The 41,690-nt window shown below is 71.6% G+C and carries 37 protein-coding genes and 5 pseudogenes; 26 read left to right on the top strand and 16 right to left on the bottom strand.

The genetic code is table 11. From position 1 onward, the window contains the following. The 6 genes and pseudogenes from ABZV34_RS30485 to ABZV34_RS30460 all read left to right on the top strand — a co-directional run. Positions 1 to 655 (top strand): annotated as a pseudogene (locus ABZV34_RS30485) (energy-coupling factor transporter transmembrane protein EcfT); the annotation flags it as partial. After that, a complete protein-coding gene (locus ABZV34_RS30480) occupies positions 652 to 2,403 on the top strand; it encodes an ATP-binding cassette domain-containing protein (protein ID WP_356283625.1) in 1,752 nt (583 codons plus the stop codon). The pseudogene ABZV34_RS30485 and the gene ABZV34_RS30480, both read left to right, overlap by 4 nt. Then, positions 2,400 to 3,248: an ECF transporter S component gene (locus tag ABZV34_RS30475; RefSeq protein ID WP_356283622.1), complete on the top strand. Its 849-nt coding sequence runs from the start codon at positions 2,400 to 2,402 to the stop codon at positions 3,246 to 3,248. The genes ABZV34_RS30480 and ABZV34_RS30475 overlap by 4 nt, the downstream gene beginning before the upstream one ends. 377 nt (positions 3,249 to 3,625) lie before the next feature. Beyond that, complete coding sequence (locus tag ABZV34_RS30470) at positions 3,626 to 4,039, top strand: transglycosylase SLT domain-containing protein (protein WP_356283619.1); 414 nt, start codon at positions 3,626 to 3,628, stop codon at positions 4,037 to 4,039. 341 nt (positions 4,040 to 4,380) lie between these two features. Next, positions 4,381 to 5,073 (top strand): YoaK family protein, encoded by a 693-nt coding sequence (locus ABZV34_RS30465; RefSeq protein WP_356283616.1) that lies wholly within the window; start codon positions 4,381 to 4,383, stop codon positions 5,071 to 5,073. Positions 5,074 to 5,217: 144 nt separating this feature from the next. Next, positions 5,218 to 5,802, top strand: coding sequence for a TerD family protein (locus ABZV34_RS30460; protein WP_356283613.1), 585 nt, complete (start codon positions 5,218 to 5,220; stop codon positions 5,800 to 5,802). An 83-nt stretch (positions 5,803 to 5,885) separates the two neighbouring features. Here ABZV34_RS30460 and ABZV34_RS30455 read toward each other — a convergent pair whose 3' ends face one another. Then, positions 5,886 to 7,055: a steroid 3-ketoacyl-CoA thiolase gene (locus ABZV34_RS30455; protein WP_356283610.1), complete on the bottom strand. Its 1,170-nt coding sequence runs from the start codon at positions 7,053 to 7,055 to the stop codon at positions 5,886 to 5,888. Positions 7,056 to 7,383: 328 nt separating this feature from the next. Between ABZV34_RS30455 and ABZV34_RS30450 the strand changes: the two genes are divergently transcribed. Continuing rightward, complete coding sequence (locus ABZV34_RS30450; protein WP_356283607.1) at positions 7,384 to 8,619, top strand: cytochrome P450; 1,236 nt, start codon at positions 7,384 to 7,386, stop codon at positions 8,617 to 8,619. Between the two features lie 175 nt (positions 8,620 to 8,794). On the opposite strand, the gene ABZV34_RS30445 is transcribed toward ABZV34_RS30450, so the two are convergent. Then, positions 8,795 to 10,936 (bottom strand): bifunctional glycosyltransferase 87/phosphatase PAP2 family protein, encoded by a 2,142-nt coding sequence (locus tag ABZV34_RS30445; RefSeq protein ID WP_356283604.1) that lies wholly within the window; start codon positions 10,934 to 10,936, stop codon positions 8,795 to 8,797. Positions 10,937 to 11,403: 467 nt separating this feature from the next. On the opposite strand from ABZV34_RS30445, the gene proP reads away from it, so the two are divergent. Then, entirely contained in the window at positions 11,404 to 12,798 is a 1,395-nt protein-coding gene (gene proP, locus ABZV34_RS30440) for a glycine betaine/L-proline transporter ProP (protein ID WP_356283602.1), read from the top strand. Positions 12,799 to 12,939: 141 nt separating this feature from the next. Further along, entirely contained in the window at positions 12,940 to 13,611 is a 672-nt protein-coding gene (locus tag ABZV34_RS30435) for an O-methyltransferase (protein ID WP_356283599.1), read from the top strand. A gap of 21 nt (positions 13,612 to 13,632) precedes the next feature. Here ABZV34_RS30435 and ABZV34_RS30430 read toward each other — a convergent pair whose 3' ends face one another. Beyond that, entirely contained in the window at positions 13,633 to 14,028 is a 396-nt protein-coding gene (locus tag ABZV34_RS30430; protein ID WP_356283596.1) for a hypothetical protein, read from the bottom strand. 132 nt (positions 14,029 to 14,160) lie between these two features. On the opposite strand from ABZV34_RS30430, the gene ABZV34_RS30425 reads away from it, so the two are divergent. Next, positions 14,161 to 14,565: a DUF1992 domain-containing protein gene (locus tag ABZV34_RS30425; RefSeq protein ID WP_356283594.1), complete on the top strand. Its 405-nt coding sequence runs from the start codon at positions 14,161 to 14,163 to the stop codon at positions 14,563 to 14,565. A 73-nt stretch (positions 14,566 to 14,638) separates the two neighbouring features. Here the strand turns inward: ABZV34_RS30425 and ABZV34_RS30420 are convergent. Next, a pseudogene (locus tag ABZV34_RS30420) lies at positions 14,639 to 14,908 on the bottom strand (hypothetical protein); the annotation flags it as partial. 605 nt (positions 14,909 to 15,513) lie between these two features. Further along, positions 15,514 to 16,158, bottom strand: a complete 645-nt coding sequence (locus ABZV34_RS30415) for a hypothetical protein (RefSeq protein WP_356283592.1) — start codon at positions 16,156 to 16,158, stop codon at positions 15,514 to 15,516. Positions 16,159 to 16,470: 312 nt separating this feature from the next. On the opposite strand from ABZV34_RS30415, the gene ABZV34_RS30410 reads away from it, so the two are divergent. Further along, a complete protein-coding gene (locus ABZV34_RS30410; protein ID WP_356283631.1) occupies positions 16,471 to 16,959 on the top strand; it encodes a GNAT family N-acetyltransferase in 489 nt (162 codons plus the stop codon). A gap of 120 nt (positions 16,960 to 17,079) precedes the next feature. On the opposite strand, the gene ABZV34_RS30405 is transcribed toward ABZV34_RS30410, so the two are convergent. Next, positions 17,080 to 19,035 (bottom strand): MFS transporter, encoded by a 1,956-nt coding sequence (locus ABZV34_RS30405; RefSeq protein WP_356283628.1) that lies wholly within the window; start codon positions 19,033 to 19,035, stop codon positions 17,080 to 17,082. Between the two features lie 372 nt (positions 19,036 to 19,407). Between ABZV34_RS30405 and ABZV34_RS30400 the strand changes: the two genes are divergently transcribed. Beyond that, entirely contained in the window at positions 19,408 to 20,478 is a 1,071-nt protein-coding gene (locus tag ABZV34_RS30400; RefSeq protein WP_356283589.1) for a peptidoglycan-binding domain-containing protein, read from the top strand. A gap of 364 nt (positions 20,479 to 20,842) precedes the next feature. Here ABZV34_RS30400 and ABZV34_RS30395 read toward each other — a convergent pair whose 3' ends face one another. Both ABZV34_RS30395 and ABZV34_RS30390 read right to left on the bottom strand, forming a co-directional pair. Continuing rightward, on the bottom strand, positions 20,843 to 21,502 hold the full coding sequence (locus ABZV34_RS30395; RefSeq protein WP_356283587.1) for an HAD family hydrolase: 660 nt from the start codon (positions 21,500 to 21,502) through the stop codon (positions 20,843 to 20,845). A 218-nt stretch (positions 21,503 to 21,720) separates the two neighbouring features. Continuing rightward, entirely contained in the window at positions 21,721 to 22,302 is a 582-nt protein-coding gene (locus ABZV34_RS30390; protein WP_356283584.1) for a TMEM165/GDT1 family protein, read from the bottom strand. Positions 22,303 to 22,750: 448 nt separating this feature from the next. On the opposite strand from ABZV34_RS30390, the gene ABZV34_RS30385 reads away from it, so the two are divergent. From ABZV34_RS30385 to ABZV34_RS30370, 4 genes are all read left to right on the top strand, one after another. After that, positions 22,751 to 23,395, top strand: coding sequence for an HNH endonuclease family protein (locus tag ABZV34_RS30385; RefSeq protein ID WP_356283581.1), 645 nt, complete (start codon positions 22,751 to 22,753; stop codon positions 23,393 to 23,395). 105 nt (positions 23,396 to 23,500) lie between these two features. After that, positions 23,501 to 25,183: an alkaline phosphatase D family protein gene (locus tag ABZV34_RS30380; RefSeq protein ID WP_356283578.1), complete on the top strand. Its 1,683-nt coding sequence runs from the start codon at positions 23,501 to 23,503 to the stop codon at positions 25,181 to 25,183. 428 nt (positions 25,184 to 25,611) lie between these two features. Further along, positions 25,612 to 27,546: an FAD/NAD(P)-binding protein gene (locus tag ABZV34_RS30375; protein WP_356283575.1), complete on the top strand. Its 1,935-nt coding sequence runs from the start codon at positions 25,612 to 25,614 to the stop codon at positions 27,544 to 27,546. A 203-nt stretch (positions 27,547 to 27,749) separates the two neighbouring features. Next, entirely contained in the window at positions 27,750 to 28,382 is a 633-nt protein-coding gene (locus ABZV34_RS30370; RefSeq protein ID WP_356283572.1) for a VTT domain-containing protein, read from the top strand. Positions 28,383 to 28,433: 51 nt separating this feature from the next. On the opposite strand, the gene ABZV34_RS30365 is transcribed toward ABZV34_RS30370, so the two are convergent. After that, positions 28,434 to 28,661 carry a DUF2277 domain-containing protein gene (locus ABZV34_RS30365; RefSeq protein WP_356283569.1) on the bottom strand — a complete coding sequence of 76 codons (228 nt, stop codon included), beginning with the start codon at positions 28,659 to 28,661 and terminating at the stop codon, positions 28,434 to 28,436. Positions 28,662 to 28,850: 189 nt separating this feature from the next. Between ABZV34_RS30365 and ABZV34_RS30360 the strand changes: the two genes are divergently transcribed. Next, the gene (locus ABZV34_RS30360; protein ID WP_356283566.1) at positions 28,851 to 29,624 is read left to right on the top strand and encodes an MBL fold metallo-hydrolase; all 774 of its coding nucleotides are present in this window, start codon (positions 28,851 to 28,853) and stop codon (positions 29,622 to 29,624) included. Positions 29,625 to 29,704: 80 nt separating this feature from the next. Beyond that, on the top strand, positions 29,705 to 30,631 hold the full coding sequence (locus ABZV34_RS30355; protein WP_356283563.1) for a 2-dehydropantoate 2-reductase: 927 nt from the start codon (positions 29,705 to 29,707) through the stop codon (positions 30,629 to 30,631). A gap of 13 nt (positions 30,632 to 30,644) precedes the next feature. Here the strand turns inward: ABZV34_RS30355 and ABZV34_RS30350 are convergent, their stop codons facing one another. Then, positions 30,645 to 31,232, bottom strand: a complete 588-nt coding sequence (locus tag ABZV34_RS30350; RefSeq protein WP_356283560.1) for a hydrolase — start codon at positions 31,230 to 31,232, stop codon at positions 30,645 to 30,647. A gap of 305 nt (positions 31,233 to 31,537) precedes the next feature. Continuing rightward, complete coding sequence (locus ABZV34_RS30345; protein ID WP_148013778.1) at positions 31,538 to 31,987, bottom strand: MarR family transcriptional regulator; 450 nt, start codon at positions 31,985 to 31,987, stop codon at positions 31,538 to 31,540. Between the two features lie 178 nt (positions 31,988 to 32,165). On the opposite strand from ABZV34_RS30345, the gene ABZV34_RS30340 reads away from it, so the two are divergent. Then, positions 32,166 to 32,510 (top strand): hypothetical protein, encoded by a 345-nt coding sequence (locus tag ABZV34_RS30340; RefSeq protein ID WP_356283557.1) that lies wholly within the window; start codon positions 32,166 to 32,168, stop codon positions 32,508 to 32,510. Between the two features lie 178 nt (positions 32,511 to 32,688). Here ABZV34_RS30340 and ABZV34_RS30335 read toward each other — a convergent pair whose 3' ends face one another. Continuing rightward, positions 32,689 to 32,877 (bottom strand): hypothetical protein, encoded by a 189-nt coding sequence (locus ABZV34_RS30335; RefSeq protein WP_356283554.1) that lies wholly within the window; start codon positions 32,875 to 32,877, stop codon positions 32,689 to 32,691. 553 nt (positions 32,878 to 33,430) lie between these two features. Here ABZV34_RS30335 and ABZV34_RS30330 point away from each other — a divergent pair. The 4 genes from ABZV34_RS30330 (at position 33,431) to ABZV34_RS30315 (ending at position 37,288) form a co-directional block, all read left to right on the top strand. Then, on the top strand, positions 33,431 to 33,658 hold the full coding sequence (locus ABZV34_RS30330) for a ferredoxin (protein ID WP_356283551.1): 228 nt from the start codon (positions 33,431 to 33,433) through the stop codon (positions 33,656 to 33,658). Further along, positions 33,648 to 35,042, top strand: coding sequence for an FAD-dependent oxidoreductase (locus ABZV34_RS30325; RefSeq protein WP_356283548.1), 1,395 nt, complete (start codon positions 33,648 to 33,650; stop codon positions 35,040 to 35,042). The genes ABZV34_RS30330 and ABZV34_RS30325 overlap by 11 nt, the downstream gene beginning before the upstream one ends. Before the next feature lie 39 nt (positions 35,043 to 35,081). Beyond that, positions 35,082 to 36,290 (top strand): cytochrome P450, encoded by a 1,209-nt coding sequence (locus ABZV34_RS30320; RefSeq protein ID WP_356283545.1) that lies wholly within the window; start codon positions 35,082 to 35,084, stop codon positions 36,288 to 36,290. Between the two features lie 209 nt (positions 36,291 to 36,499). Further along, positions 36,500 to 37,288: a tetratricopeptide repeat protein gene (locus ABZV34_RS30315; RefSeq protein ID WP_356283542.1), complete on the top strand. Its 789-nt coding sequence runs from the start codon at positions 36,500 to 36,502 to the stop codon at positions 37,286 to 37,288. A gap of 176 nt (positions 37,289 to 37,464) precedes the next feature. Here ABZV34_RS30315 and ABZV34_RS30310 read toward each other — a convergent pair whose 3' ends face one another. Continuing rightward, a complete protein-coding gene (locus ABZV34_RS30310) occupies positions 37,465 to 37,734 on the bottom strand; it encodes a CPCC family cysteine-rich protein (protein WP_356283539.1) in 270 nt (89 codons plus the stop codon). Positions 37,735 to 37,865: 131 nt separating this feature from the next. Here ABZV34_RS30310 and ABZV34_RS30305 point away from each other — a divergent pair, with 131 nt between their 5' ends. Continuing rightward, positions 37,866 to 40,391, top strand: a complete 2,526-nt coding sequence (locus ABZV34_RS30305) for a hypothetical protein (RefSeq protein WP_356283536.1) — start codon at positions 37,866 to 37,868, stop codon at positions 40,389 to 40,391. Between the two features lie 49 nt (positions 40,392 to 40,440). Here the strand turns inward: ABZV34_RS30305 and ABZV34_RS30300 are convergent, their stop codons facing one another. Next, positions 40,441 to 40,644 (bottom strand): hypothetical protein, encoded by a 204-nt coding sequence (locus ABZV34_RS30300; protein ID WP_356283637.1) that lies wholly within the window; start codon positions 40,642 to 40,644, stop codon positions 40,441 to 40,443. Next, positions 40,622 to 40,723: pseudogene (locus tag ABZV34_RS30295) on the bottom strand (RNA polymerase subunit sigma-24); the annotation flags it as partial. The gene ABZV34_RS30300 and the pseudogene ABZV34_RS30295, both read right to left, overlap by 23 nt. A 158-nt stretch (positions 40,724 to 40,881) precedes the next feature. Here ABZV34_RS30295 and ABZV34_RS30290 point away from each other — a divergent pair. Continuing rightward, positions 40,882 to 41,073 (top strand): annotated as a pseudogene (locus ABZV34_RS30290) (DUF4236 domain-containing protein); the annotation flags it as partial. A gap of 96 nt (positions 41,074 to 41,169) precedes the next feature. Further along, on the top strand, positions 41,170 to 41,448 hold the full coding sequence (locus ABZV34_RS30285; RefSeq protein ID WP_356283634.1) for a hypothetical protein: 279 nt from the start codon (positions 41,170 to 41,172) through the stop codon (positions 41,446 to 41,448). Positions 41,449 to 41,541: 93 nt separating this feature from the next. Here the strand turns inward: ABZV34_RS30285 and ABZV34_RS30280 are convergent. Next, positions 41,542 to 41,690 (bottom strand): annotated as a pseudogene (locus ABZV34_RS30280) (IS5/IS1182 family transposase); the annotation flags it as partial.

Genomic DNA, 41,690 nt, shown 5'->3' with positions numbered 1-41,690 from the left:
GGCCGCCCGGCCCTCCCCCCCGCCCGCGCGCGCGCACGGGGGGCGGCGGCCCCCCGCCCGCCGGCTGCGCGGCCGCCCCGACCGGGGCCTGCGCGGTCTGCTCCAGGTCGCCCTCCCGGTCCTGGAGGGCGCGCTGGAGCGTTCGGTCGCGCTCGCGGCGGCGATGGACGCGCGCGGCTACGGCCGGACCGCCGCGGTGGCGCCCGCCGTCCGCCGCACCACCGCCGTCCTGACGCTGGGCGGCCTGGTCGGCGTCTGCGCGGGCACGTACGGACTGCTGACCGCGGAGGGGGACAGTTACGGACTGCCCGTGCTGCTCGCCGGGCTGGCCGCGGCGCTGGGCGGCCTGTGGCTGGGCGGCCGCCGCTCCCCGCGCACCCGCTACCGCCCGGACGTGTGGGGCGCACGGGCGTGGCTGGTGGCCGGGTCCGGCATCGCCGTCGCCGCCGGGCTGATCGTCTGCGCCGCCTACGACCCCGTGGCACTGCGCACCGGTGTCGTCCCCCTGGTGGCCCCGGCCCTTCCCCTGTGGCCCGCGGCCTCCGTACTGCTCGGCCTGCTGCCCGCCTTCGTCGCCCCCGCCCCCGGGCGGCCCCGCTCACCCGGCAGTCGCCCGGCCGCCCGGGAACCCGCCGCCACCGAGGAGCCCTCGTGATCCGCTTCGAGGATGTCTCCGTGACGTACGACGGAGCCGCCGAACCCACCGTCCAGGGCGTGGACTTCGAGGTGCCCGAGGGTGAACTGGTGCTGCTCGCCGGGCCCTCCGGAGTCGGCAAGTCCACCGTTCTCGGCGCGGTCTGCGGTCTCGTCCCCCACTTCACGGGCGGCACCCTGCGCGGCCGTGTCACGGTCGCCGGCCGGGACACCCGTACCCACAGGCCGCGCGAACTCGCCGATGTCGTCGGCACGGTGGGCCAGGACCCGCTGTCCCATTTCGTGACGGACACGGTCGAGGACGAACTCGCCTACGGCATGGAGTCGCTGGGCATCGCACCGGCGGTGATGCGCCGCCGCGTCGAGGAGACCCTCGATCTGCTGGGCCTCGCGGACCTGCGTGACCGCCCGATCGCCACCCTCTCCGGCGGCCAGCAGCAGCGCGTCGCCATCGGCTCGGTCCTCACCCCGCACCCGCGCGTCCTGGTCCTCGACGAGCCGACCTCCGCACTGGACCCGGCCGCCGCCGAAGAGGTCCTCGCCGTCCTGCAGCGCCTCGTCCACGACCTCGGCACGACCGTGCTGCTGGCCGAGCACCGCCTCGAACGCGTCATCCAGTACGCCGACCGCGTCGCCCTCCTCCCCTCCCCCGGCACCCCGCCGCTCCTCGGCATCCCGTCCGAGATCATGGCCGTCTCCCCGGTGTGCCCGCCGGTGGTGGACCTGGGCCGGCTGGCCGGCTGGTCCCCGCTCCCGCTCACCGTGCGCGACGCGCGGCGCCGGGCGGGAGCGCTGCGCGAACGGCTCGCGGAGCTCACGCCGCCGGCGACCGCGGCACCCGGGCTTCTCCCCCCGCCTGGCGCCCCCACCGGCGGTCCGCCCCACCGTCCCCACCGTCTGCGGATCTTCCCGCCCGCCCGTCCACGTCTCCTCCGCGGGCGCACCCCCGATTCCCCGGCCGCGTCCGCGCCGGCCGCCGTCGTCGAGGGCCTCGCCGTCCGCCGCGGTCAGGTCGAGGCGCTCCGCCGCGTGGACCTGACCGTCGCCGCCGGGGGGATCACCGCGCTGATGGGACGCAACGGAGCGGGCAAGTCCACCCTGCTCGGCACACTGGTCGGGCTGGTCGAACCAGCCGCCGGTTCGGTCCGGGTCGGGGGCGCGGTCCCGCACCGGACGGCACCCCGGGACCTGATCCGCCGCGTGGGTCTCGTACCGCAGGAGCCACGGGACCTGCTGTACGCCGACACGGTCGCCGCCGAGTGCGCCGCGGCCGACGCCGACGCGGGAGCCGAGACCGGTACCTGCCGGGCGCTGGTCTCCGCGCTGCTGCCCGCGATCACCGACGGCACCCATCCCCGGGACCTGTCGGAGGGACAGCGGCTGGCCCTGGCACTGGCCGTCGTCCTGACGGCCCGCCCCCCGCTGCTGCTCCTCGACGAGCCGACCCGGGGCCTCGACTACGCGGCGAAGGCCCGGCTGGTCACCATCCTGCGCGGGCTGGCCGCCGAGGGACACGCCATCGTGCTGGCGACCCACGACGTGGAGCTCGCCGCCGAGCTCGCGCACCGCGTGGTCGTCCTCGCGGACGGCGAGGTCGTCGCCGACGGCCCGACGGCCGAGGTGGTCGTCGCGTCTCCGTCCTTCGCCCCGCAGGTCACGAAGGTGCTGGCCCCGCAGCCGTGGCTCACGGTGGCCCAGATCAGGGACGCGCTCGCAGGGGACACGCTCGGAGGGGACACGCTCGCATGACCAGGTCCGGCGCCCCGCGGCGCACCACGGCGCACCAGCGCCAGGTCCGTGCCGTCCGTCTCGGCCCCCGGTCCCTGGCCGCCCTCTGTCTGGTGAGCGTCATCGGCGTCGCCGGATTCGGCTGGCCGCTCCTCGCCGACCCCGCCTCCCGGGCCGGCACCCACGCGCAGGACGCCCCCTGGCTGTTCGCGGGGCTGCTCGTCCTGCTCGTCGCGGTGGTGGCCGCGACGATCTCCGAGTCCGGTCTCGGCCCCAAGGCGGTCGCCATGCTCGGGGTGCTGGCGGCGACCGGCGCCGCCCTGCGGCCGATCGGGGCCGGGACCGCCGGGATCGAGCCGATGTTCTTCCTGATGGTGCTGAGCGGGCGGGTGCTCGGAGGGGGGTTCGGGTTCGTGCTCGGGTCCGTGACCATGTTCTCGTCCGCGCTGCTCACCGGCGGGGTGGGGCCGTGGATGCCGTTCCAGATGCTCGCCATGGGCTGGTTCACGATGGGCGCCGGGCTGCTGCCCGGACCGGACAGGCTGCGCGGCCGCGCCGAGCTGTCGCTGCTCGCCGTGTACGGGTTCCTGGCCGCCTTCGCGTACGGCACCGTCATGAATCTGGAGGGCTGGCCCTTCATGAACGCGCTGGCCTCGAACGTCGCCTTCGACCCGCACGCCGGTGTTCCCGCCAACCTGGCCCGTTTCCTCGCGTACTGCGTGGCCACCTCGCTCGGCTGGGACCTGGGCCGGGCCGTGGTGACGGTCGTCCTCACGCTCACGCTGGGGGCGCCGCTGCTCAGGGCGCTGCGCCGGGCCACGCGGCGGGCCGCCTTCGAGACGCCGGTCACGTTCGACCCCCGGTGATCTGCGGCGCCCGTCACACCGGCTGGACGCGCTCCGCACCTCCACGTGCGCGCTGTGCGAGGTGGAGCGTGAAGCAGCCCACAGGACGTTGGTCACATCCGAGGCGCGATAGTAGTGAATTCCGCCGGCATGGACGCGTTCTTATGCCCTCTGACCTGGGGTTTGAGACCCGGATCACATAAGGCACTTTCTCCTCGGATGCGACCACCACTAGTAAAAGGGGGGCATTGCGGGCCGGCCGCGTGCCTGTTTCCCTGAGGCAGTCGCGAGGCGCCGCCCGACCCACCCGGGTCGCGGCGCCGACGTACGCAGTCACCACGCACCACATGGTTCCGGCCTACCGCGACGGTCGTGTCCCCGAGGAAACAAGGTTCTCCGTGTCCGTCTCCTTCATCCGCCGCATCGCCTCTCCGAAGAAGGTCCTCACCACTGCCGCCGTGGCCACCGCCACCGTCGGCATGGCTCTGGCCGCGGCTCCCGCCCAGGCCGCCACCACCTCGGCCTCCTCCGCCCAGTCGATCGCGCACGAGATGATCCCGGACGCCGCGCAGTTCACCGCCTTCAGCAAGATCGTCGAGCGCGAGAGCGGCTGGAACCCCAGCGCGACGAACTCCGCCTCCGGCGCCTACGGTCTGGTCCAGGCCCTGCCCGCGTCGAAGATGTCGTCCGCCGGCTCCGACTGGAAGACCAACCCCGCCACCCAGATCAAGTGGGGTCTGGACTACATGAACTCCCGCTACGGCAGCCCCCTCGCCGCCTGGAGCTTCTGGCAGGCCCACAACTGGTACTGAGCGACCCCCCACCGCACGTGAAGGCGGCGGCCCCCGATCCCCGGGGCCGCCGCCTTCGCCTGTCATGGGCCACGGGCCGGCGGTCCGGTACGTCGGCCGGTACGCCCGTACACCGCACCGCACCGCACCGCGCCGGTGGCGGGCCCGGCGGTCCGGTGAGCAGCCGGCGCGGCCGCCGCGGCGGGTCCCCGCCGCGCACGCCGACCGGTCCGCCTTCCGCGCGTCCTGCGCGTGCCGTCACTCCGGTCCGCGCGACGCTACGGCCCGTCGTTCCGCCCGGACGTCCTCCGCGTCATGGTGGACTTGGGTGCGCCACGACCGTCCAGCCGACCGGAGGCCCCATGGGTGCGGACAGCACAGCCGCGCGGACCGACGACCCCGAGGCGCGCGGACTGCGCCTGGTCCCCGTGCTGTTGGGGCTGACCGTGGTCAGCGGGCTCATCGACGCGGTGAGTTATCTCGGGCTCGGGCACGTCTTCACCGCGAACATGACCGGCAACGTGGTGGTACTGGGCTTCGCCGCGGCCGGGGCGCCGGGCTTCTCCGTGCCGCACACGCTGACCTCGCTCGCCTGCTTCCTGATCGGCGCCGCGGTCGGAGGGCGGGTCGCGGTACGGTTCGGCGGCCGCTCCCGCCGGGCCTGGGCGCGGGTCACGCTCGCCGTCGAGGCGGTGCTCGTCGGCGGGTGCGCGGCGGTCGCCTTCGCCGCGCCGGGTGCCACCGGTACGACGTACACCCTGATCGCCGTCACGGCCTTCGCCATGGGCCTGCGCAACGCGACCGTCCGCAAGCTGGGTGTGCCCGACCTGACGACCACGGTCCTGACGATGACGCTGACAGGCCTCGCGGCCGACACGGCCGTCGGCGGCGGTGCGGGCGGCCGCTCCCCACGGCGCGCCGCCTCCGTCGTCGCGATGGCCGTGGGCGCGCTGCTGGGCGCGTGGCTGGTGCTCCACCACGGACTGGGAATCCCGCTGCTGATCGCGGCGGTGGCGGCGGGGGTACTGGCGATGGCGGCCTCCGGGCGGGAGTAGTCCCGCTCCGGACGGCGGGCCTCCCGCGGGCGGGACGGTCCTTGGGTTCGCCCGGCTTCCGGCCTTGGGCTCACCCGCCTTCCGACATCCGCGGGGCTCCAGGCAGACTGCATCGGAGCAGTCCGATGACCAGGAGGATCACGCATGATCACGCTCACCAAGGAAGACGGCCCGGCGGACCTCGACGGGGTGACCCATCTGTCCATCGGGGTGTCCTGGGACCCCACCGCCGGATCGAGCGGCGGACTCATGGGCAAGCTCCGCCGGCAGGCCGGCACCGACCTCGACCTGATCGCGATCGCGATGCAGGGCTCGGACCCGGTGCGGCTGGCGGGCCTCGACTCCCTGGACCCGCTGGGCAACGGCTCGTTGGTGCACAGCGGGGACAACCAGACCGGACGCGGTGACGGGGACGACGAGACGGTGACCGTCGAGTTCGCCCGGGTGCCGGCCAACGTCACGTCGATCGTCTTCGTCGCCGCCGCCTTCAAGAAGGGCAGTTCCTTCCAGAAGGCCCGGAACGTCAGCATCAAGGTGTACGACGCGACCGGGGGCACCACCCAGCAGGTCGCCGACATCTGGCCGAGCATGCTCAGCAACGACAACGGCTGCGCCGTGGCCAAGGCGATAAGGGCCGGCGGTGCCTGGAAGCTGGAAGTGATCAACCAGACGGGCCGGATCAAGCAGGCCGACGAGCGGGACCTGATGCGCTTCGCGGTGAACAAGTAGGGACACCGACAGGGACACCTGTCCGGACATGGGGGCTGACCTCTACGTCAGCCCCCACCCGGCACGGCGCCCGGATGTCCCGGCTACAGCCGCTGGATGATCGTGCCGGTCGCCAGCGCCCCGCCCGCGCACATGGTGATGAGGGCGAACTCCTTGTCCCTGCGCTCCAGTTCGTGCAGGGCCGTCGTGATCAGGCGCGCCCCCGTCGCCCCCACCGGATGCCCGAGCGCGATCGCGCCACCGTTCACGTTGACCTTCTCCAGGTCCTGTTCGAAGACCTGGGCCCAGCTCAGCACCACCGAGGCGAAGGCCTCGTTGATCTCGACCAGGTCGATGTCCTTCAGCGACATGCCGGCCTTGCCGAGTACGGCCCGTGTCGCGTCGACCGGTCCGTCCAGGTGGAAGTGGGGGTCCGCGCCGACGAGTGCCTGGGCCACGATCCGGGCCCGCGGCCGCAGCTTCAGCGCCCGCGCCATCCGCTTCGACGCCCACATGATCGCGGCGGCCCCGTCCGAGATCTGCGACGAGTTGCCCGCCGTGTGGACGGCCGTCGGCATCACCGGCTTGAGGCGCGACAGCGCCTCCGCCGACGTGTCGCGCAGCCCCTCGTCGCGGTCGACGAGCCGCCACATGCCCTGCCCGGCGCGCTGTTCGTCCTCCGTCGTGGGGACCTGCACGGCGAACGTCTCCCGCTTGAAGCGCTCCTCCGACCAGGCCACGGCCGCCCGCTCCTGCGAGGCGAGACCGAGCGAGTCGACGTTCTCGCGCGTCAGCCCGCGGCGACGCGCGATCCGCTCCGCCGCCTCGAACTGGTTGGGCAGGTCCACGTTCCACTCGTCGGGGAACGGTTTCCCCGGGCCGTGCTTGGACCCCGAGCCCAGCGGCACCCGCGACATCGCCTCGACACCGCAGGAGATGCCCACGTCGATCACCCCCGCCGCGATCATGTTGGCGGTCAGGTGCGCGGCCTGCTGCGAGGAGCCGCACTGGCAGTCCACGGTCGTCGCGGCGGTCTCGTAGGGCAGTCCCATGGTGAGCCACGCGGTGCGCGCGGGGTTCATCGACTGCTCCCCGGCGTGGGTCACCGTGCCGCCGACGATCTGCTCGACACAGTCGGCGTGGATGCCGGTGCGGCCGAGGAGTTCACGGTAGGTCTCGCCCAGGAGATAGGCGGGGTGGAGATTGGCGAGCGCGCCGCCGCGCTTGCCGACGGGGGTGCGTACGGCTTCGACGATCACGGGTTCCGCGGCCATGGGGCTAGGTCCTCTCCTCGCTGACCCGCGCAGCGCGGGGCGTCCCGGCCCACCCACCGCGCCGAACTAGAACGTGTACTAGTTCTCCGTGCAGTCTGCTGAGCGGAGCCCCCGCGCCGCAAGGGTCGTGCACGCCCCGAAGTCGCCATCAGCGCTACCTCCGCGCGCAATTGGGGGCGTCGCACCCCTTGCGACTTGTAGAACCCGTTACTACCTTCACGGCGATTCCCTTTTCTGATGGGCCGTCAGACCAGCTGTACGCAGCCGTCGGAACACGGCCGTCAGAACACCGTCGTCACAACGGAACGCGTGAGACCTGGAGTTGCCGATGCCCTGTCCAGCGCTGCCCGACGGGTTCGACTTCACCGACCCCGACCTGCTGCACCACCGTGTGCCCCTGCCGGAGTTCGCCGAGCTGCGCCGGTCCGAACCGGTCCGCTGGATACCCCAGCCGCCCAACCTGGCCGGGTTCCAGGACGAGGGCTACTGGGCTGTGACCCGGCACGCGGACGTCAGGTACGTCTCCACGCACCCGGAGATCTTCTCCTCGTCCCTCAACACCGCGATCATCCGCTTCAACGACCACATCGAGCGCGACGCGATCGACGCCCAGCGGCTGATCCTGCTCAACATGGACCCGCCCGAGCACACCCGCGTCCGCCAGATCGTGCAGCGCGGTTTCACCCCGCGGGCCATCCGGGCGCTGGAGCAGCGGCTGCGCGACCGTGCCCACGCGATCGTCGAGGGCGCGCGCGCCCACTCCGGGCCCTTCGACTTCGTCACCGAGGTCGCCTGCGAACTGCCCCTCCAGGCGATAGCCGAGCTGATCGGCGTCCCGCAGGACGACCGGGTCAAGATCTTCGAGTGGTCCAACCGGATGATCGCGTACGACGATCCGGAGTACGCCATCACGGAGGAGGTCGGCGCCGAGTCGGCCATCGAGCTCATCTCGTACGCCATGAACATGGCCGCGGACCGCAAGCAGTGCCCGGCGAAGGACATCGTCAGCACGCTGGTGGCGGCCGAGGACGAGGGCAACCTCGGTTCCGACGAGTTCGGCTTCTTCGTGCTGATGCTGTCCGTCGCCGGCAACGAGACCACCCGCAACGCCATCACGCACGGCATGCACGCCTTCCTCACCCACCCCGGGCAGTGGGAGCTCTACAAGCGCACCCGTCCGGCGACCACCGCCGAGGAGATCGTCCGCTGGGCGACCCCCGTGGTCTCCTTCCAGCGCACGGCGACGCAGGACACCGAACTCGGCGGCAGGACGATCAGGAAGGGCGACCGGGTCGGCCTCTTCTACGCCTCCGCCAACCACGACCCCGAGGTGTTCGGGAACCCCGGCGACTTCGACATCACCCGTGACCCCAACCCGCACCTCGGCTTCGGCGGCGGTGGCCCCCACTACTGCCTCGGGAAGTCCCTGGCCGTCCTGGAGATCGACCTCATCTTCCAGGCGATCGCCGACGCGATGCCGAACCTCTCCCTGGTGGGCGACCCGCGCCGGCTGCGCTCCGCGTGGATCAACGGGGTCAAGGAACTCCAGGTCGACGCCGGCTGACCCCGGCACCCGCTCGGGCCGACGGCCTCCCGGCGCCCGTCGGCCCGTCCCACGGGAGGCAGGGGCAGCCCCTACGCTCCGCCCCTGCCTCCCCCGAGGGCCGGGACCGCGCCGCGCGTACCGGACGGGCGACGCCCGTACCGAACCGCGACGCCCGTACCGGACCGGGTCCGGATCAGCCCGCCGTACGACCCGCCGTACGACCCACCGGACTGTCCGCGGGGCTGTCCGCGGGGCTGCCCGCGGGAGTTGCCCCCGGACCGGCCGCAGCACGGCCTGCCGCCGGGGCCGGGGCCGGCTCCTTCGCGCCCTCCTGCGCGGACCGCGCCGACGGGCGCGGCCTCGGGCCCTGGAGGAGGTAGGTCAGGCCGAAGCCCGCGGCGACGACCGCCGCGCCGCCCACCGCGTCCAGCACCCAGTGGTTGCCGGTCGCGACGATCGCCGAGACGGTGAACAGCGGGTGCAGCAGACCGAGCGCCTTCATCCACCACTTGGGCGCCAGGATCGCGATCACCAGTCCGCACCACAGGGACCAGCCGAAGTGCAGCGAGGGCATCGCCGCGTACTGGTTGGTGAGCGCGGTCAGTGTGCCGTAGTCCGGCTTGGAGAAGTCCTGTACACCGTGCACGGTGTCGATGACGCCCAGCCCCGGCATCAGGCGCGGCGGGGCCAGCGGGTAGAGCCAGAAGCCGACGAGCGCGATCAGCGTGGCGAAGCCGAGTGCCGAGCGCGCCCAGCGGTAGTCGCCGGGACGGCGGGTGTAGAGCAGGGCGAGGACGGTGAGCGGCACGACGAAGTGGAACGACTCGTAGTAGAAGTCGAAGAACTCCCGCAGCCACTCGACCTTGAACACCGCGTGGTTGGCCCAGTGTTCGATGTCGAGGTGCAGGAACCGCTCGATGGCGAGGATCTGGTCGCCGTGGTGCTCGGCGGCGGCCCGGCCGCCCGCGTTGGTGCCGCCCGTCGCGGCCAGCCTGACCTGCTGGTAGGCGGAGTAGCCGACGCGGATCAGGAGCAGTTCGAGCAGGAGGTTCGGACGGGTGCGGACACGGCCGAGGAAGGGCAGCAGCGGCACCCGCTTCCACCGGGTGGGGACGGACTCCGCGTAGTCCGTGGGGATCGGCGCCCGGTAGTACTCCGAGGTGCGGGAGAGGAACGGCACGGCCGTGGCGGCGGCGAGCGCGGCGAGCAGCACCACGTTGTCGCGCAGCGGGTAGACCGCCGCCACGTTCGGCAGCATCATCTTCGCCGGCAGGGTCATGACGAGGATGACGGCGACGGGCCACATGGCGCGGTCCGAGGCCTTCCTGCCGACCCGGCCGACCAGCGCGAGCAGGACCCACAGCAACTGGTGCTGCCAGGTGGTGGGCGAGACGGCGACGGCGACGCAGCCGGTGATCGCCACGGCCAGGAGCAGCTGCCCGTCCTTGGCATAGCGCACGGCACGGCTGAGACCCAGGACCGCGACTCCCGCGCCGAGCAGCAGGAACAGGCCGATCTCCAGCGGGCCGTTGAGGCCGAGGCGCAGCAGCGCGCCGTGCAGCGACTGGTTGGTGAGGTCGTCGGCGTCCCGGCCGAGTCCGACGCCCGCGAGATGGTGCACCCAGTACGTGTGGGAGTCGTGCGGCATCGCGGCCCAGGCGAGCGCGGTACAGGCGGCGAACGTGAGCGCCCCGGACACGGCGGCACGGCGGCGCCCGGTGAACCAGAGCAGCGGGGCGAAGAGCAGCACGGTCGGCTGCAGCGCCGCCGCGAGGCCGATCAGGACGCCGCTCGACCGCTCCCCGCGGACCGTGAAGCAGGCCAGGAGGACGAGCAGGACCGGGATGATGCTGGTCTGGCCGAGGTAGAGGGCGTTGCGCACCGGCAGCGACAGCATCAGCAGACTGATGGCCACGGGCGCGGCGAGCAGAGAGGTGCGCCGGCTCACGGGCTGTGGCAGGGCGCGCGCCGCGACCACGCCGAGGGCGACGACCAGTGAGAGGCTGCCGAAGGTCCATCCCCAGCCGAGCCCCTGTTCCGCGGCGCGGGTGAGGGGTTTGAGGACGAGTCCCCCGAAAGGGGTTCCGGTGAACTGCGTCGAGTCGTACAGCGACCCCTTCACATGCAGGACACCCTCGGGCCCGACCCAGGTCTCCAGGTCGGTCAGCCGCTCCCCTTTGGGGGTGCTCAGGACGACGGCGACCTGCCGTACCGCGAGGACCGCGGCGATCAGCCACAGCCCGATACGGATCGCGCGCAGCCGCGCCTTCGCCGATTCCGTCGCCCCCGCCCCGAAGGCACCACCCGCTCGCCCGCCGTGCTCCACATTCGCCACGCCCTGTCGGCCCTCCCGCCCCGTTCGTCCCGCGTATCCCGTGCGCCGGTGTCTGTCCGGACCCTTAGAGGCTCGCACTGCCCCCGTGGAAGGACGCAGGCAACCCCCTCTTCACCTGACGTCCCCCCGCCTTTTGTCCGGATGACGATAGTGGGAGATCGGTTCGGTTCCTCCCTCGGTCTGCGACATGGATCACAATCACCCGCGACAAAGGTCACAGACAGGCCACTCGAAGCCGGCGCCCCGCGGGTCCTTCGCTCCTGCGCACACGGCGTTTGCGCACGTTGCGCGCAGGGCCGCCCACGGCACGTGACGCACGGCGGCGACCCTATGGTCGCTTTTTGGTCTGTCCCGGGTCGTCCCGCGGGGCGGACCACGTCCTTGTCCCCGTCGAAAGGCAGGCGAGCGGAATCTTGCCCTCCGTCACTCCCGTCGCTCCCGTCGCTCCCGTCCGGCTCCGGCCCCCCGTGCGCCCGGAGGTCACCGTCACCGACCCCGCCCTGGTGAAGCGCGCCGTGAAGGCCGCCGCCCTCGGCAACGCGATGGAGTGGTTCGACTTCGGTGTCTACAGCTACATCGCGGTGACCCTGGGCAAGGTCTTCTTCCCGTCCGGCAACCCCACCGCGCAGTTGCTGTCCACCTTCGGCGCGTTCGCGGCGGCCTTCCTCGTCCGCCCGCTGGGCGGCATGGTCTTCGGACCGCTGGGCGACCGCGTCGGCCGCCAGAAGGTCCTGGCCCTCACCATGATCATGATGGCGGCGGGCACCTTCGCGATCGGCCTGATCCCGTCGTACGCGACGATCGGCGTCGGCGCTCCGCTGCTGCTGCTCGCGGCCCGGCTGGTGCAGGGCTTCTCCACCGGCGGCGAGTACGCGGGCGCCTCCACCTTCATCGCCGAGTACGCGCCCGACAAGAAGCGCGGCTTCTTCGGGAGCTGGCTGGAGTTCGGCACGCTCGCCGGATACATCGGCGGCGCGGGCCTGGTCACCCTCATGACCGCCTTCCTGTCCACCGAGGACCTGCTGGCCTGGGGCTGGCGCGTGCCGTTCCTGATCGCGGGTCCGATGGGCGTCATCGGGCTGTACCTGCGGATGCGCCTGGAGGAGACCCCGGCGTTCGCGGCCGAGCTGGAGAAGGCCTCGAAGAAGGAGAAGGACCGCCCCAAGGTGCCGCTGCGCGCGATGCTCGCCGGCCAGTGGCGCGCGCTGCTGCTCTGCGTCGGACTGGTGCTGGTCTTCAACGTCACCGACTACATGCTGCTGTCGTACATGCCGAGCTATCTGACGAGCGAGCTGAAGTACGACGAGACGCACGGTCTGCTGGTCGTCCTCGGTGTGATGGCGGTGATGATGGTCGTGCAGCCCTTCGCGGGCGCGCTGACCGACCGGATCGGCCGCCGCCCGGTGATCGCCGCCGGGTGCGCCGGATTCCTCGCGCTGTCCGTCCCGGCCATCCTGCTCATCCGCCAGGGCAGTCTGCTCGCGGTCGCGCTCGGCATGGGCGCGCTGGGCCTGCTGCTGGTGTGCTTCACCTCCGCGATGCCGGCCGCGCTGCCCGCGCTCTTCCCGACGAAGGTCCGCTACGGCTCGCTCTCCATCGGCTTCAACGTCTCCGTCTCGCTCTTCGGCGGCACGACCCCGCTGGTGGTCACGGCACTCATCGGGGCGACCGGGAACATGATGATGCCCGCGTACTACATGATGGCCGCAGCCGTGATCGGCGGCGTGGCGGTGTGGTTCATGTCCGAGTCGGCGGGCCTGCCGCTGCCGGGTTCCGCCCCGGCCGTCGAACCCGGCACCCGGCCCGAGGCCGCGCCCGGCGCCGAATCCGGCGCCCCGCGTGCCGCCAGGGCCGACGCCTGACCCACCCCCGCCGAGCGGCCGGCGTCACCGCCGCGCACGGAGGATCACCCTGATATACGGCTGACAAGCGCGGGGAGCGCGACTAGATTCGTCCCCGAAACTAGTTAGCACTTCTAACTAGGCATACGAAAGGCACGGTGCATGAGCGAGTCGCAGTTGTGGAACGACGTCGACGACTACTTCACCGCCCTCCTCTCCCCCGCCGACGAGACCCTGACCGCCGCGCTGCGCGACAGTGACGCCGCCGGGCTTCCGAAGATCAACGTCGCGCCGAACCAGGGCAAGCTGCTCCAGCTGCTCGCCCGGATCCAGGGCGCGCGCCGCATCCTGGAGATCGGCACCCTCGGCGGCTACAGCACCATCTGGCTGGGCCGCGCGCTGCCCGCCGACGGCCGGCTGGTGACCTTCGAGTACGACGCCACCCACGCCGAGGTCGCCCGCCGCAACCTCGCCCGCGCCGGCCTCGACCGGATCGCCGAGGTGCGGGTGGGTCCCGCGCTGGAGTCACTGCCGAAACTGGCCGAGGAGAACCCGGAGCCGTTCGACTTCGTCTTCATCGACGCGGACAAGGTGAACAACCCGTCCTACGTGGAGTGGGCCCTGGAGCTCACCCGCCCCGGCAGCCTGATCGTCGTCGACAACGTCGTGCGCGGTGGTCACGTGACCGACGCGGACAGCACCGACCCGAGCGTGCGGGGCACCCGGGCCGCGCTCGAACTGATCGCCGCCCACCCCAGGTTGAGCGGTACGGCGATCCAGACGGTGGGCAGCAAGGGATACGACGGGTTCGCGCTGGCCCGGGTCCTCGACTAGGGCAGGTCGCGGTTCCGGGCTCTACTGCTCGTGGTAGAAACCCACGTTCACGCTCTGCGGGCCGGTGCGGTCGAAGATGACGATCTCTCCGGAGCTGCCCACGGGGAGCTGCGCCGTCCCCCCGTACGAGAGGGGCCGGGTGGACATCCCGGCGAAGGTCACCCGGACCTCGGAGGAGGGGTCCGGCCGGGAACCGTGCAGCCAGGTGACCTGCCAGGAGCCCTCCGGACCGCACAGGAACTCCAGGTGGACCCGGGACACGAACAGCCAGTCGTCGGGGGTGGCGAGCCGGCACACGGTCCGGTCCCGGCCCACCCGCAGCACGGCGCCGGGGTCGCTCGGTGCGTCGGCCATCAGCATTCCGGCCGTCGCGCCCGCGTCCGCCCCGGTGACCGAGGCCATGGTGAGTTCGAGCACGTGCGCTCCTTCGCGTTCCGGTGAATCCGTCCACCGGTTCGATCGTCCTGGTGCCGGGCGTGGTTGACGCGCCGCCGCCGCATGATAATTCGCCTGATAGTCCGCTCGGGCGTCCTCCGGCACAATGGACGTATGACCGAGCGCAAGCCACCCGCCGTCAGCTTCGAGTCCTGGGTCGACCGGCAGATCCGCGAGGCGGAGGCCCGCGGTGAGTTCACGGACCTCCCCGGCGCGGGAAAGCCGCTGCCCGAGGTGACCGACACGGCGTACGACGAACTGTGGTGGATCAAGCGGAAGATGGCCCGTGAGGGCCTCTCGGTGCTGCCCCCGACGCTGGCCCTGCGCAAGGAGGCCGAGGACGCGCTCGCGGCGGCGTCGGCGGCGCCCTCGGAGCGGGCCGTGCGCCGGATCGTCGAGGACATCAACGTCAAGATCCGCGAGGTCATGTTCAAGCCGCCGCCGGGGCCTCCCCTCGGCCTCAAGCCCTACGACGTGGACGAGATCGTCCGGGACTGGCGCGAGCGCCGGGCCGGGTGACCCCGTCGACGCGTGAGGCCGCGTCCCGGAACATGGTCCGGGACGCGGCCTCACGACTGCCGTGCGGTGCCGGTCAGAGGTGCAGCAGACGCTCCGTGATCTCGCGGTAGTCCCGCAGGGCCAGGCGCAGTTGCTCGGTGTCGGACGCCTCGTCCGCACCGGCCTTCTCCCAGGACGTGCGCAGCGTGCGCCGGCGCCGGGTCATCGCGTCCGTGAACTGGGCCGTGAGCTCCTCGAGGACATGGTCGGCCTCCTCGACGGACGCCCGCGGACCGTCGACGAACCCGCCGACCGCGTGCCGCATCCGCAGCGCGTACTTGTCGCACGCGTCGTGCGACAGCAGCGCGGTGCCGTCCGCTCCGGAGACGCCGTTCTCACGGGCCGTGACCGGCTCCTGCGTGCCCGCGCGGGCGGACTCGCGGGAGCTGTCGCCCCCGGCGCGCCCGGCGGCCGGGGCCGCGGTCCCGCGGGAATCCTTGGACTCACGGGAGGTGGTGGCCTCACGGGAGCCCAGGGGGACCGGCGTGCGCGGCGTGACGGCGTGCTCGCCGGTGGTGGATGCGGCCCGGTCCGGTGTCTCACGGTGTTCGTCCGTGGTCGCGCCGGACGGGGCCGCAGTCTGACGGGAGGGCGCGGGGAAGGGGGTGCGCGCCGCCGTGCCACGCTCACCGGGACCGGCTGTCCGGTCCGGGGTGTCGCGGTGGGTGTCCGCGGCCTCGCGGCCACGGCTCCGCTCGTCCCCTCGTACCGCCTTGCCCTCGGTCCTGCCGGCTTCGGTCCTGCCGGCTTCGGTCCTCTCGGCTTCGGTCTTCGCTGTCGTCCCGTGCTCCGGGGCCGACTCGTTCCGCGGGGTCCGCGCGGCGGGTGTCGCCTCCGTGTCGCCCTTCAGTACCTCGCGGCGGGTCGCCGTGTCCTTGGCTTCGTCCGGTGTCATGTCGTTCACCTTCCTCAACTCCCCTTCACCTGGCGCCTGGTGAGCGCCCACGGTGTCCGGGATCGGTTGTCGGGAGCCGGGTCGGACCGGCCGGCGGCGGTGTCCTGGCGCTTCGTGGACATGAGTTCCTCGAAGAGGGCGCGGGCCTCGATCATGGCCTCGCGGAGTTCCTCCGTGCCGACGCGGTCGTCCTGGGTGGGGCTGTACGTGGCCTCGTGAACCCGCCGGTAGCCGTGGACACGGTGTCCGTGGTGGACCGAGAGTGCCTCCAGCCGCTCCTCGTAGCGCTCGCCGTCGGGGAAGCCACGCTCACCGGCCACCTCGCCGAGCAGCCGGTCCGCCTCGGCCACCGCGTCCTGCGGCGAATCGACGAAGCGTTCCTGGGCGGCCGTCCAGCGGGCCGTGTACTGCTCGCGGGCCGCCGCCTCCAACGGCCGCCGCCGCAGCGAGCCGTGCCGCTTGACGCGCTCGGCGAGGTCACGCTCGGCGGCCCTGGCGTCGCCGTCGTGCCGGGCGACGACCCGGTCGTATTCGGGCCCGAAGCGCCGCCGCAACGTGCGTCCGCCCTGCGGCCTGCGGGCGAGGAGAGTCAGGGCGGCTGCGACAACGGCAACGGCCGCCACGATCACGATCAGAGCGATGATGACGCCTGTGGACATGGATGCCTTCCGGGGTTTCTCGACCCAACGGGCCGGTTCGCGGATCGGGTTGCCCGGAAGTACACCTTCAAACGGGGCCGGTCACGCCCGATCCGGCCCGATCCGGGGCCGGTTCACCCAAAACCGGTTGCGGAACGGGTCCGGTGCGCCCTGACAATGACGGCCCTGCCCCGTACCGGCGCCCCCTCGACGAACGGCACGACGAACGACATGACGAACGGCGTGACGGGAGACGGGAAGAGCGGCAGGAAGAGCGCCGCGAAGGACGCCGCGACGAACGGTCCGGCCGGCCCCGCGGCGGCTTCCTGGACCATCGCCCCCGAACCCTTCGGCTCCCCCGCCGCCGCGGCACTCTGGCGGGCCTACTACACCGAGGTCAGCGACCGCTGGTACCTGCTGCACGAGGGCCACGCGACCGACCCCGGAGAGCTGGAACGGGAGATCGCCGCGAGCACGGGGGCCGAGTTCACCGCGCCCACCGGAGTGCTGCTGGTCGCTCGGTACGGCGGCGAACCCGGGGGCATGGCGGGCGTGCAGATGCTCGACGCCGTCACGGGTGAGCTGAAGCGGGTGTTCGTGCGGCCGGAGCTGCGCGGCCGGGGCGGCGCCGCGCTGCTGCTCGCCGCGGCCGAGCGGGCGGCGCTCGGCCTCGGCGCCCGGAAACTGGTCCTCGACACCCGCGGCGACCTCGTGGAGGCGCGCGCGCTCTACGTGCGGCACGGCTACGGGGAGACCGCGGCCCACAACGACGACGTGTACGCCGAGCACTGGCTCACGAAGCGGCTGCGGGCGACCTCCTGACCCGTCGCCACGCCGAGGTGGGGGCGGGGGCGGGGAGGAGCGGGTACGGGGCAGGGGCAGGGGCTGGTACGGGGCAGGGGCACGTGCGGGGCGGGGGCGGTCCGGTCACCGCGGGGACCGTCAGGGCGTCGGCCCCTGCGGTCGCGGCACCGAGCCGTCGTGCGGGCGCTCCGCGTCGGAGCCCGACATCTCCGCGTTCAGCTCCTCGACCAGCCTGACCAGGTCCGTCGGGCGGTCCGGACCCCACCAGTCGCCCAGCAGCTCGGCGAGGGACTCCTCACGGGCCTTCGCCAGGTTCGCGGCGGCCTCACGGCCCTCGTCGGTGAGCACGAGGTCGAGCCCCTCCCGGTCCACGAGGCGGCGTACCTCCAGCTGGCGGGCCGCGGCGAGCACGACGGGCAGCGGCACGGTGCTGCGCTCGGCCAGCCGCGCCGGCTCGGCCCAGCCGTACTTCTTGATCCGCAGCAGCAGCCAGCTCGCCGCGGGCAGCAGGTCGTATCCGGACCGCGCGGTGATCTTCTCGTAGATCGCGCGCTGTCCCTCCCGGGTGCCGAGCACCGACAGCGCGCGGCACACCTCGTCGTACGACGACCGCTCCACCGGATTGGTGGCGAGCGTCTCGGTGAGGTCCGGCGCCGTGACCGACCCCCGCAGTTTGTCCTCGCGCAGGAACCAGGACAGCACGAAGCCGAGCAGGGCGACCGGAGCCGCGTACAGGAAGACGTCGGTGATCGACGAGGCGAACGCGTGAAGGATGGGCTGGCGCAGCGCGGGCGGGAGGCCCGGAATGCCCTTCGGGTCGGCCTTGAGGCTGTCCGGAGAGACACCGGGCGGCAGCTGCCGCCCGCTCAGCGCGGCCGTGAGTTTGTCACCGAGGCGGCTCGCGAAGACCGCGCCGAAGATCGCCACGCCGAACGAGGCGCCGATGGAGCGGAAGAACGTCGCGCCGGAGGTGGCGACGCCCAGATCCTCGTACGAGACCGCGTTCTGCACGATCAGGACCAGAACCTGCATCACCAGGCCGAGACCCAGGCCGAAGACGAAGAAGTACGCGCTCATGCGGCCGGTGCTGCTGTGCTCGTCGAGCTGGTGCAGCAGGAGCAGGCCGATGGTGGTGATGCCGGTGCCGGCGACGGGGAACACCTTCCAGCGGCCGGTACGGCTGACGATCTGGCCGGAGAGCGTGGACGAGATCAGCAGTCCGAGCACCATGGGCAGCATGTGCACGCCCGACAGCGTGGGGGACACCCGCTGGACGACCTGGAGGAAGGTCGGCAGATAGGTCATCGCCCCGAACATCGCGAAGCCGACGATGAAACTGATCACGGCGGAGAGGGTGAAGGTCCGGATGCGGAACAGTTTCAGGGGCAGGACGGGTTCGGCCGCGCGCCGCTCCACGACCACGAAGACCACGGCGAGGGCCACGCCGAGCGCGGCGAGGCCGATGACCTGCGGCGAGCCCCAGCTCCAGGTGGTGCCGCCGAGCGAGGCGACCAGGACCAGGCAGGTGGCGACCGCGGCGATGAGGAGGGTGCCGAGGTAGTCGATGACGTGCTTGGCGGACTTCCCCGGGATGTGCAGGACGGCCGCGATCACGACGAGCGCGACGGCGCCGACGGGGAGGTTGATGTAGAAGACCCAGCGCCAGCTGAGCTGCTCGGTGAAGAGTCCGCCGAGGAGCGGGCCGAGCACGCTCGTCGCGCCGAACACGGCGCCGAACAAGCCCTGGTACTTGCCTCGCTCGCGGGGCGGGACGATGTCGCCGACGATCGCCATGGACAGCACCATCAGGCCGCCGCCGCCGAGGCCCTGCAGGGCCCGGAAGCCGATCAGCTCGCCCATGTTCTGTGCCATGCCGCACAGCGCGGAGCCGATCAGGAAGATCACGATCGCGGTCTGGAAGAGCTTCTTGCGGCCGTACTGGTCGCCGAGCTTGCCCCACAGCGGGGTGGCCGCGGTCGAGGCCAGCAGATAGGCGGTGACCACCCAGGAGAGGTGCTCCAGGCCGCCGAGGTCGCTGACGATGGTGGGCAGCGCGGTCGACACGATCGTCTGGTCCAGGGCGGCCAGCAACATTCCGAGCAGCAGTGCGCCGATCGAGACGACGACGCCGGCGTGCACCGCCTCCTGGGCGTCGGCGGCGGCCGCGGAGCGCCTTCGTTCGGCGGACTCGTTCACGGCGTACGGGGGTGTGTCGGCGTGCGTGCCGTGCGAGTCCCGCTGCGCGTCTCCCCGTTTGTCTCCCTGTACGTCGCCGGGTATGTCGCCCGTCATTCGCGCCTCCCATGGCCCCCGAGGGTCTCGGTCACCCTCCATCGTGGTCGGTATGTCCGTTTGCGGCCTGTCGAGGCGGAGGGGGGAATTCCGGGGGCTCCCGGAAGAGGGCGGGGGGCGTCTGGATAGCCTCGGGAGCTCAGCGGGGGATCTTCAGGGGAGGGGACCCAAGGCGTGACTGATCCGAACGGGCATGTCTGCCCGGAGTGTGCCGTGCCCCGGGCGGGGGACGGGACGCCGTCCTGCGTCTGCACGCTACGCGCGTCCGACGCCCTGCGGGACGCGCGTACGGCCGAGGCGGCCGCGGCGGAGGACTTCGATCCGCTGCGGATACGTCCGTATGTGGAGCTGGGAGTGCGGGGTGCGGGGGGTGAGCCCTCCGACGCCGAGAACGGGGGCCGGGGCGAGAGCGGGGACGAGGACGCCTCGGCTCGGACGATGCGGTTGGGGAGGGTGCCGGCCGACGACACGGTGGCGCTCTTCCGGGTCGAGCACGGGATGCCGGCTCCTGGTGTCGGTGCGGGTCCTGGTGTGGGTGTGGGTCCTGGTGTCGGTGTGGGTGCCGGTGCGGGGGGTGGGACGGATGCGGACCGTCTCGCCGCGTCGGACGAGGAGCCGGGGCGGCGTGGGCGGCGGACCGCGCTGCTGGCCGCTGCCGGTGTGGTCGTGGCTGTCGTGGCGGCGGGGTTCGTGAGTGGGCTCTTCTCGTACGAGGCTCCGGCGCGGGACGGGGCACTGCCGGACGAGGTGAGGGCGAGCGTGCCGGATCCGTCGACGACGTCCGGCTCGGCCTCTGCCTCGGAGTCGGCGTCCGCGCCGCGATCGTCACGGTCGGCGGTGGCGGTGGCGCCGTCCAGCACCGGCCCGTCGCCCTCCGCGTCGGCCTCGACGGCGTCGGCCTCGCCGTCGTCATCGGCTTCGCCGTCGGGGTCGGCCGGCCCGTCGGAGCCCCCCGCGAGCCCTGCGGCGACCGGCTCGCCGGCGGCCGGACAGGGGACCTCGCCTTCGAACGGACAGGTGTCGGCGACGCTGCGGCGCGGTGACCGGGGGCCGGAGGTCACCGAACTCCAGCTGCGTCTGCGTCAGCTGTACCTCTACAACAGCCAGGCCGACGGCAGCTACTCCCGTCAGGTCGAGGACGCCGTACGCCGTTACCAGTGGGCCCGCGGCATCACGGGCGACGAACAGGGCGTGTACGGCAGGGCGACGCGGGCGAGCCTCGAATCGGAGACGCGGGAGCCGTAGTCGTGGCTGTCGCTGTAGCTGTAGCCGCTGGGTGGTGGGGCGGGGGCGGGACGGTACGTCGAGGGTGTCGCCGCCGGATCAGACGTGGGCCGGGCAAGCGATCCGCAGCTCGATCCGAACGTAAGCGACACCCTTACGACGCACCGCCCCGCCCCCTCCCGCCGGACGGACACCCACGGAAGCGACCACCCGAGCCAAGGAACCGACCCAAACCGACCCGGTAGCGGTAGCGGTAGCGGTAGCAGTAGCAGTAGCAGTAGCAGTAACAAGGGTGTGACGCGGGGGCGCAGCCCCACCCAGGGTCTGAGGGCGGAGTCCCCTGGGACGTGAAGGGCAGGGGCGGCCGGGCGAGGAAAAGGGCCGGTCAGCTGATGTGCAGCCGTAGGGAACCGTCGGTCACGCGCTCCACCCGGATCTGCGTCAGGTCGCGGACGAGGACGTCGGGGCGGTGGAGGCCGGCCCGCGGCCCGACCCCAACCACCCGCATCCCGGCCGCCCGCCCGGCCGATATCCCCGCACCGGAGTCCTCGAAGACGACACAGTCCTCGGGCGCGACGCCCAGCTCGGCGGCGCCCTTCAGGAATCCCTCGGGATCCGGTTTGCTCGCCCCGACGGACTCGGCGGTCACCCGCACGTCGGGCAGCCCGAGCCCGGCGGCGGCCATCCGCGCACCGGACAGCCCCACGTCCGCCGAGGTGACGAGCGCGTGCGGCAGCCCGGCGAGCGAGGCCAGGAACTCCGCCGCACCGGGGACGGCGACCACGCCGTCCATGTCGGCGGTCTCCTCGGCGAGCATCCGCGCGTTGTCGGCGTGGTTCTGCTCCATGGACCGGTTCGGCAGCAGGACCGCCATCGAGGCGTACCCCTGCCGCCCGTGGACGACCTTCATGACCTCGTCCCCGTCCAGCGCGTGCCGGTCGGCCCAGCGGCGCCAGCAGCGCTCGACGACGACGTCCGAGTTGACGAGGGTGCCGTCCATGTCGAGCAGGAGGGCGCGGGCGGTCAGAACGGTGGTGGCCGTCATCGGCAGGCTCCAGAACGCAGGGGAATACGCGGGGGAAAGCACGAGGGAAGAGGCCGGAGGTGTCCGGTCCGAGGCTCGGCGCCGGGTCCCCCGGGGGGACAAGGCGGCCCCGCCCGCCGGTCAGGGAGTGCGGACGGGAGCCACTTTGTTTCTCTACGATACAAAATGGACGGCTCCGGCGCCACCGCTTCCGCCGGGACCCTGGCGCACCGGGCGGCTCAGCCCGCGACCGCCTCGTACAGGCTCCACACCCCGAGCCCCAGCATCAGCACCGCGGCGACCTTGGTGATGAGCTCCAGCGGCACCCGCTTCATCAGTGCCTTTCCGCCGACGATGCCGAGCCCGCCCACCGCCCACAGCGCGAGCACCGCGCCGAGACCGACGGAGAGCGGGTCGTCGTAGCGGGCCGCGAGGTTCGCCGTCATGATCTGCGTGAGGTCACCGAACTCGGCGACCAGGATGAGCATGAAGCCCGCCCCCGAGACCTTCCAGAAGGTCTGGTTCCCGGGCTTGCGGATCTCCTCGTCGCCCTCGCCCTTCTTCAGGAGCAGCACGGCGGCACCGGCGAGGAAGAGCACCCCCGTGAGCGCGTGCACGATCTGCTGCGGCAGCAGGGTCAGTACGCTGCCCGCCGCGACGGCGAGCCCGACATGCACGGCGAAGGCCGCGGCGACACCCACGAAGACGTACGAGGCGCGGTAGCGGGCGCCCAGGACGAGCCCGGCGAGCGCGGTCTTGTCCGGCAGTTCGGCGAGAAAGACGACACCGAAGACGAGCGCCATCACGGTGATGCTGATCAAAATCCCTCGATCGGTCGGGGCCGCCCCGCCGAGAGTGCTGTGACTGTGACGCGACACCTCGGCACGGCAGCACACATCGGCGCCCTCGCGTCCGAGGACGCGCGGGCGGTGCACTGCGTTGCCGAAGGTCTCGCCGACCGGCCTCCGCGGACCCGTGGGTCGCGGTCGAGGCCTGTCTCCGGGCGCCGGCTCAGACGGGCTGAGCGGTATGTCGACGGTCCGGCGAAGAGCTACTCCCCTTCTGCGCCGACCAGTCTACGGGACGGCGGAACGGGCGGATAAGGGCCGAAGGTCCCATGGCCGGAAGGCGCGCGATCCGTGACGTCACAGGTCTTGGCATGTCATGAGCACGTCATTAACTTCTTACCTGATGCACCCCTCCCGGAAACGAGCCGCCGCAAGCATGGGCCCGCTCGCTCCAACGTCCCCCCACTCCAAGGGAGTTCGCATGTCGAAGGTCTACGCGCGTCGACGGCTGAGCATACTCGCAGCCTTCACCGGCCTGATAGCCATGGCCGGGATATTCACCGGCCCCACCGCCTCCGCCGCCCTGCCCACCCCGGTCAGCGCCGCCACCGCCCGCACCTATCTCGCCTCCCTCTCGGTGAAGACGGAGAACCGGACCGGCTACAACCGCGACCTGTTCCCCACCTGGATCACCATCAGCGGCACCTGCAACACCCGTGAGTACGTCATCAAGCGCGACGGTTCGAACGTCGTCACCAACTCCGCCTGCACGGCCACCAGCGGCAGTTGGTACTCCGTCTACGACGGTGCCACCTGGACCGCCGCGTCCGACCTGGACATCGACCACCTCGTGCCGCTGGCCGAGGCCTGGGACTCCGGCGCCGGCGCCTGGACCACCGCACAGCGTCAGGCCTTCGCCAACGACGTGACCCGCCCGCAGCTCATCGCCGTCACGGACAACGTCAACCAGCAGAAGAGCGACCAGGACCCGGCCGAGTGGATGCCCCCGCTCAGCTCGTACGCCTGCACCTACGTCCGTGCCTGGGTCCAGGTGAAGTACTACTACAACCTCGCCGTCGACTCCGCCGAGAAGGCCAAGCTGAGCTCCGTCCTCAGCGGCTGCTGAGCCGGCGCCGGTCCCCCCACCTCCGAAACCGGCGCGCTTTGCGGAACCTCCCCGCTCCCCTCCGTCGTTCCGTACCGTACGGGGCGACGGAGGAGGGTGATCACCATGGCGGAGCTGCTCCTGGGGCCGCTGCTGAGGTACGTCGACAGCTCGTCCGCGACCTTCTGGGTCGAGGCGAACCGTCCTTGCACCGCCGAGGTGCGCTGCGCCGGCGGCGCCCGCGGCGAGGCGCGCACGTTCCAAGTCGCCGGGCACCACTACGCGTTGGTGCCGGTGGACGGACTGACACCGGGCACGGAGTCCGCGTACGAAGTACTGCTCGACGATGTCGGCGTCTGGCCGCTGCCCGGCTCGGCCTTCCCGCCCTCGGTCGTCCGCACCCCGGACGGACAGGACGCGGTCCGGGTCACCTTCGGCTCCTGCCGCTGGGCGGCTCCCCCCGCCGACGAGAAGGACCCGGTGGGCCCCGACGCCCTGGACACCCTCGCGCGACGTATCGCCGCCGCACCGGACGACGAACGCCCCGACGTCCTGCTGCTGTTGGGCGACCAGGTGTACGCGGACGAGGTCTCGGACGCCACCCGCGCGTGGCTCACCGCCCGCCGCAGCCTCGCGGACCCTCCCGGCAGCCAGGTCGCGGACTACGAGGAGTACACCCGCCTCTACTACGAATCCTGGCTCGACCCCCAGGTCCGCTGGCTGCTGTCGACCGTGCCCAGCTGCATGATCTTCGACGACCACGACGTCATCGACGACTGGAACACCAGCGCCGCGTGGGTCTCCGACATCCGGGCCACCGGGTGGTGGCGCGAACGGCTGCTGAGCGGCCTGATGTCGTACTGGGTCCACCAGCACCTCGGCAATCTCTCGCCGCGCGAACTGGCCGAGGACCCCCTCTACGCCGCCGTCCGCGAGACCCCCGACGGCACGGACGTGCTGCGCGGCTTCGCCGCCCAGTCCGACGCCGACCCCGCCTCCGTACGCTGGAGCTACCGCCGCGACTTCGGCCGCGTCCGGGTGCTGATGGTGGACACCCGGGCGGCCCGGGTGCTGGCCGAGGACGAGCGGGCGATGCTGGATCCGGGCGAGGCCCGGTGGCTGCGCGAGCAGGCACTGGACGCCCCGGGCTCGTACGACCACCTCCTCATCGGGACCTCGCTGCCCTGGCTCCTCCCCCACCTGGTGCACGAGGCCGAGGCATGGGATGCCGCGCTGTGCCGGGGCGAGCGGGGCACGCGCTGGGCCAGGTTCGGGGAGAAGCTGCGCCGCGGGGCCGACCTGGAGCACTGGGCGGCCTTCCCCGCCTCCTTCGACGCGCTGGCCGGGCTGCTCGCCGAGGCCGGTTCGGGTCCGGACGCGCCGGCCACCGTGTGCGTACTGTCGGGGGACGTCCACCACGCCTACGTCGCCGAACCCGCCTGGCCCGAGGGCGCGTCCGGTCCCGACGCCCGTGTGCTCCAGCTGACCTGCTCCCCCGTCCACAACTCCATACCCGCGTACATGCGGCTCGGATTCCGCTTCGGGTGGAGTGCGGTGGGCCGGGCGATCGGCCGCCGCCTGGCCAGGCACGGCAACTGCGCGCGCCCCGCCGTCAGCTGGCGCAGGACGGGCGGACCCTGGTTCGGCAACCAGCTCATGACCCTGACCCTGCAAGGGCGTTCCGCCCGGCTGCGGCTGGAGCAGGCGCGGACGGGACGGAGGGGCGGGACCGGGAGTGGGGGCGGGGGCGGAGACGGGCGCGGGGGCGCCAGGCTGCGGACGGTCGTGGAATCCGAGCTGAGTTCGTGAGCCCGGGGCCCAAGAGTTCGAGAAGCCTTGGGTTCGAGAAGCTTGGGTTCGGGGGCGTGGATTCGGGAGGTTGCGGGTTCAGGAAGTCGCGGATTCGGGAGGTCGTGGATTCGGGGAGCGTCGAGTCCGGGAGGCCGTACGTTCGCGAAGCCGTACGTCCGCGGCCCGCGGACCATCTCCCCTCGGACACCTCGGACGTCCGCAGTCGTCCGCAGTCGTCCCCAGTCGTCCGCAACCGGCCTTTGCAGGAGGTGTATACGGGTGTCGCGCGCGTCGCCCGGGATGCGCGTGACGCATCACACAGCGAGCGGCCGTCCAGCCGCCCGGGGCTCGGTTCCCGTGCCCCGCGACGGCATGATGAGGCGGACCGTCCGCTTCCAGCGGGCAGTTCACCGTCATGCGCCCCACCATGTCCGGGAGTCACACTCTTGTCTGCACCGACCGCGGAATCCGCAGGGCCCGCCGAGCCGACCGAGGTCTCCGTCGCCTTGGTGGGCGCCGGACCGCGGGGTACGAGCGTCCTCGAACGCCTCTGCGCCTCCGCGCCGGAACTCCTCCCGCCGGACACCAGACTGACCGTCCACGTCGTCGACCCGGCACCGCCCGGCCCCGGCCGCGTCTGGCGCACCGCGCAGTCGCCGCACCTGCTGATGAACACCGTGGCCTCACAGGTGACCCTCTTCACCGACGACAGCGTGGACTGCTCGGGCCCGGTCCGCCCCGGACCCAGCCTGCACACCTGGGCGGGCGGCGACCTCGGCCCGGACGAATACCCGACCCGCGCCCACTACGGCCGCTATCTGGAGTGGGTGTTCGCCGAGGTGGTGCGGCAGGCACCGGACCCGGTCCGCGTCCGCACGCACCGGGCGCGCGCGGTACGGCTCGACGACGGCCCCGGCGGCCGTCAGACCCTCACCCTCGACGACGGAGACGCGCTGCCGGGCCTGTCCGCGGTCGTTCTCGCGCAGGGCCATCTGCCGGTGTCCGCGGACCGGAACCTGCGCGACCTCACCTCGTACGCACGACGGCACGGCCTGCGGCACGTCGCGCCCGCCAATCCGGCCGACGTCGACCTCTCCGCCCTCGCCCCCGGCGAGCCCGTCCTGCTGCGCGGGCTCGGCCTCAACTTCTTCGACCACATGGCGCTGCTGACGGCGGGCCGCGGCGGCCGCTTCACCCGCACCCGCCGGGGCCTGCGCTACCACTCCTCGGGCCGGGAGCCCCGGCTGTACGCGGGCTCCCGCCGCGGCGTCCCCTACCAGGCCCGCGGCGACAACGCGAAGGGGCCGTACGGCCGTCACACCCCGCTCGTCCTCACCCCCGAGACCGTCGCCCGCTTCCGCGGACGCGCCGACTCGGGTGAGGCTCCGGACTTCCTGGGCGAGATATGGCCGTTGGTGGCGAAGGAGGTCGAAACCGTCTACTACGAAGGGCTGTTGAAGGAGCGCGGGCGGCTTCGCGGCGGGCCGCGGGAGTTCCGGGAGTGCTTCCTCTCCCTTCCCCACGGCGTTCCCCAAGAGGCCTCCCTGCTCGAGGAGTTCGGTGTCCCGAGGGCGGACCGATGGTCCTGGGACCGCATGTCGCGTCCGTACGCCGGGCACGTCTTCGCCGACACCGGTGAGTGGCGCGGCTGGCTGCTCGCCCATCTGCGCGAGGACGCCGAGCAGGCCGCGCTCGGGAATGTCGAGGGCCCGCTGAAGGCCGCCCTGGACGTGCTGCGCGACCTGCGCAACGAGGTGCGGCTGATCGTCGACCACGGCGGCCTGCGGGGCGGGTCGCGCCGGGAGCACCTGGACCGCTGGTACACACCGCTCAACGCCTTCCTGTCGATCGGGCCGCCCCGCCGACGCGTCGAGGAGATGACCGCGCTGATCGAGGCGGGCGTCCTGGACGTCCTCGGCCCGCGGTTCGACGTGCGGGCCGAGGACGGGACCTGGATCGCGCACTCCCCGGACGTGCCGGGCTCGGCCGTACGCGCTACCACGCTCATAGAGGCACGGCTTCCGGAACCGGACCTCAGGCGGACGGCCGACGAACTGCTCGCCCGGCTGTTGAAGACGGGTCAGTGCCGCCCGCACACGAGTGACGGCCACGAGACGGGTGGGCTGGACGTGACACGGCGCCCGTACCGGCTGCGGGATCGCCAAGGCCGCCCGCACGCACGGCGGTTCGCCTTCGGAGTGCCCACCGAGGGCGTGCACTGGGTGACCGCGGCCGGCGCCAGACCAGGGGTGGATTCGGTCACGCTGTCGGACGCCGACGCGGTGGCGCGGGCGGCGCTGCGTGCGGCGACGGCCGAAACGGAACGGGAAGCGGCGGACGTCAGGACCCGGCTGAATATTGAGCTTGCAAGCATTGATTAGGGCCTCGCCGCCCATTCACGGGACGGCACTCCCCCACCCCTCTGACTCCCCGGCGTCAACGCACCGTGAACAACACATAAGCCCCCCGTGACCCCGCTGTCACACCCGCCGCGTACGCTGTATGGCTGTCACAGGCCGCCCTGCCGCTCCCCCGCGACGTAGCGGCGAGGTCGTGCCTTCGGGGGAGTACAGGGGAGTTTTCGGTGCTGGAGAGTGTGGGGTCGCTGACGGGCAGCCCATGGATCTACGCGGCGGTGGCCGTCTCGGTCCTGCTGGACGTCTTCCTGCCGGTGCTGCCCAGTGGCGTCCTGGTCATCACGGCGGCCACCGCGGCGGCCGCGGGGTCCACGGGAGCCGTGCCGCACGCGGTACCCGACATCCTGGCGCTCACCCTCTCCGCGGCCACCGCCTCGGTCCTCGGCGACCTGGTGGCGTACCGGCTGGCCTGGCGCGGCGGCGAACGCCTGGACCGTGCCATCGCCCGCTCCCGCCGGCTCTCCAGCGCGCAGGAGCGTCTCGGCGCGGTGCTCGCGCGCGGTGGAGGTGCGGGCGGCGCACTGGTCGTCCTCGCCCGCTTCGCGCCCGCCGGCCGCTCGGTCGTCTCGCTCGGCGCCGGCGCCGCCCACCGCCGCGTCCGCGAGTTCCTGCCCTGGTCCATACTCGCGAGCCTGGCCTGGGCCGTGTACAGCGTGGCCCTCGGCTACTTCGGCGGGCAGTGGCTGGGCGCGACCTGGCTCGCCACGGGGGTCTCGTTCGCGGCGCTGTTCGGCGCGGGCGCGGGCGCGGCGTACCTGATGCGCCGGCCCGTACCCCAGGAGTCGGGCACCGGCGCCTGACGCGCGGAGCGCCTCACCCACGGCCCCGCGGGGCCGTTCCGCCGGGCCGGTTCAGCCCGCGCGCTGGGTGACCCCGCGTATCTCCAGGCCGCCCAGCAGCTCGGCCGTGGCGGCCGCGACCGCCTCGACCGCCTGCTCGAAGACCTCACGGTTGTGGGCGGCCGGGGCGCGGAAACCGGAGACCTTGCGGACGTACTGGAGGGCGGCGGCGCGGATGTCCTCCTCGGTGGCCTCTTCGGGGAGTACGGGCGGGCGGAGAGTCTTGATGCTGCGGCACATGGGTCCAGTCTCGCGCGGACGACGACGCCATGACCTCCGGTCGTCACATCCGGTCGCCTCTTCCGGCAGTCGCACGCCCTGGTGATCCGGGACGGTACGGGTGTGGGCGTGGGGCACGGGTATGGCTATGGGCACGGGTATGGGCGCCGGCAAGGGAATACGGTCTCGCTCCGCTCCCTTGTGCAGAACATGACCCCTGTGGAGATCACCTACGTCGGCGGGCCCACGGCCGTCGTCGCGCTCGGTGGCGTCCGGCTGCTCACCGACCCGACCTTCGACGCCCCCGGCAAGTACCCCATCGGCACGCGCGAACTGGTGAAGACGACGGGACCGGCGCTGGCGGCCACGGAGATCGGCGCCGTCGACGCCGTACTGCTCTCGCACGACCAGCACCCGGACAACCTCGACACCGCCGGGCGGACCTACCTCATGGGCGCGCCCCTCACCCTGTCCACGGCGTCGGCGTACGACCGTATCGGCGCTCCCGTGCGGGCCCTGCCCGCCTGGGAGCACGTCGAGCTGCCGCGCCCCGACGGCGGCGGGACGCTCCGGGTGACCGCCGTACCGGCGCTGCACGGCCCCGCGGGCTCCGAGCCGGTCGTGGGCGAGGTGACCGGTTTCGTGCTGTCCGGCGAGGGACTGCCCAAGGTGTACGTCAGCGGCGACAACGCGTCGCTGGACGTGGTCCGCGAGATCGCCCGGCGGGAGGGCCCGTTCGACGTGGCCGTCCTCTTCGCGGGCGCGGCACGCACCCCGCTCGTGCCGGACGCCCCGCTGACCCTGACCAGTGAGGAGGCCGCGCGGGCCGCCGTGATCCTGGGCGCCCGGCACGTCGTCCCCCTGCACTTCGAGCACTGGGGCCACTTCACCGAGGACGGTGCCACGCTGACGAAGGCCTTCGCGGAGGCCGGACTCGGTGACCGGCTGCACCTGCTGGAGCCGGGGGCGTCGGCGCGGCTGTAGCGCAGGACGGCGCGGCCGGGCATGATCCACTCCAGGCGGCCACCGTCCCCGGGGCCGACCCACGAGAGGATCGAACAGACATGACGAAGAACGAACGCGACGAACGCGACGAACGGTTCACCGTGGCGGTACTGGGTCCCGGCGGCGTCGGCGGGCTGCTCGCCGCGCTGGTGGCGCGGGCCGGGTACCGGGTGATCTGCCTGGCCGGGGACGAGACGGCGGGGGTGCTGCGCGCGGACGGCATCCGGGTCCGCAGCGGACGGTTCGGGGAGTTCACCGCACGGGTCGAGGCGGACACCGAACTGCGCGAACGGGTCGACGCCTGTCTGGTCACGGTCAAGCACACGGCACTCGACGCGGCACTCGACCGGGTACCCGCGCGGGCGCTCGGCGAGGGCCTGCTCGTCCCCTTCCTGAACGGCGTCGAACACCCCGCGGCCCTGCGCGCCCGCTACGGGCCGGACCGGGTGGCCCCCGCCGTCATCCGTGTCGAGTCGACCCGGACCGCTCCCGGGGTGATCGAGCACGGCAGCCCGTTCGCGGAGATCGACCTGACCGGTGACACCGTGGCGCGCGAGCGGCTCGACGCGCTCGCCGGAGTCCTCACGGCGGCGGGACCGGACGTCCGCGTCCAGGCCGACGAGGCGGCGGTGCTGTGGGCGAAGATGTCGTTCCTCGCCCCGTTCGCGCTGCTGACGACCCGGTACGGGGTGCCGCTGGGCGACGTCCGGACCCTGCACCGGACGGAGTTGACGGCTCTGGTCGCGGAGACGGCCGCCGTGAGCCGCGCGAGCGGGGGCCCGGCCGACCCGGCCGCGGCCCTCGCTCGTTACGACGCCTTCCCGCCCGGTGCGAAGTCCTCCATGCTGCGGGACGCCGAGGCGGGCCGTCCGCTGGAACTGGACGCGATCGGCGGCGCGTTGCTGCGGGCCGCGGCCCGGCACGGGGTGCCCGTGCCGGTCGCGGAGCGGCTGGTGCGGGAGTTGGAGGGCGCGGGTCCCCGCTGACGCGGGGCGCGGCTCACGCGTGGGTCTTGGCCAGCAGTTCCACGATCTCGGCGGTCGTACCGGTCTCGCCGAGGCGGGGGAAGATCCGCTCGACGCTGTTGCGGTGGGTCTCGCCGTCCAGGTCGGTCATGGCGTCGGTGGCCAGGGTGACGTGATAGCCGTGCTCGTGGGCGGCGCGGGCGCTGGACTCGACGCCGATGCTGGTGGCGATGCCGGTCAGCACGATCTGGGTGATCCCGCGGCGGCGCAGCTGCAGGTCGAGATCGGTGCCGTAGAAGGCGCCCCAGTTCCGCTTGGTGACGGTGATGTCCCCGGCGTGCCCGGCCAGTTCGTCGACGATGACGTCCCAGCCCTCCGCGAAGCTGCGGGCGCGGCTCGGTCCGTCGTTGCGGCCGCGTACGGCGTCCGCCCCGTCGGCGGCGGCGGTGACCCGTACGAGGACGACCGGGAGGCCCTGCGCGCGGAAGGCGTCCGCGAGCAGCACCGACCGCTCGACGACCTCGGCGGCGGTGTGGGGGGCGAGGCCCGGGTTCCCGACGATGCCGTTCTGCAGGTCGATGACGACGAGGGCGGTGTGCGGGTCGAGCGTGGTGACTGCCATGGTCAGGCCTTTCGGAGGGGTGTGCCGGAGCGTGTGGGGAGGGATCGGTCCGGAAGAGATCGGTCCGGAAGAGATCGGTCCGGAAGGGTCGCCGCTGGGAGCGGTACGGCTCCGGCGGGCGTGAGGGAGAGGGCGGGTTGGTGCCGTCCATACGGGTCTGCGGCGGCTGCGGCGAAGAAGGCGGGGCGGCGACGGCCAGGAGGTCGTCGCCGCCGCCGCCGTTGCCGCCGTCGCCGTCGGGCAAGGCGCCGGGCGGCGGCACTGGGGGCCGAGAATCCGCTCGAGCCGGGTGCCGAGGGCGGGTGTCACGGGCGGGTGAGCCGGTCCAGTACGGCCATCGCCTCGATGACGCTCTGCCGCTCGGCCTCCGTGCAGCGTTCCTGGAGGGCCTTGGCCAGCCATTCCCCGCGGGCCTGCCGGGTGCCCTCGACGCGCTCGCGGCCGGCGTCGGTCAGCGTGACGAGCTGCCGGCGGCCGTCCCCCGGATCCGGGTTGCGGGCGATCAGTCCCTGCTGGTCGAGCACGGCCAGGGTGGCGGCCATGGACTGTGGCCGGACGCCCTCGGTGGCGGCCAGCGCGCTCGCCGTGGCCGCTCCGCTCTTGCTCACCAGGGTGAGCGCGGAGACCTGTGACGGGGTGAGGTCCTGCCGCTCGGAGACCTCCCGGATCCGCCGCCGCAGGCGGTTGAACGCCACCCGCAGATCCTGCGCCGCGCGCGCGGCGGACTCGGAGATGCCCTCGGCGCTGTCGTCCATGGCAGCCACACTAAATCCGTCAGTCCAGGCTGTCCAGTTTGAACTGGCCAGTTCAAACTGGACAGCCTGGACTGGCCACCTGCGACCGAGTGCATCCGTCGGCCGGAGCGGGCAACCGTTCGGGTGAACTCCCGGAAGGAACTCGCACCTCAAAATCGAACAGGCGTACCATTGCCGCGTGGCTGCGACCTATGACTTCCCGAGTGACCTCCTGGCCGGCCAGGAGGAACTGCACCAGGTCCGGGCGGAGCTCCTGGCCCTGCTCAAGCGGCTCCCCTGGTCGGTGGAACCCCTGGACGGCTTCAGCGACGACAGGGGCTGGCGCCAGGTGGAGCGCCCCGCGTCCCCCGGCTGGACCGACGACGAACAGGCCGAGGTGGAGAAGCTCAGGCAGCGTGAGCGCGAGCTCGCCGTGTTCGTGACCTGCCACCGTTTCTGGTCGGAGGTCGCACCCCCGGAGACGGTCGACGCCCGCGCGAGGCTGAAGCACGCCCAGGGAGTGCCGGCGGCGGACCTTTCGTAGCCGTCGTGCGGCGTGACATCCGCCGTACGGTGCGACACCGGTCGTACGACGTGGCAGCCGCCGTACGGTGCGCGTTCGTCGCGGGGCTTGGAAGCCATCGCGTCTCGGTGCCCCAAAGGCCGGTCCGGACACGCGAAGGGCACACGAGGGGGCTCACGAACGACGGCGACGGCGACGGCTACCGCTTCAGCGCTCGGTAGCGCTTGAGGAGAGCAGAGATCCGGTCAGGGTCAGCGCGGCCGTTCAGCTCTGTCAGCAGATCGTCGGGGCAGAGTTCGTAGAGATCTCCCCACCAGCGCCGCCCCTTGTTGTCCCAGATCCGGTATCCGCCCGGCACCCCGCGCGCCACGTACCGTCGTTTGCCCACGCCGCCCCGCCCTCCGGTTCGCTCCGCCTCCGCCTCGACCGGGCCCAGCTCCGCACACAGGAGTCATCCACACCCACCCAAGGCCGCAGCCGTCCAAAGCCGAGGCCATCCAGGGTCGTTGATGTCAGCGCGGGATGTCGGCGGAACAGTTCCGGCACAGGGCAGGTTTCCCAGGGCTCGTCCGGCGGGCACTGGTCAGAACTGTGGATCGAGCCATGGCCGTGGGCCTTTCCTCGGCGCCGTGACCGGGATCGGTTCAGACGTGGGTGCGCGCCTGTTCGATCCATCCCAGTACTCCCGTGGCGCCGCACTGTTCGGCGGTGGCCCGCGCCTCGTCGAGGTATCCGAGGGCCGCCTCGTGATCGCCGGTCAGCGCCGCCCTCGCCTTGCGAGACCTGGGCGGAGGACTGAAGCTGAAGGTGAGGCATGCCTACCGACCACATGGACCCAGCGCGGACGGCTGCGGGTTCGGCCAGCACGCACGGCTGCGGGTTCGTCCACCGCGGGCGGCCGCGGGCTCGGCAACCGCGGCCCCTGCAGGGAGCGGATTCCAATGAGGCTTGTCGTCGATCTCAACCGGTGTCAGGGGTTCGCGCAGTGCGTCTTCCTCGCCCCGGACGTCTTCTCTCTGCACGGCGAAGAGGCGCTGCTGTTCTCCCCTCGCTTCGACGAGGCACAGCGTGAGCGGGTGAAGAAGGCCGCTGCCGCCTGCCCGGTCCAGGCCATCCTCGCCGACTACTCCGATGAGCCGACGAAGCGGGTGGAGCCCCATGTCGGCTGACACGGACATCGAGGTCCTGCGGCGCCGGGGCCGCATCGTCGTCGTCGGTGCCTCGCTGGCCGGTCTGCGCGCGGCGGAGACCTTGCGCGAGAAGGGTTTCACCGGATCACTGACGATGATCGGCGACGAGCCGTACGAGCCCTACGACCGGCCGCCGCTGTCCAAGCAGGCGCTGCTCGGACGGGCACGGCCCGAGGACACCGCGCTTCCGCGGCGGCGGGACATCGACGCCGAGTGGCGTCTGGGCGTCGCCGCCGAGGGCCTGGACCGGGACGCCAAGCAAGTGCGCCTGGCGAACGGCGACACCGTCCCCTACGACCGCCTGCTGATCACCACCGGGACCAGAGCGCGGCCTTGGATCCACCCGGAAGAGGCCGCCCTGGACGGGGTGTTCGTGTTGCGTACCCGCGACGACTCCGCTCGCCTGTACCGGAAACTGACCGGGGGCGTGCCCCGGGTGTTGGTGATCGGCGCCGGTTTCACAGGCTCCGAGGTCGCCTCCGCCTGCCGGGAGCAGGGCCTCGAGGTCACGGTCGCCGAACGCGGCCCGGCACCGCTGGTGGGCGCGCTCGGCGGAGTGATCGGCGCGGTCGCGGACCGGCTGCAGCGCAAGCACGGGGTCGACCTGCGTTGCGGCGTCAGCGTCACCGCCCTCGAGGGCGGTGACGTGGGACGGCTCAGGCGCGCCTATCTGTCCGACGGTTCGGCGATCGACGTGGAGGTGGCGGTCGTCTCGCTCGGCGCCATGCGGAACACGGAATGGCTCGCCGGCTCGGGGGTGGCCGCGGGTCCGCGGGGGATCGCGTGCGACGCCGGGTGCCGGGTGTTCGACGTCAACGGCATTGTCACCGACGACATCTACGCCGCCGGTGACGTCGCCCGCAGCCCCCACCCGCTGTTCGACTACCAGTTCCTGGCGCTGGAGCACTGGGGCAACGCGGTCGAACAGGCCGAGATCGCCGCCCACAACATGATCTGTGCCGGGCCTGAACGCCGCCCGCACCTGTGGCTGCCGATGTTCTGGTCCTCCCAGTTCGGCGTCAACATCAAGTCGGTGGGCGTGCCCTCGCTGGGCGACCAACTGGTCGTCGCCCAGGGGACACTCGCCGAGGAGCGGTTCGTCGCGGTGTACGGCTACCGCGGCCGCGTCATCGCCGCGGCGTCCTTCGACGGAGCCAAGTGGCTGGGGTTCTACGAGCAGCAGATCGCGTCCGGCGCGCCCTTCCCGCCGGAGTACGGCTCGGTGGACCGCCGGAGCGAGACGCTGCAGCCGATCGACTCGGCTTTCCCCGATCCCCATCTGCCCACCCACGGGCCCACCGTCACACTGACCGGCCACTCACCGAACGAGCGGCGTGTCACGTTCGTTCCGTCGCATGCCTGATCACCGGCCCCGCACCGCTCGGAGCCCTGAGGAGTCACCATGACGTCCGGCACCATCTCCGCGCAGATCACCGACTACGCCAATCGGGCCGACCCCTATCCGCTCTACGCGGAACTGCGCAAGCAACCGGTCAGGCGGGAGGACGACGGCACCTATCTGGTCAGCACCTTTTACGAGGTACGGAGCCTGGCCAACGACCCGCGGCTGAGCAACGACACGAGCAACCGCCCACCCGGCTACGCCCGCCCCGGGCAACCGGCGGAGGAGACCGGACTGCCGCCCAGCTTCATCTTCACCGACCCGCCCAAGCACGACCGGCTGCGCGACACCATCAACCGGCCGTTCGGCCCGCCGCACAGCCCCAGGTTCCTGGACGGCCTGCGTGAAGAGTTGGCCAGGGCCGTCACCGAGCTGCTCGACGCCTTCGAGGGCAAGGACCAGGTCGACATCGTGGAGGACTTCGCCTACCCCCTTCCCGTCACCGCCATCTGCAAGGTCCTGGGCGTGCCGCGCGAGGACGAACCGCGCTTCCACGTCTGGGCCGATGCCCTGGCGTCGTCACTCGATCCCCACGCCGGCGACGACGACGGCCTCGAAAGGACACAGCGGGCGCGCCAGGAGTTGGGCGCCTACCTGTCCGATCTGATCGAGACCAAACGCCGCCACCCCGGCCCCGGGATGCTCAGTGCGCTCGCCCCTGACATGACACCGGCAGATCTGGAGGCCACCGCGGTGCTGCTCCTGGTCGCCGGCCACGAGACCACCGTCAACGCGATCACCAATACGACCCTCACCCTGCTGCGCCACCCCGACCTCCTCGATCGGTTCCAGAAGGACCCGGGCCTGGCCGTCCCGCTCATCGAGGAAGTGCTGCGGTACGAGCCTCCGGTCCAGTTCGTCCCGTGGACCACCGCCCTGACCGACATCGAGGTCGCCGGCACCACGATCCCCAAGGGCTCGCCGGTCTGGCTCATGCTGGCCGCTGCCAACCGCGATCCCCGGCGCTTCGAGGACCCCGACAGGTTCGATCCCGACCGCAAGGACAACGAGCACCTGGGCTTCTACACGGGCATCCACTACTGCTTCGGCGCCCCTCTCGCCCGCATAGAGCTCCATTTGGCTGTGCCCGAACTCTTCCGCAGGGTCAAGTTCTCCCGGCTGCTCGAGGACCCGCCGCCGTACCGCGCGAACGCGGTGCTGCGCGGCCCGCGCCATCTTCCCGTGGCCATCGAGGGCCTGACGGCCTGAGCACCCCCGCCGCAGGCTGGTGCGCCGGCCGGACAGGGTTGTTGGCGTACGTCTCCGTCCGACGTCGTCGATGTCGGCCGTGGATGTCAGAACCCTCGGCGACCGGGTCTTCTGCAGCGAGCGCCACACTCAGAACTGGCAGACTCCGGAACCACCGAGGAACCTGCAGCCGCTAACTTCGGCCGGACCTCCGGTGGGCCTACGGCCGTATGTCTCGTTCGGATGCGTTGGCCCTCGACCGCCTCGGGGACCTGGTTAAGGCAGGGGACTACGAGCAGGCCGAAGCCGGAGCGAGAGCACTGGCGGCCGCGCCACGGCGCCTTCGCAGACGAAACCCCCTAACGGTGTGGCATGCCAGGGCTTTGGCCACGGCGGCGGCCGTGGCTCACGGGCGTGGAGCGGAGGTACTGACCGAGTTGGAGGCGTTGATCGGGGAGTTGGAGTCGGCAGTGGGCGTCGATCCGGGACTGCCGTTGGTGGTTCGGGGGAACCGTGTGGTGGTCCTCATTCACCAGAGGCGCTATGCGGAGGCTGAGGCCGAGGCGAATGCCATACTGCGAGCCGCGACCCGCATAGCGCATCTCACTGAGGTGTGGAGAATCGAACTGTCCACTTTGGACGACCTGGCAGATGCGATGTGTGGGCAGGGCCGCTACGCGGAGGCCGAGGCCATTGCGCGGGGGAATTTGCCACGTGCGGTCGGGGGCACGGCTGCCGCTTTGCAGTGCCAGCTGGTGCGGAGCCTGACCGGGCAGGGCCGACACGAGGAAGCCTTGACGGAGGCGCGTCGCCACAGGTCAATTTGGGTTCGGGAGAAAAGCGGGGTCCTGGACATGGCCATTGCCACAGCCTTGCATGGCCTGGGTCGCCGCAGCGAGGCAGAGTCTGCAGCGCGACGGGCGTTGACCGACTGCGAGAGGTTTCTGCATCCGGCCCATCCTCGCATCCATGAGGCACGTGAGCTGGCGGTCCGGACTGCCGGCGAGGATCTGGCCTGATGGCTTCAAGGACCCTCAGCTTGGGAAGCTGCGATCATTTAAAGCCCGCTTCGGACCGGCCCTGACCTGTGCGAACGGCCATGGAACGGCCCCCTCAGGCTAAGCCGCTTTCACTGAGACTCCCCGCTGTTCCCCGCTCGATCTGGTGCGCTCGTGCATGCGGGAACTCTGGGACGTCAGGACCACGAGTAGAGCGTGCCCGTTCCGTAAGGCGTGCCGCTGTGCGGATGCTCTTCGGGCAGCGGGGCCCGTACAAACTGAGCGCAGTGCTCGTTGCACGCACCGATTGTCTCGAAGTTCCGGCGAGCCTTCCACAGGCTGAGGCCGTGGTTGGGGCCTCCGTGTACCTCATTGGCGTCATGCTCGTCCTGACCGTGGTCCTCCCAGCTCGTGCTCCTCGGAACAGCTCTCGATTTGAGTGAGTGGGTGGCAGCGATCGAACGCAAGTTTTAGCACTTCACCCTAGAGTGAGCTGATCGACTCCTGTGTTGGATGAGCCGGGAGTTGGTTCTCAAAGGAAAGGGGCGGGAAGCAACTGATGTCCGGATTTTGGGGTGGGCGGATCCGAAGACCCGCTGTGGTAGGAGCGAGCGGGGCGTTGGTGGCGGCCTCGGTGCTGCTCGCGCCCGTGGCGAGTGCCGCGGAGGGCGAACTCGCCACGGTAGGCCTGGTCTCCTCGGTACAGGACCCGGCACACCGCAGCGCGTCGAGTTCCGAGTTGGGAGACGGTGGCCGCGTCGAACTCGTCGACGGGCGGAACCTCCGGGTCACGGCGGACCCGGGAGGCTCCGGGGGTCACCCGGCCCGCTACTCGGTCGCCGCCATGAACGGCACGCTGTCCGTACGGCCGACAGGAAAGTCCGCGGCAGACCGTACGGGTGCGAAGCTTCCGCTGACTGCGACGGGTACCGTGCGCAGCGGTCTCAGGACGGCGACCGCCACCGCGTCGACGTACACGGTGAAACTGAGCATCACGCACGCCGACGTCAGATCCAAGCTCTTCTACGTCTGGAACCGCAAGACCTGGACGTCGTACGCCGTCAACAGCGACACCGCAGGCGGCACGGCGAGCGTGAAGCTGCCGCCGGGCGACTACTTCTCGGTGGCGTTGCACAACGACTGGTTGGAGCCGAGCTACCTGCTCACTCGTACCTTTACCGTCGGTTCGGCCGCCACCACGGTCACTTTCGACCAGAACGCGGCGAAGGAGACCGCGATCCGCACCGACGACACCACCGCCACCCGGGACTCCTCTGCCGTGTGGATCAGCGTCCCGGGCGGCGACCTGGCGGGCTTCGCCGGCGGCGGGCCCGAGAAGGTGTACGTCACCCCGTTCTCGGTGCCCGGTGTCTCGCTGCGACTGCACGAAGTGCTCGGCAAGAAGGGCTCCTCCGCAAGCGTTCCGAGCCCCTACCGCTACGACCTCACGCACAGCTACACCACGACGGTGCCCACCTCGCCCGTCACCACGGTCCGTACCTCCGCCCTGGCGAAGACCGTCACGAAGGTCAACGCCCCGGGCACCCGCACCACCGCGTACCTGCAGAGCTCCCCTTCTTTCGGTGAGTGGACGGGCGTGTTCATCGGCGGCTCGGTGCCGGCCGCCGGTTCCCTCACCGAGTACGCCACCCCGGGCGTCACCTACAGCCGCCTCCTGAACTACGGCACCGGCGACCTGAACCTGAACCTTCCCGATCGCACCCTGCCTGCCGGGACCAGCGCGGGCGAGGTCCTGGGCGCGGCCCCGCTCCAGCCGGTGCGCGGCCCGTCGATCGGCTCGCAGCGGTACTACGGGAAGATCTCGCTGTACGAGGGAAACGCCTTCGGCGACGTCGCGGGCCACTCGGGCTCCGACTTCCGCGCGACCAATTCCTACAAGCTGACGTCGGACGGCGTCACCTATGCCCAAGCTTCGGGACTCGACAGCTCCCACGGTCTGATGTCGTCGAGCCTGCCGTCATTCGAGAGGGCGTACGCCCTCGACCAGACCGTGCACCGCCGCGTCCCTTACTCCTCGTTGTCTACGGACGTGCACAACGAGTGGACGTTCCGCTCGGGTTACGCGGAGGGCAGGGAACTCCCGTTGATCGATGCCCGGCTGAAGGTCTCGGGGCTTGACAGCCTGGGCCGTGCGGCTGCCGGGACGGTCCGGATCGACGCGAGCGCGAGCACCCGCAACACTGCCGCGGCCGAGGCGAACACCAAGGTCACGGGCCTCGCGTACTCCACGGACGACGGCACGAGCTGGACCGACCTGCCCGTCGCGGCCGACGGCTCCGCCACCCTGGACGTACCCGCCACCGCTTCCTTCGTCACCCTGCGCGTCACCGCCGACGACGACCGAGGCGGCAGCCTCCGCCGCACCCTCGTGCGGGCGTTCGGGGGCCCGGCCACGCCGAGCGACGAGACGGTGGGAGCGACCCGTATCTCGAACGTCGTGGTGAACGGCGGAAAGCCGGTGGAGCTGACCGACCAGCCGCTCCAGTATTTCCAGGCGAAGTTCACCGCGACCGACCCGTCGGGAATCGCGAACGGCGACATGTACCTCTACCGGGGGTCGTACGCCACCCCCGACGCCATCCTCTACGGCACCTGGACGGCGACCTGTACCAAGACGAACGCGACCACCTCCACCTGCGAGACGGAGTTTGCCTACATCCAGCCCCGCTGGACCCTCGGCCGCAACTCCCTCGCCGGTACCTGGAAAGCCGCCGTCTGGGCCGAGTCCGCGGACGGCACGGGGCACGTGGATCTGCACGCCGCCAAGTCGCCGTCCGTGCTGCGCGACGCGTCGGTGACGGCCGACGCGTCTCCCGAGCCGGTGACTAAGGGCAAGACGATCACCATCACGGGCAAGCTCTCCCGCGCGGACTGGGAGACGCTCGGCGGCTACCACGGATACGTCGGACAGAAGGTGATGCTCCAGTTCCGCAAGAAGGGGGCGTCCGCGTACACGACGGTGAAGACGGTCTCCACCAGCAGCACGGGAGGCCTGAAGACCACGGTGAAGGCATCGACGGACGGCTACTGGCGGTACGCCTTCACCGCTACGTCCACCACCGCGACCGCCACCTCCAGCGGCGACTTCGTCGACGTCCGCTGATCTAACTCACCCTGCCGGGCCCCTGGATCGATCCGGGGGCCCGGACCGCCTACCACCTCGGTCTCGCGCAGGCGTAGGCCGCGGTGCCGGCGGTCTGGAGGAGCAGGGTCGTCCAGGTACCCGCCGGTGTGCCGGGCGGCAGCAGCAGCCAGGTCGCCATCCGCATGGGCGTGCTCGTGGCGAGCGGGGCGAAGAACGAGAACAAGAGCCGGGCGAACATCGGCGGGTACGGCGGCCGGCGGCGGCTCGGCATGGTGGGCTCTGCGCTGGAAGGCGTCAGCGAGGCGGCGCGCCGCGATCGTCCACGGCCAACCCGTGGCCGTCCCACCCATCCAGACGCGGCCCGGCTTTGCCACGCGTGACTGACAGCTGGCACCGTCGATGCGCGCCGTCTGAGCCTCAGCCGAAGACAGTCAGCCACGACGGCGGGTGCCCCCGACCATGAAGCAGACTCCAGCGATCTCAGGCAGAACAGCCCAAAGCTGGTGGTATGCGGGCTAACCTGCTACTCCAATGCCTTGGGGGATGTATGGGACTGCGCATCAACAAGTCGTTCAAGATTGCGCCAGGCCTGCGCGTTCGACTCGGCAGCAAGTCGAGCAGCCTGAGTATCGGAGGCAAGGCCGGGCGGGTCACCATGAACAGTCGCGGGCGGCGGACCACGACAGTGCGCCTTGCCCCTGGAGTGTCGTACTCCACCTCTAGCTCTCGCTCGGGCTCTAGCCGTACAAAGCCCAAGCCGACCCGCCCTGTTCCAGAAGTCCCAGCGGCTCCTACGGTGAGCGCTCCCCTTGGTCCGCTCATCGCACCGCGCCGAAAGACGATTGACGGCTGGATTGCGGCAGACCTACGTGGCGTCGTCGTTCACCGGCGGGCCCTCGACGACGTGCGTATCCCGTTGGCCCAGCTCGTCAGTGCAGAGCTGGACGGTAAAGAACTGACTCTGAAAACCTCAGACGTGGTGACGTACCGCCTGATGCTGACCACGTTCTCCGCCGCGCGAGATCTCCACTACGTAGAGACCTTGGCTCGTGCCGCACGACTGACTCAGAGCTGACCTCAGCAACAATCTGGTCTCCTGCGACACCCGCTTTAGGAGTTCGATCCCGCCCCTGCGCGGCTGCGGTCCAACTAGGACTTGTCCGGCCGATCATGTTCGTAGCCAGATGACGAGGGCTGCCGCTGTGGTGGTGCCGAGGTAGACGTATCGGCGCTTGTCGTAGCGGGTGGCGACGGCCCGGTGCTGCTTGAGCCGGTTGATGGCCCGTTCGATGGTGTTGCGTTTCTTGTACCGATCTT

The sequence above is a fragment of the Streptomyces sp. NPDC005195 genome (assembly GCF_040608315.1).
GTDB lineage: Bacteria > Actinomycetota > Actinomycetes > Streptomycetales > Streptomycetaceae > Streptomyces > Streptomyces kaempferi.
This window is presented reverse-complemented; position numbering and strand designations above follow the sequence as displayed.

Excerpts from the sequence above, each read along its gene's own strand:
- ABZV34_RS30475 (WP_356283622.1), top strand. The coding sequence starts at position 2,400 with ATGACCAGGTCCGGCGCCCCGCGGCGCACCACGGCGCACCAGCGCCAG.
- ABZV34_RS30465 (WP_356283616.1), top strand. The coding sequence starts at position 4,381 with ATGGGTGCGGACAGCACAGCCGCGCGGACCGACGACCCCGAGGCGCGC.
- ABZV34_RS30460 (WP_356283613.1), top strand. The coding sequence starts at position 5,218 with ATGATCACGCTCACCAAGGAAGACGGCCCGGCGGACCTCGACGGGGTG.
- ABZV34_RS30455 (WP_356283610.1), bottom strand. The coding sequence starts at position 7,055 with ATGGCCGCGGAACCCGTGATCGTCGAAGCCGTACGCACCCCCGTCGGC.
- ABZV34_RS30450 (WP_356283607.1), top strand. The coding sequence starts at position 7,384 with ATGCCCTGTCCAGCGCTGCCCGACGGGTTCGACTTCACCGACCCCGAC.
- ABZV34_RS30435 (WP_356283599.1), top strand. The coding sequence starts at position 12,940 with ATGAGCGAGTCGCAGTTGTGGAACGACGTCGACGACTACTTCACCGCC.
- ABZV34_RS30425 (WP_356283594.1), top strand. The coding sequence starts at position 14,161 with ATGACCGAGCGCAAGCCACCCGCCGTCAGCTTCGAGTCCTGGGTCGAC.
- ABZV34_RS30415 (WP_356283592.1), bottom strand. The coding sequence starts at position 16,158 with ATGTCCACAGGCGTCATCATCGCTCTGATCGTGATCGTGGCGGCCGTT.
- ABZV34_RS30405 (WP_356283628.1), bottom strand. The coding sequence starts at position 19,035 with ATGTTGCTGGCCGCCCTGGACCAGACGATCGTGTCGACCGCGCTGCCC.
- ABZV34_RS30395 (WP_356283587.1), bottom strand. The coding sequence starts at position 21,502 with ATGACGGCCACCACCGTTCTGACCGCCCGCGCCCTCCTGCTCGACATG.
- ABZV34_RS30385 (WP_356283581.1), top strand. The coding sequence starts at position 22,751 with ATGTCGAAGGTCTACGCGCGTCGACGGCTGAGCATACTCGCAGCCTTC.
- ABZV34_RS30380 (WP_356283578.1), top strand. The coding sequence starts at position 23,501 with ATGGCGGAGCTGCTCCTGGGGCCGCTGCTGAGGTACGTCGACAGCTCG.
- ABZV34_RS30365 (WP_356283569.1), bottom strand. The coding sequence starts at position 28,661 with ATGTGCCGCAGCATCAAGACTCTCCGCCCGCCCGTACTCCCCGAAGAG.
- ABZV34_RS30360 (WP_356283566.1), top strand. The coding sequence starts at position 28,851 with ATGACCCCTGTGGAGATCACCTACGTCGGCGGGCCCACGGCCGTCGTC.
- ABZV34_RS30355 (WP_356283563.1), top strand. The coding sequence starts at position 29,705 with ATGACGAAGAACGAACGCGACGAACGCGACGAACGGTTCACCGTGGCG.
- ABZV34_RS30350 (WP_356283560.1), bottom strand. The coding sequence starts at position 31,232 with ATGGCAGTCACCACGCTCGACCCGCACACCGCCCTCGTCGTCATCGAC.
- ABZV34_RS30345 (WP_148013778.1), bottom strand. The coding sequence starts at position 31,987 with ATGGACGACAGCGCCGAGGGCATCTCCGAGTCCGCCGCGCGCGCGGCG.
- ABZV34_RS30330 (WP_356283551.1), top strand. The coding sequence starts at position 33,431 with ATGAGGCTTGTCGTCGATCTCAACCGGTGTCAGGGGTTCGCGCAGTGC.
- ABZV34_RS30325 (WP_356283548.1), top strand. The coding sequence starts at position 33,648 with ATGTCGGCTGACACGGACATCGAGGTCCTGCGGCGCCGGGGCCGCATC.
- ABZV34_RS30320 (WP_356283545.1), top strand. The coding sequence starts at position 35,082 with ATGACGTCCGGCACCATCTCCGCGCAGATCACCGACTACGCCAATCGG.
- ABZV34_RS30315 (WP_356283542.1), top strand. The coding sequence starts at position 36,500 with ATGTCTCGTTCGGATGCGTTGGCCCTCGACCGCCTCGGGGACCTGGTT.
- ABZV34_RS30300 (WP_356283637.1), bottom strand. The coding sequence starts at position 40,644 with ATGCCGAGCCGCCGCCGGCCGCCGTACCCGCCGATGTTCGCCCGGCTC.